General features: G+C 60.1%; 42 protein-coding genes and 1 pseudogene. 22 read left to right on the top strand and 21 right to left on the bottom strand.

The features are described from left to right. From BLL38_RS22990 to BLL38_RS22975, 4 genes are all read right to left on the bottom strand, one after another. Positions 1 to 99: helix-turn-helix domain-containing protein (locus BLL38_RS22990; RefSeq protein ID WP_130898222.1), on the bottom strand; the 99-nt coding region annotated here is incomplete at its 3' end. 642 nt (positions 100 to 741) lie between these two features. Beyond that, positions 742 to 1,926, bottom strand: a complete 1,185-nt coding sequence (locus tag BLL38_RS22985) for a thiolase family protein (RefSeq protein WP_076964440.1) — start codon at positions 1,924 to 1,926, stop codon at positions 742 to 744. A gap of 219 nt (positions 1,927 to 2,145) precedes the next feature. Next, on the bottom strand, positions 2,146 to 3,663 hold the full coding sequence (gene pap, locus BLL38_RS22980) for a polyphosphate:AMP phosphotransferase (protein ID WP_076964439.1): 1,518 nt from the start codon (positions 3,661 to 3,663) through the stop codon (positions 2,146 to 2,148). A 102-nt stretch (positions 3,664 to 3,765) separates the two neighbouring features. Beyond that, a complete protein-coding gene (locus BLL38_RS22975) occupies positions 3,766 to 8,607 on the bottom strand; it encodes an NEL-type E3 ubiquitin ligase domain-containing protein (protein ID WP_076964438.1) in 4,842 nt (1,613 codons plus the stop codon). A gap of 219 nt (positions 8,608 to 8,826) precedes the next feature. On the opposite strand from BLL38_RS22975, the gene mnmC reads away from it, so the two are divergent. After that, positions 8,827 to 10,824: a bifunctional tRNA (5-methylaminomethyl-2-thiouridine)(34)-methyltransferase MnmC2/FAD-dependent 5-carboxymethylaminomethyl-2-thiouridine(34) oxidoreductase MnmC1 gene (gene mnmC, locus BLL38_RS22970; RefSeq protein ID WP_076964437.1), complete on the top strand. Its 1,998-nt coding sequence runs from the start codon at positions 8,827 to 8,829 to the stop codon at positions 10,822 to 10,824. A gap of 8 nt (positions 10,825 to 10,832) precedes the next feature. Here the strand turns inward: mnmC and BLL38_RS22965 are convergent, their stop codons facing one another. After that, a complete protein-coding gene (locus tag BLL38_RS22965) occupies positions 10,833 to 15,653 on the bottom strand; it encodes an NEL-type E3 ubiquitin ligase domain-containing protein (protein WP_076964436.1) in 4,821 nt (1,606 codons plus the stop codon). A 309-nt stretch (positions 15,654 to 15,962) separates the two neighbouring features. On the opposite strand from BLL38_RS22965, the gene BLL38_RS22960 reads away from it, so the two are divergent. The 4 genes from BLL38_RS22960 to BLL38_RS22945 are packed head-to-tail and all read left to right on the top strand — an operon-like array spanning position 15,963 to position 21,037. Beyond that, a complete protein-coding gene (locus BLL38_RS22960; protein WP_076964435.1) occupies positions 15,963 to 17,735 on the top strand; it encodes an N-acetylglutaminylglutamine amidotransferase in 1,773 nt (590 codons plus the stop codon). 3 nt (positions 17,736 to 17,738) lie between these two features. Continuing rightward, positions 17,739 to 19,508 (top strand): N-acetylglutaminylglutamine synthetase, encoded by a 1,770-nt coding sequence (ngg, locus tag BLL38_RS22955; RefSeq protein ID WP_076964434.1) that lies wholly within the window; start codon positions 17,739 to 17,741, stop codon positions 19,506 to 19,508. A 57-nt stretch (positions 19,509 to 19,565) separates the two neighbouring features. Continuing rightward, the gene (locus tag BLL38_RS22950; RefSeq protein ID WP_076964433.1) at positions 19,566 to 20,750 is read left to right on the top strand and encodes an osmoprotectant NAGGN system M42 family peptidase; all 1,185 of its coding nucleotides are present in this window, start codon (positions 19,566 to 19,568) and stop codon (positions 20,748 to 20,750) included. 59 nt (positions 20,751 to 20,809) lie between these two features. After that, positions 20,810 to 21,037: a YheU family protein gene (locus BLL38_RS22945; protein WP_003172962.1), complete on the top strand. Its 228-nt coding sequence runs from the start codon at positions 20,810 to 20,812 to the stop codon at positions 21,035 to 21,037. Here the strand turns inward: BLL38_RS22945 and csrA are convergent. Beyond that, complete coding sequence (gene csrA / locus BLL38_RS22940) at positions 21,034 to 21,228, bottom strand: carbon storage regulator CsrA (protein ID WP_076964432.1); 195 nt, start codon at positions 21,226 to 21,228, stop codon at positions 21,034 to 21,036. The genes BLL38_RS22945 and csrA overlap by 4 nt on opposite strands. A 174-nt stretch (positions 21,229 to 21,402) precedes the next feature. After that, entirely contained in the window at positions 21,403 to 22,218 is an 816-nt protein-coding gene (locus BLL38_RS22935) for an SDR family oxidoreductase (protein ID WP_076964431.1), read from the bottom strand. 330 nt (positions 22,219 to 22,548) lie between these two features. Between BLL38_RS22935 and BLL38_RS22930 the strand changes: the two genes are divergently transcribed. Continuing rightward, positions 22,549 to 22,701 (top strand): DUF3309 family protein, encoded by a 153-nt coding sequence (locus tag BLL38_RS22930; protein WP_032863216.1) that lies wholly within the window; start codon positions 22,549 to 22,551, stop codon positions 22,699 to 22,701. Positions 22,702 to 22,873: 172 nt separating this feature from the next. On the opposite strand, the gene BLL38_RS22925 is transcribed toward BLL38_RS22930, so the two are convergent. From BLL38_RS22925 to BLL38_RS22905, 5 genes are all read right to left on the bottom strand, one after another. Further along, positions 22,874 to 24,961: an LTA synthase family protein gene (locus tag BLL38_RS22925; RefSeq protein WP_076964430.1), complete on the bottom strand. Its 2,088-nt coding sequence runs from the start codon at positions 24,959 to 24,961 to the stop codon at positions 22,874 to 22,876. Between the two features lie 371 nt (positions 24,962 to 25,332). After that, a complete protein-coding gene (locus BLL38_RS22920; RefSeq protein ID WP_032863221.1) occupies positions 25,333 to 25,524 on the bottom strand; it encodes a PLDc N-terminal domain-containing protein in 192 nt (63 codons plus the stop codon). Between the two features lie 67 nt (positions 25,525 to 25,591). Next, positions 25,592 to 26,122: a hypothetical protein gene (locus tag BLL38_RS22915; RefSeq protein WP_076964429.1), complete on the bottom strand. Its 531-nt coding sequence runs from the start codon at positions 26,120 to 26,122 to the stop codon at positions 25,592 to 25,594. A 41-nt stretch (positions 26,123 to 26,163) separates the two neighbouring features. Beyond that, positions 26,164 to 26,679, bottom strand: coding sequence for an ankyrin repeat domain-containing protein (locus BLL38_RS22910; RefSeq protein WP_076964428.1), 516 nt, complete (start codon positions 26,677 to 26,679; stop codon positions 26,164 to 26,166). A 110-nt stretch (positions 26,680 to 26,789) separates the two neighbouring features. After that, positions 26,790 to 28,616: a long-chain-acyl-CoA synthetase gene (locus BLL38_RS22905; RefSeq protein WP_076964427.1), complete on the bottom strand. Its 1,827-nt coding sequence runs from the start codon at positions 28,614 to 28,616 to the stop codon at positions 26,790 to 26,792. Positions 28,617 to 28,966: 350 nt separating this feature from the next. Between BLL38_RS22905 and BLL38_RS22900 the strand changes: the two genes are divergently transcribed. After that, complete coding sequence (locus tag BLL38_RS22900; RefSeq protein ID WP_032863228.1) at positions 28,967 to 29,245, top strand: DUF3509 domain-containing protein; 279 nt, start codon at positions 28,967 to 28,969, stop codon at positions 29,243 to 29,245. Positions 29,246 to 29,298: 53 nt separating this feature from the next. On the opposite strand, the gene BLL38_RS22895 is transcribed toward BLL38_RS22900, so the two are convergent. From BLL38_RS22895 to aroC, 4 genes are all read right to left on the bottom strand, one after another. Then, entirely contained in the window at positions 29,299 to 29,607 is a 309-nt protein-coding gene (locus BLL38_RS22895) for a response regulator transcription factor (RefSeq protein ID WP_083743102.1), read from the bottom strand. Between the two features lie 213 nt (positions 29,608 to 29,820). Next, positions 29,821 to 30,366: a 1,2-dihydroxy-3-keto-5-methylthiopentene dioxygenase gene (locus BLL38_RS22890; protein ID WP_076964426.1), complete on the bottom strand. Its 546-nt coding sequence runs from the start codon at positions 30,364 to 30,366 to the stop codon at positions 29,821 to 29,823. 46 nt (positions 30,367 to 30,412) lie between these two features. Continuing rightward, positions 30,413 to 31,561 carry an MFS transporter gene (locus BLL38_RS22885; RefSeq protein WP_076964425.1) on the bottom strand — a complete coding sequence of 383 codons (1,149 nt, stop codon included), beginning with the start codon at positions 31,559 to 31,561 and terminating at the stop codon, positions 30,413 to 30,415. Positions 31,562 to 31,571: 10 nt separating this feature from the next. Continuing rightward, positions 31,572 to 32,663 (bottom strand): chorismate synthase, encoded by a 1,092-nt coding sequence (gene aroC, locus BLL38_RS22880; protein ID WP_032863232.1) that lies wholly within the window; start codon positions 32,661 to 32,663, stop codon positions 31,572 to 31,574. A 142-nt stretch (positions 32,664 to 32,805) separates the two neighbouring features. Between aroC and BLL38_RS22875 the strand changes: the two genes are divergently transcribed. Further along, positions 32,806 to 33,768, top strand: coding sequence for an alpha/beta hydrolase (locus tag BLL38_RS22875; RefSeq protein WP_076964424.1), 963 nt, complete (start codon positions 32,806 to 32,808; stop codon positions 33,766 to 33,768). Between the two features lie 100 nt (positions 33,769 to 33,868). Then, positions 33,869 to 34,672, top strand: a complete 804-nt coding sequence (locus tag BLL38_RS22870) for a hypothetical protein (RefSeq protein ID WP_076964423.1) — start codon at positions 33,869 to 33,871, stop codon at positions 34,670 to 34,672. A 128-nt stretch (positions 34,673 to 34,800) separates the two neighbouring features. On the opposite strand, the gene prmB is transcribed toward BLL38_RS22870, so the two are convergent. After that, positions 34,801 to 35,709, bottom strand: coding sequence for a 50S ribosomal protein L3 N(5)-glutamine methyltransferase (prmB, locus tag BLL38_RS22865; RefSeq protein WP_032863235.1), 909 nt, complete (start codon positions 35,707 to 35,709; stop codon positions 34,801 to 34,803). A 239-nt stretch (positions 35,710 to 35,948) separates the two neighbouring features. Between prmB and BLL38_RS22860 the strand changes: the two genes are divergently transcribed. The 5 genes from BLL38_RS22860 (at position 35,949) to BLL38_RS22840 (ending at position 38,722) form a co-directional block, all read left to right on the top strand. Further along, entirely contained in the window at positions 35,949 to 36,539 is a 591-nt protein-coding gene (locus BLL38_RS22860) for a cysteine hydrolase family protein (protein ID WP_065942383.1), read from the top strand. 141 nt (positions 36,540 to 36,680) lie between these two features. Then, on the top strand, positions 36,681 to 37,001 hold the full coding sequence (locus tag BLL38_RS22855; RefSeq protein WP_076964422.1) for a hypothetical protein: 321 nt from the start codon (positions 36,681 to 36,683) through the stop codon (positions 36,999 to 37,001). A 76-nt stretch (positions 37,002 to 37,077) separates the two neighbouring features. Further along, positions 37,078 to 37,635, top strand: coding sequence for a Smr/MutS family protein (locus tag BLL38_RS22850; protein WP_076964421.1), 558 nt, complete (start codon positions 37,078 to 37,080; stop codon positions 37,633 to 37,635). 67 nt (positions 37,636 to 37,702) lie between these two features. Further along, positions 37,703 to 38,248, top strand: a complete 546-nt coding sequence (gene folE, locus BLL38_RS22845) for a GTP cyclohydrolase I FolE (RefSeq protein WP_076964420.1) — start codon at positions 37,703 to 37,705, stop codon at positions 38,246 to 38,248. Positions 38,249 to 38,350: 102 nt separating this feature from the next. Then, positions 38,351 to 38,722: a glutathione S-transferase N-terminal domain-containing protein gene (locus tag BLL38_RS22840; RefSeq protein ID WP_076964419.1), complete on the top strand. Its 372-nt coding sequence runs from the start codon at positions 38,351 to 38,353 to the stop codon at positions 38,720 to 38,722. A gap of 123 nt (positions 38,723 to 38,845) precedes the next feature. On the opposite strand, the gene BLL38_RS22835 is transcribed toward BLL38_RS22840, so the two are convergent. Both BLL38_RS22835 and BLL38_RS22830 read right to left on the bottom strand, forming a co-directional pair. Then, positions 38,846 to 39,448, bottom strand: coding sequence for a glutathione S-transferase family protein (locus BLL38_RS22835; protein WP_076964418.1), 603 nt, complete (start codon positions 39,446 to 39,448; stop codon positions 38,846 to 38,848). A gap of 10 nt (positions 39,449 to 39,458) precedes the next feature. Then, a complete protein-coding gene (locus tag BLL38_RS22830) occupies positions 39,459 to 40,625 on the bottom strand; it encodes an aminotransferase-like domain-containing protein (RefSeq protein ID WP_076964417.1) in 1,167 nt (388 codons plus the stop codon). Positions 40,626 to 40,706: 81 nt separating this feature from the next. Between BLL38_RS22830 and BLL38_RS22825 the strand changes: the two genes are divergently transcribed. From BLL38_RS22825 to BLL38_RS22815, 3 genes are all read left to right on the top strand, one after another. Further along, complete coding sequence (locus BLL38_RS22825) at positions 40,707 to 41,138, top strand: MarR family winged helix-turn-helix transcriptional regulator (protein WP_076964416.1); 432 nt, start codon at positions 40,707 to 40,709, stop codon at positions 41,136 to 41,138. Between the two features lie 222 nt (positions 41,139 to 41,360). Then, positions 41,361 to 42,692 (top strand): NCS2 family permease, encoded by a 1,332-nt coding sequence (locus BLL38_RS22820; RefSeq protein ID WP_154220637.1) that lies wholly within the window; start codon positions 41,361 to 41,363, stop codon positions 42,690 to 42,692. Positions 42,693 to 42,755: 63 nt separating this feature from the next. Then, positions 42,756 to 43,382, top strand: a complete 627-nt coding sequence (locus BLL38_RS22815; protein ID WP_032863245.1) for a LysE family translocator — start codon at positions 42,756 to 42,758, stop codon at positions 43,380 to 43,382. Between the two features lie 16 nt (positions 43,383 to 43,398). Here BLL38_RS22815 and BLL38_RS32005 read toward each other — a convergent pair. Together BLL38_RS32005 and uraH are read right to left on the bottom strand one after the other, a co-directional pair. Further along, positions 43,399 to 43,485 (bottom strand): annotated as a pseudogene (locus BLL38_RS32005) (outer membrane lipoprotein carrier protein LolA); the annotation flags it as partial. A gap of 92 nt (positions 43,486 to 43,577) precedes the next feature. Next, entirely contained in the window at positions 43,578 to 43,931 is a 354-nt protein-coding gene (gene uraH / locus BLL38_RS22810) for a hydroxyisourate hydrolase (protein ID WP_076964414.1), read from the bottom strand. A gap of 407 nt (positions 43,932 to 44,338) precedes the next feature. Here uraH and puuE point away from each other — a divergent pair, with 407 nt between their 5' ends. The 5 genes from puuE to BLL38_RS22785 all read left to right on the top strand — a co-directional run bounded on the left by puuE (position 44,339) and on the right by BLL38_RS22785 (position 48,855). After that, positions 44,339 to 45,265: an allantoinase PuuE gene (gene puuE / locus BLL38_RS22805; protein ID WP_076964413.1), complete on the top strand. Its 927-nt coding sequence runs from the start codon at positions 44,339 to 44,341 to the stop codon at positions 45,263 to 45,265. Then, on the top strand, positions 45,262 to 45,777 hold the full coding sequence (uraD, locus tag BLL38_RS22800; protein WP_032863248.1) for a 2-oxo-4-hydroxy-4-carboxy-5-ureidoimidazoline decarboxylase: 516 nt from the start codon (positions 45,262 to 45,264) through the stop codon (positions 45,775 to 45,777). The genes puuE and uraD overlap by 4 nt, the downstream gene beginning before the upstream one ends. An 81-nt stretch (positions 45,778 to 45,858) precedes the next feature. Then, the gene (gene alc, locus BLL38_RS22795; protein ID WP_076964412.1) at positions 45,859 to 46,854 is read left to right on the top strand and encodes an allantoicase; all 996 of its coding nucleotides are present in this window, start codon (positions 45,859 to 45,861) and stop codon (positions 46,852 to 46,854) included. A gap of 147 nt (positions 46,855 to 47,001) precedes the next feature. After that, positions 47,002 to 47,505 carry an ureidoglycolate lyase gene (locus BLL38_RS22790; RefSeq protein WP_032863250.1) on the top strand — a complete coding sequence of 168 codons (504 nt, stop codon included), beginning with the start codon at positions 47,002 to 47,004 and terminating at the stop codon, positions 47,503 to 47,505. A 51-nt stretch (positions 47,506 to 47,556) separates the two neighbouring features. Further along, positions 47,557 to 48,855 carry a urate hydroxylase PuuD gene (locus BLL38_RS22785; protein WP_076964411.1) on the top strand — a complete coding sequence of 433 codons (1,299 nt, stop codon included), beginning with the start codon at positions 47,557 to 47,559 and terminating at the stop codon, positions 48,853 to 48,855. The last annotated feature ends 148 nt before the right edge of the window (positions 48,856 to 49,003 follow it).

Raw genomic sequence — 49,003 nt, 5'->3', positions numbered from 1 at the left:
TCGGTTGATCAAGCAGGCAATCCTGCGCAAGCTGAGGCCTTGGGCATGACTAACTTGAATGGTGGCACGCTCTTCAACGCTGAGTTCGGAATAAGACATAGGGCAGCACCGTACCGGAAAGGTCAGGTGTTGCACTCAGTTTTTGCCGCCGCCCTTTCATTTACAGATTCCCACATAACAAATGTCATTAAAGGAGCCCCACCGCAGATGCGCGCAAGGCGTATAAAACAAGCGACCATGAACAGCCTCATTAGCCGACCGTTTTATTCCAGGCTTTTCCAACTATTTGCATTGCAAGTCAGAACTTTTCCAACGCCAGGTAAGTTTCCACCTACCACGAGAACAAGTAAGCCACCTTTTTCGCTTAATCACGTAGCTTTATTGCATCAAGAGACATAGGAAATTTATGGCATTTTGCCAAAACTCTAGAAACAACCGTAGGAATTGGACTACACGCAACTTAATGAGAATGACTTACAGGCATACATATCTGTAAGAATCAGATTACACACACTAAAAAATAACAACAATCACAAGAGGAAAGCCACTCAATAGTTAATTCATTAAACACGAGAGGTGACTAAGGTCGCTATGAAACACGACTGCAACTGGAGATAAGCGAAAAGTCCAATCTGAAAAACCTGATGATTGCCAAACAGCAAGTATGCAAAGGGGGAGCAAGCTCCCCCCTCGGATTTTCACCGGGTACGAGCGACCCGGCGTGCGGAAACTATCAATGTACTAGCGCACGGCTTCGAATAAACCCGTGGCGCCCATACCGCCCCCCACACACATGGTGACGATGCCATAGCGCAAGTGACGACGTTGCAGCTCACGTACCAGATGCCCGACCTGCCGCGACCCGGTCATGCCAAACGGGTGGCCAATCGAAATCGAGCCACCGTTGACGTTGTACCTGGCATTGTCTATCTCCAGTCGATTACGCGCATACAGGCACTGGGAAGCAAACGCCTCGTTGAGCTCCCATAGGTCGATATCCGCCACTTGCAGCCCACGGGCCTTGAGCAATTTGGGTACCGAGAACACTGGGCCGATGCCCATCTCGTCCGGCTCGCAACCGGCGACGGTAAAACCACAGAAAAACGCCTTGGGCTTGAGACCCAGTTCCAGGGCTTTTTCCAGGCTCATCACCAGGGTCATCGACGCGCCATCAGACAATTGCGACGAGTTGCCCGCCGTCACCGAGCCATCTTCGGCAAACACCGGTTTCAGCCCGCTCAGGCTGGCCAGGGTGGTGTCCGGGCGATTGCAATCGTCACGATCGACCACACCGTCGAGAATCTGCACCTGGCCGGTGTTCTTGTCCTCGACCTTGTACTTGACCGCCATGGCCACGATTTCATCGTCGAACAGCCCGTCGGCCTGGGCCTGGGCGGTGCGCTGCTGGCTTTGCAGGGCATACAGGTCCTGCTCTTCACGGCTGACGTTATAGCGGCGGGCGACGATTTCGGCGGTCTGGCCCATGGGGAAGTAGATGCCCGGCACCTGCTCCTTGAGCAACGGGTTGATCAGGTTGTCGGTGTTGACGCTTTTCATGGTCAGGCTGATGGACTCGACACCGCCGGCGACAATGATGTCGCTGCAACCCGAGGCGATCTGGTTGGCCGCGATGGCAATCGCCTGTAGCCCTGAGGAGCAGAAACGGTTGAGGGTCATGCCGGCGGCACCGGTGCCCAGGCGCGACAGTACTGCCACGTTGCGACCGATGTTGTAACCCTGGGCACCTTCGTTGGAGCCGGCGCCGACAATGCAATCCTCGACGCTGGCCGGGTCGATGCCGTTGCGGCTCAGCAGCGCGTTCACGCAATGCGCTGCCATGTCATCGGGACGGGTCTGGTTGAACTTGCCGCGAAAGGACTTGGCCAGGCCGGTTCGCACACTGTCGACGATCACTACTTCACGCATGGGCTACCTCAATCTTGTCGTTGTTGGGAGACAGATCGAGGATAGATCCAGCGACTAGCGATCGCGATGATCATTCACCTGACGTATGCAAAAGCATGGCGCTAACCCTGTAGGAGCGAGCTTGCTCGCGAAAATCGTCAACGATAACGCGGGCATCCTGCATGAACGCGGGGCCCTTGAGACTTTCGCGAGCAAGCTCGCTCCTACAAGGTGAGCCGGTTATTTGTGCTTCTTCTTTTTGTCGTGTTTGTCGGACTTGGCGAACGCCTCTTCCAACGCCAGGTTGATGGTGCGCAGCACCTTGACCCGCGCCCAGCGCTTGTCGTTGGCCTCCACCAGGGTCCAGGGCGCAATCTCGGTGCTGGTGCGGTCCACCATGTCACCCACGGCCGCCCGGTAGGCATCCCACTTGTCGCGGTTGCGCCAGTCGTCTTCGGTGATCTTGAAGCGTTTGAACGGGATCTCTTCCCGGGCCTGGAAACGCTCCAGCTGGGTGTCCTTATCAATCGCCAGCCAGAACTTGACCACGATCACCCCGGCGTCGCGCAGTTGCTCCTCGAAATCGTTGATTTCGGCGTAAGCGCGCATCCAGTCCGCCGTGGTGCAAAAGCCTTCAATCCGTTCCACCAGCACGCGGCCATACCAGGAGCGATCAAACACGGTGAACATGCCCCGTGCCGGAATCTGCCGCCAGAATCGCCACAAGTACGGCTGGGCGCGTTCGTCTTCAGTGGGCGCGGCAATCGGCACGATGCGGTACTGGCGCGGATCCAGCGCCGCCGCCACCCGACGGATCGCCCCGCCCTTGCCTGCCGCATCGTTACCTTCAAAGACGGTGACCAGGGCGTGCTTGCGCATGCGTTTGTCACGCATCAAGCCTGAAAGCCGCGCCTGCTCGGTAATCAGTTGCTCCTCGTAGTCGTCCTTCTCCAGGCGCTGGGTCATGTCCAGGCTATCGAGCAGGCTGCGTTGATCGACGGCAGTCGGCAGCGGCGCAGGGTGAATTCCGCTGGCCTTGACCTTGGCCAGCTTCAGGGCATTTTGCAAACCTTCCAGAAGAATCTTGCCCACCGTCAGGCCACGGTAATGGGCATCCACGCCTTCGATCACGTGCCAGGGCGCGTAGTCACGGCTGGTGCGACGCAACACGCGCTCACCGAAATGCACAAACTTGTCATAGGTCTCGGACTGCTGCCAGTCCAGCGGGCTGATGCGCCAACTGTGCAGCGGATCATCCTGCAAGGCCTTGAGCCGCGCCTTCATCTGTTTCTTGGACAAGTGGAACCAGAACTTGAAGATCAGCGCCCCTTCATCACAGAGCATTTGCTCCAGGCGCTCGGCCCCGGCAATGGCCTGGTCCAGGCGGGCGTCCTTGATCTGGCCATGGACCCGCGCCTGCAACATCTGGCTGTACCAATTGCCGAAGAACACCCCCATGCGCCCTTTGCCCGGCAATTGCCGCCAATAGCGCCAGGCCGGCGGGCGGGCCAGTTCTTCGTCGGTCTGCTGGTCGAAGGTGCGCACCTCGATCAGCCGTGGGTCCATCCACTCATTGAGCAGCTTGACGGTCTCGCCCTTGCCGGCCCCTTCGATGCCGTTGATCAGCACGATCACCGGAAAGCGTCCCTGCTGGTGCAACTCGAACTGTGCTTCCAGCAAGGCTTCACGCAACGCCGGGACTTCAGCGTCGTAAGTGTCCTTATCGACGGCGTGACCAATTTCTGCGGATTCGAACATGGGCGACTCCCTTCCAAGATGGATCAAGACTAGCGGATTGGGCAGCACGGCGGGCAAGCAATTCCAGTCGGCTTGCCATGGATCAATCGACCGGGCCGTGGCTCAGCCCTCAGGCACATGGCAGATACCCAGATCATGGTGCTTGAGCATCTGCTGGGTGAGGCGCTCCACCACTTCGGCGATGGCCTGTCGACGAGGAGCCCGCAGGGCTTCCATTTGCGTGAGGTATTCGCCATCACTGAGGTTCTGGCTGTTCTCGAAGAGTAGCTGCTGCTGCACATCAAAGGGTTCCGTCGCCGTCAGGAACGTTGCCGGAAACTGCTGCTTGAGGTGAGTCTTCCAGAACGCCAACTGCGTCAGGAAACGCAAGAGTGCCGGGGACAGCTCTGCCGTGCGGACCTGGGAATGCGCGACCGCCAACCCTTCGCTGGTCACATCGGCAAACGCTACATACTGCGCATGTTTGGGCTGCCCTGGCAGCTCCAGGACTTTAGCCAGACCAACCCGAAAGGCCAGGCTGACTTCCAGGGGGTCTTCGCTGGAATGCTCGGTCGCGTAGGTCTGCGCAATTTTTTCCAGCTCACTGAGGCGAAACAAGCCGCGGCCCAGCTTCAACAGCTCTACGGGGCTGCCCTGTCGGCGCATGGACTGCTGGGTCGCTCTTTCGACCTCCATCAGCACTTCCATCTGACTGAAGATATCCGCCGCCCCATCGGCACAGCTCACCGGATGGGCCGCCAGTTGAAAGACCTGCTCACGCAATTCGAGGCTGTCATGGGTCGACTGCAGGACCTCCCACACTCTTCGGCTCAAATCCTCACGCACGTGACGGCTGTCGGCGGTACCGGACAATTGAGCAAGCAACTCGAACAGCGGTGCCGATTCCGTGTCATCGCGCAGATTGGCCCAGGTCCCGCGCCTGGTGGCGTTGCGATTGGCCACTTCGTCCGGCAACCACAGTGCCCGGGCTTTCAACTCAGTGAAGCGGGTCTGATCGTCATCCACATAGCCCATGCCGATACCGACCTCTTCACGATAGCGACTGAGGGCGCTCACCGTCGAGGCAGACAACGGGTTACCCCCCAGATTGATCGCCTGACTGAAACTGCGGGTAGCGCTGAACAGCCACTCGGGCAATAGCGTGATCCAGTTGTCGCGCAGGTCCACCTGGTCCAGATAGGCCAAGCGCCCAAGCCCAGTGGGCACATCAGTCATTCGGCTGTCCTGTAGCAGCAATGTATGCAAACCACGCATGCTGCTGACATCCAGGACGCCTTCAACCGGGTTGTGGCTCATGTCCAGCAGGCGCAAGGTGCTCATGTCGGCCAGCTTGCGCCGGGTGTACTGAGTCAGCGCGAGCTGGTTTCGGGGTAACGACAAACTGGCAAGTTCGGGCATGCGTGAGAGGTATTCGGGCAGCCGGGTCAGCCTGTTGCGGTCCAGGTCCAGGCGCCGCAGCCCCTTGAAGCACTTGAGGAAATAAGCGACGTCATCCCCTAATCGCATATTCCTGAGTGACAGTTGCCGGACATGATCGAAACGAATTTCCGGCGGCAGGTTTGGCAATGAGCCCACACGCATGCCGTCCAGCATCAAGCTGGCAACCGAGACCTGGTGTTCGTCGAGTGCAAAGCTCTGGCGTCGCCAACAGGCCTCAATGCGTTCGGCCACTTGCTGGCGACTGTGATGGATGTCTCTGAACCCCGGTTGATACTCCAGCTCACCGGTGCTGTTCTTCCACTGCTTGAGGATCGCTCGCAGGCGCTCCAGGTCCCCGGTCATACGGCCGACGGCCTTGGCCTGGGAAAGCTCATCACCACCAGACGCCATCAACAGCTCAGAGGCTTGGGCATCGGTGAGCAATGGGTAGAGTTGTTTGACTTTGCGCACCAATGCCCCCGAACGGGCAGGCGAACTTGTTGGCGAGTCCGCCAGCCGACAGGGCGTGTCCATCGCCAAAGGCTCGCGAGCCTTGTGGGTGAAGGCCTGTGCAGCGACCTCACGCTCACTCTGTGCTCGGGCAGCCAGCAGACGCCGCAACCTCCAGCCATTTACTGCCTCTGTCAGAGGCAACCCCAGCGCCTTGCGCTGCGCCTGGGCCAGCGTGTCTTCAAGCGCTTCGAACAACCCATCCGGACCAGACCGGGCTGCACCAAGGCTCACGCCGCTGCCATCGAATGCTTTAAAACCGGCCGCCGACCGGACCACCACTCGCCGCACGCCTGCGCCCTTGATAGCCCCCAGCGCCAATAAATCGCCCTGTAGGGAATCCGCGCGCAATTCCAGGCGCAGCGTGTTATCCCAACCCTCGATCCGCGGCAACAGTCGAACCGCAACACACTGTGTGTCGAGGCCTGCCAACTCCGGCTGCTCAAAACCGGCAAGGGCACGATCCAGGCGCTGTTCTGCGAGTGCATATCGCACCGATTCAGCCAACCCCATGGGAACACGCTGCTTGTCACGCAGAGCTTCCCTCTCCACCGAGGACGCCTCAGCCATCACCTCCCGCATGACTCGATAGGGCAGTTGCGGATACGTCTTTCTGAGCAACTCCCACTCCTGTGGCAGCGGCCCGTCATAGGACTGATACAACTGCTCAAACAGCGGTTTACGATCAGCCTTGAGGTGCTCTAACAATAGGCGCGCCAATACAGCGTGTTCCTGATTGGCAGTAACGCCTTCCCCCAACAGCCCGACTTTCTGCTGCTCATCCAGCCGGGACAACAACACATCAAACACCCTCCCTTCGCACACGGCTTTCTCGGTGATGGTCAATCGCTGCCGCACATCGTCAATAAACCCGGTAGAGGGGTAACGCGCCTTGACGCCTCCCTGGGCGTCAAGCACTTCGAAATAACACCCCTTAGGCCAACCCGACAACAAGGGCAAAGCGTGCATCTGCAAGGTCGCACTTTCAGCATTGAGGTAAACACTGCGCTCCAACAGCCAGATCAGGTCACGAATGGACTGCTCCAGCCTGAAACGCTCGTATAAATCACGAAACCGGGCGGGAAAGGGAAGGCATTCCTGAGCCAGGTGGTAACCCCATCGGTGGGGCTTATCCATGATGGACTTGACCAATTGCAACTTGCGCAAATCCAGCGCAGGGTGTCGACTCGCGGGTTCCAGGCGTGAAAAGAGATACATTTCATCCTCCCACGTCTCTGGCTTCTCAAATGAGAAACGCCAAGCGCCCTCACCGTTATGCAACATTGCCGGACGATAGGCCGCCTGCCGCACAGCGGGGTTGGCCCGCCACTGACCCAGCTTTGGATCAAACGAAACCTGATGGACGAAACCATTGACCTTTACGTAGGAATGACCACCTACTTTATAAATGCCTTCAGCATCGGCGACCAGATTATCGACGAGCCGCGGATCATGGGCGTATGGCAGTATGTCGGGGCGCCATAACCGCAGGTTACCGTCGTCTAAACGTATGGCCTCCAGTTCCTGGAAGTAGCCCTCAATGCCCTGCCGGGCTCGCCTCAAAACCTTACCAACCACCTTGGTCCCTGCCGCGAACAACACCATCGAGGTGAGGTTCTCCGCCACAGCACCCAACTGTTTGAGCGCCTCAACCTTGTCACCGCGACGCCAGTCCTCAATGCCCTCATACACCTCGCCAAGCATCTGCCCCACCGCCACCCCCGTCATCAGCAATCCCAACGCCGGGACAACAAAGCCCGCGAGGTTGAGCAGCGTCAACCCGGCATCAAGGTACTCCAGCAAGCGCTGCTTGCGGGCGTCCTCATCGACATCCGCCACCGGTACCGCCAGTGTCCTCGCGTCGATTTGCAACTTGCCCACGTAAGTAGCAAAAAAGTGGAGCGCCAAGCTGGTCGTGATGGGCTTGGCCGCCAGCACACCCAGCGTACGGTGCTCCCCAAACCGGCTGAAAAAAACCAGCCGGTCAACCTCTCCCAGGTAACCGGTAAAGAATGTGCGATACGTGGCGACTTCCAGCTTCAGATCCAGATAGACCTTGAAGTCATTGAGCGAGGGGTACTCAAAGAACGGTCGTTTGGGTTCATTGGGCATATAGACTACGCAGGGTTCTTCCGGGTAATCCCCGATCGGCCGTCCCGAGAACACCACGACGCTCCACAGGCAACAGTCGAGTGCATTCAAGCCTTGCCAGAGGACCGGGCGCCCCTGAAACAACAGGTCTTTGGCCTGGGCGGGAGTCATGTTCCGATCAAGCAGCGTGCATAGCATGGCGTAGGAGTCCTGGGTGATATCGCCACGCATGCAGGCGATATGCGCGTCGATTCTTACGTCCAGGGTTTTCATCCAACCAATATCAACCGCTGCCCCGTTGACGTAGGGCTCATCAGCGGTCTCGCCAATATCCAGGTGAAATACTTCAGCGATGTGCTGCTGATAAAGCCGACCAAGATCCAGTTCCCTGCAACCCTTGGCAAACTCATGCGCAGAGATCGCGATAGCTGCAGAGGGGGCTGATCCGGCTTGCAGACCCGACTGCTCTGAGTAATGCTCCGCTCGCGCCTCATTCTCGGAAAAGTTTTGCAGCGCCACGTGCAACAAGCTCTGCCGTTCCAGCTTAATGCTTCTCTCATATTCCAACGGAAGGACTGCTTTTTGGTGTTCGTAGGTGGCATAGACAAAAAGATCCTTTGTGGGGTCCACCGTTACCTGCCATTTTTTCTGGCAGTACGCCCTCAAGTGCCCACTGCAAAACTCATCCAGCGACCGTAAGCGCCTCAAACGGCCTTCGACCGCAGCCCTGGCCTCTTCAACCCGCGCAGCATCCTTTTCCAGAGCCTCCAGCAAACCTTTCGGGGCATCGATCATCCAGCCCGGCAGGCGCTTTTGCAGCACATCGGCCTTGGCTAGATCGCCCGTCATTTCCAACAAGGCAGCTTGCAACTGCTGTTGCGTCAATTGAGTACATGCCTTAGCCAAATCATCCTGTGCCTGCATCAGCAATGTCCTTTATTGCCCAATAATCTTGCTTTAACGATACCCCCCCGCAAGGCTTTTAATTAACGCTGATAGTTAATCAATCAGCGCGGTATTTCAGTGGCTTTTTCCATGCAAGAACTAATGGGCTACCACCATTATTTCGACACGGGCAACCGTGGACCAATCGCATGCTCCGGTATCGGCTAGAATGGCCGCCTTGTCTTGGCCGAGTTGCCCATGAACCCCGTACTGCCAAATGCCCAGCTCGACTGGGACGACCAGGGACGCCCGCGCTCGCGGGTGTTCGACGACGTGTATTTCTCCGACCTGTCGGGCCTGGAAGAAACCCGCTATGTGTTCCTCCAGCAGAACCGTCTGCAGGAGCGCTTTGCCGCGCTGCCCGTGGGTGGGCGGCTGGTCATCGGAGAAACGGGGTTTGGCACCGGGCTCAATTTCCTGTGTGCCTGGCAGCTGTTTGAACAGCATGCGGTAGTGGGTGCGCGCCTGCATTTTGTCAGTGTGGAAAAGTACCCGCTGAGCCACACCGACCTGCAACGCGCCCTCGCCCTATGGCCTGAACTCAAGCCACTGGCCGATCAACTGCTGGCGCAGTACGTTGCCATTCATCAAGGTTTCCAGCGCCTGGTGCTGGAAAACGGGCGCGTCACATTGACGCTGTTGGTCGGCGATGCACTGCAACAACTGCCGCAACTGGACGCGCAGATCGACGCCTGGTTTCTCGATGGTTTCGCGCCGGCGAAAAACCCCGACATGTGGACCGCCGAACTGTTCGCCGAACTGGCACGGCTGGCGGCCCCGGGCTCGACCATCAGCACCTTCACCAGCACCGGCTGGGTACGACGCCTGCTTAATGGCGCTGGGTTCAAGATGAAGCGCACACCGGGCATCGGTCACAAGTGGGAAATCCTGCGCGGTGAGTTTCTGGGTTGGCCGGCCGACGTACCGCCACCCGCACCCGACAAACCCTGGTTCGCCCGGCCAACGGCCCTCAAGGGTGAGCGCCGGGCGTTGGTGATCGGCGGTGGTATGGCCGGTTGTGCCAGTGCTGCCAGCCTGGCCGCACGGGGCTGGCAGGTGAGCCTGCTGGAGCGCCATGAGGGCCTGGCCCAGGAGGCCTCGGGCAACCCGCAAGGGGTGCTCTACCTCAAGCTGTCTGCCCATGGCACGGCGCTGTCGCAGATGATTGTCAGCGGGTTTGGCTATACCCGCCGTCTGTTGGAGCATCTACAACGCGGCACGGATTGGGATGGCTGTGGCGTACTGCAACTGGCCTTCAACCCCAAGGAGGCCGAACGCCAGGCACAACTGGCCCAGGCGTTTGCCCCGGACTTGCTGCAGCTGTTGGACAAAGACCAGGCCCAAAGCCGCGCGGGGATTGGCCTGGAGCATGGCGGGCTGTTTTTCCCCGAAGGTGGCTGGGTGCATCCGCCGGCTTTCTGCCAGAGGCAGGCGCGCCAGCCCGGCATCACGGTGCATGTTCATCATGAGGTGCTGGAGCTGCGCAAAGTCGACGGCCAATGGCAGGCCTGGGACGGCGAAAGACTACTGGCCAGCGCGCCCGTGGTGGTGCTGGCCGGGGCTGCCGAGGTCAAGCGCTTTGCCGCCAGCGCCGAACTGCCCCTCAAGCGCATTCGCGGGCAGATCACCCGGTTGCCGCAGACTGCCGAGAGCGCAGCATTGGCCACGGTAGTGTGCGCCGAAGGTTACGTTGCACCACCGCGTCTGGGCGAACACACCCTGGGCGCCAGCTTTGATTTCAAGAGCGATGACCTGACCCCCACCGCTGCCGAGCACGCCGGTAATCTGCAGCTGTTGCAGGAAATTTCCCCGGACCTGGCCCAGCGTCTGCACGCCGCCACATTGGCCCCGCAAGCGCTGGAGGGGCGGGCGGCCTTTCGCTGCACCAGCCCGGACTACTTGCCGATTGTCGGGCCACTGGTCGACCCCCAGGCGTTTGCGCAAGCCTATGACAGCCTGCGCAAGGACGCCCGCCACACGCCGGACGCCGCCTGCCCGTGGCTCGACGGCCTGTATGTCAACAGTGGCCACGGTTCACGGGGCCTGATCACCGCGCCGTTGTCCGGTGAACTGCTGGCGGCATGGCTGGACAATGAACCACTGCCCCTGCCCCGCAGCGTGGCTGAGGCCTGTCACCCGAATCGCTTTGCCGTGCGCGCATTGATTCGCAGCAATGTGGCAAAAAAACCTCAGTGAGCGGCCCCTCAACCCGCCGGTGGTAACTCGCAGGCAACCTGCTCATCGAACTTCAGCGCTTCCTTGGTCAGGCGTTCAAACTCGGTGAGTTCGGCCTTTTTCTGCTCGTCCTGGATCTGCTCCATCTGATTACGATAATCGGCGTCGCCCAGGGTCTCTCGCTGCGCCCACACGGCCTCCATGCGCTCACCAAAAGGCTGGTTCAACGTGTCGAACGAACCGCCATGGATCCGTCTCAGATAGCTGTTCCAAAATGGCAGTTTCACCATGTACTTCAACAGTAGCGGAGAAAGCTCAGCCTCTTTCAACTGCGCTTCGGCGACTTCCAGCATGTGCTCAGTCACCCCGCCCAGGCTGGCATAGCGCATATGGCGGGGTTGCCCAGGCAAATGAAAGCGCTCCACCAACCCCGTTCGATAAGCCAGGCTGACCTCCAGCGGATCAAGCGCCGGATGCTCGGCACTGTGCCGGCGAGCCATAAGCTCTAGACGATCGAGGCGAAACAACCCGCGGGCCAACCTCAAAAGGGGTTTGGCCGTGACCAGCCCGCCCGCCACCCGCTGCGAAGCCTCGTGGATTTCTACCAGCACCTCAAGGTTGCTGAAACTCACGGCAGCAGCATCATCACAGTTCAAGGGCGTGGCCGCTCGTTCAAAAATTTCTTCGCGTAGCCGAGTATCCATCGCCGCCGCGTCCAGCACGCGCCAGACCCGACGCCCCATGTCCTCCTGAACGTGAGTGGTATCAGCGGCACCGCCCAGGCCGGCCAGCAGTTTGAACAGACCGTCGGAGCCGGGTTCGTCCTTGAGTCCCCTCCAGGTCTGGGCCTTCTCGGCGTAGTGCGCCACCCGCTCGTCCCCCAACCATAGCTCCCGGGCAGCCTGCTCATTGAGCCGGGCGATGTCGTCTTCCACAAAGCCCATGCCCACGCCAATAGTGTCCCGATAATTGTGCAACAGCAGGCGGCTGGGGGCGTCCAGCGGGTTATGTCGCAAGTTGATGACTTCGGCTCTGCGGCGAGGGGCAGTGAACAACCAGTCCGGCAAAGTAGCGATGTCATTTTCCCGCAGGTCCAGTTGCTCCAGATAAGGGATGCGCATAAACCCGGACGGCAGGTTTTTAAGCCGACAATTGCGCAGGACTAGGTTGCGCAATTCAAACATCTTGCCGATAAACGGCGGGTCTACCAGTGGGTTGTTGCTCAGGTCCAGAACCGTCAAGCCTTTCAGGTCGCCGAGTTTGGTACGGGTGTATTCAGTCAGTTGCATCTGGTTATTTGCCAGGTACAGCCGGCGCAGTTGCTTCATCTGCTGGAGCACTTCCGGCAGCCGCGTCACTCGGTTGTCCCTCAACTCCAGGGTATTGAGCCCTTTGAAGTGCTTGAGGAAGTAACCAACATCATCGTTGAGCCCCATGTTCCTCAATGACAATTGCCGGATATGCCCGAACTGGACGTCCGGCGGCAGGGTCGGCAATGCCCCCACCGCCATGTCGTCAAGGGAAAGACTCGGGACTTTCTGTTGGTACTCATCGGGCATCAACGAAGCATATTGCCAACTGCGCTCGATGGCCTGGGCGGCCTGGTGACGTGCCAGGCGGTAGTCCCACACGGCAACGTCCGAGTGCACTGGCGCAACCTTGCCCCGGGCCCATACCTTCAACGCCTGACGCAGTGCTTCATACTGCTGCTCAAGAACCCGGATGGCTTTGGCACGAGATAATAGATCGCTACCCAAGTCCTGCACGAAGGTCGATATGCGCTGGTCGTCAAACAAGGGATAGAGCTTGCGAACCTTGCGCAACAGGCCGGCAGGCTGTCGCTGCAGCTCCACGGGCATCCCTTGCACGCACGACACCGCTGGCTCCTCGGGCACCGCCCGTTCCGGCCATAGATAACGGGCAACCCGGCTGCGCTCATCCTCGGCCTTGCCAATCAGGGTGTTGCGCAATTGGCTGGCCCGGCCGCTTCCCTGCAGATGCAAGTCGTCGAGTTGATCGCCAGACAAACAGTTGAGCAGTGCCTCATAGAACCCTTGCGGCCCGTCGGCCATCGCACCCAGTGGCGCGCCTTGACCATCGTAGGCACGAAACCCCGCAGCCGACTGGACCACCGTGCGGGTCGTGGCCGCACCTGCGTTACCCACCTGACCGAGAACAGTTGCACTTAACCCCTCACGACGGAGTTGCACCCACACATCTTCGGGCCAGCCCGGTACCTGTCGCAGCAATCCGATGGCCATACGCCGGGTCGCATCGCTGGCCAGTTCCGGCAAGTACAGGCCGGTCAGGGCCTCGTCTTCGTCCAGAGTCCCCAGAGTCTCCCGCGCTCTTTGAGCGATCCGCAAAGGCACTCGCCCGCTATGGCGCAACCGCCAACGCTCGGCAGTGGACGCTTGGGTCATGACTTCCCAGGCAACCCGGATGGGCAGCCGCCTATAGCGCTGCTTGAGCAACCCGTGATCGGTCTGGTCGATGAAGTCAGCATCCGCACGCAGCCTCTCAAAAACCGCCCGATGATTATCCTTGAGTGAAGCGGTGAGCCGCCGCGCCAGCACCTCTTGCGCCTCCTCAGGCTGGAAGTTGCCACCCAGCAGGCGCGCGGTCTCTTCCGGGTCGAGAGCGGCCAGTAGCGTGGACATGACTTGCCCGCTCCTGAGCTGACGCGTGGTGATATGAATGCTCAAGTCTTCGTAATCAAAAGGGGCAGTGTCCGGGTGACGCTCAAGCAAGTCCCCCTCCTCGTCCAGCAGTTCGAAAAACCGCCCCTGGGGCCAGCCGTCCATCAGCGGCAGCGCGAGCATCTGCACGCGAGTGGTCGATGCGTCGAGCGGCGCCTGATGCTCCATCTGCCAGATCAGGTCGCGGACATCCTGGTTCTGCCTGAAGCGCAGTGCACATTCACGCAGCCGCTCCGGCAGTGGCAGGTTTTGCTTGGCCAGTTGCTGCAGGCGGGGCAAGGCCGTGTCGGTGATGGCGGCGATGTCCCGCAGATGTCCAGCCGCAAAGGAACTGAGGCTGGGGTCCAGCCGGACCAGAATATAGTCTGGGTCCTGCCATTCTTGCGGGTGTTCGAACGAGAACTGCCAGCCGCCCTGGTAGTTATGGGTCATAGGCGGTTGATAGGCTGAAGTACGCTGCGGATGCCGGGCTCGCCAACGGCCGGTACGGGAGTCAAAGACAATCGAATAGATCGAACCGTCGACCTTGACGTAGGACTGGCCGCCAGCCTGGTAGACCCCGCGGGGACTGGCAACCGTCCCTTCGAGCGAGACGGTGTGACGGTACGGCTGGGTGCGATTGCGCCACAAACGCGTGGTTTTATCCGGCATGCGCACAGCTTCCAGCCTTTCGTAAAACCCCGCTGGCGGCGGCGTGGTCCGCCATAATCGGCCCACCACTTTTGTACCCGCCGCAAACAACGCCATGGCCGCAAGATTTTCAGCGATGTTCGTCAGGTGCCTGAGGGCCCCAAGCTTGTCTTGATGCATCCAGTCATCCACCCCATCAAACACCTCTGCGAGGAGCTGTCCGACAGCCACGCCCATCATCAGTTGCCCCAGTACCGGCACCACGAACGCTGCGACGTTGAGTACCGTCAAGCCGGCGTCCAGGTAATCCTGGATGCGCTGCTGACGTGCGTCGTCATCCGCCTGCGCGTTGGGAACAGCCAGCACACGCGTATCGAGCTGGATTTTCCCGACACAGGCATTGAAAAAGAACAGCGAGAAATTATCCGTCACCGGGAGCGGCTCTACGCGCACCAGAATATTGTGTTTATCAAAGCGCTCGAAAAAACCGAAGCGCTCGGACTCATCCAGGTAACCCATGAAAAAGGTTCGATAGGTACTCACATGAAGCTTGAGGGTGAGGTAAAGCTTGAACTGCTCCAGTGACGCATAGCGGTACCATGGCCGCACGGGCTCATTGGGCATGTACACCACAATCGGGCCGCTGGAAAACCCCTCGGACGCGGCGCTGGAAAACACCAGCACGCCCCACAGGCAAGCTCCGCCGATGTTCAGGCCTTGCCAGGTCAGTGGCTGGTTGTTGAACCACGATTGCAGGATATCCCTGGCAGGCATGTCCGCCCTGACCAGCTCCAGCAACAGCGCATGGGTCGGTTGATCGATATCGCCCTTGGCGTGGGCTACCTGCAAGTCGATCAGCATGTCCGCGCAGCGGGACTGGCCAACCTCCCTCACCACCGGGTTGAGGCCATGCTCAAGATCCCCAGGGTTGAACACCTCACGCACATGGGCTTGATAGGCCTCCCCAAGATTCAGCTCGCGGCAGTACCCGATGAATGCCTGGGCCGTGATATCTCGCGCAATCCTGCGCTTGGCGCCAATGCGAACCACGGCATTGATTGGTATACCTCCCGGTTCTGCTCTCGCCTGGGAAAAATTCTGCATGGCCGCCTGCAGCAGGCTGTGTTTCTCCAGGGTAATGGTCTCGATCAACATGCCGCCAAGGTCTGGATTGACACTGCTGAAGGAGCGCTTGGGGAGTTCCAGCGTGTCGTTTTCGATGTCCAGGTCGATATGGCCTTTGGCAACCAGAAATGCCTCAAGCTGTTCAGCACAAAATTTGTCGAGGGGGTTCAAGCGGCTCAACCGCTGTTGCAGTTTCCCTCTGGAGACCTCGCTGTCGGCATACGCCTGTTCAATGGCCTGGAGCGCCTGGGAGTCGGCCTTGACCAGCCAGGCCGGCAGCGTGTCGTGCAACACCTGCGCTTTGTCCAGGTCGCCAGTGATACTGAGCAGCGCCTTCATCAATTCGTCCGGGGACACAGGCTCAAGCGCCTGGCTCAAATTAGCTATTTGCGTCATTCGCAACGTTCCTTAATCGCGTGAACAATGACACCACACGATAAGCCCGCCCCCAGGGTTAATGGGTTCAAATAGCTGGGGGTTTGCCGCCCGGACTGCCCCATTATTTGCATATCACGTTGACCTAATTACCCCCCAATTCCCCCTCGCCGCACAGGCCGTCGGGGGTGTCGCAAAGGGCAGCGGCCGTTTGCCATATAACGTATTGATCTAAAACTCCACTAACAGCCTCGGGTCAGTCCCTAGGTACCCGCCGTTTTGGCGCGTGCACTTTTATCCCTCCCCAACGGAAAAACCGGTAAGGAATTTATGTGCGGACTAGCTGGAGAATTGCGTTTCGATCATCAACCTGCCGACCTGGCAGCGGTGGAACGAATCACCCATCACTTGGCACCACGCGGACCTGATGCGTGGGGCTTCCATGCCCAAGGGCCGATTGCCCTGGGCCATCGCCGCCTGAAAATCATGGACCTGTCGGACGGCTCCGCCCAACCGATGGTCGACGCCCAACTGGGCCTGTCCCTGGCCTTCAACGGCGCGATCTACAACTTCCCGGAACTGCGCACCGAGCTTGAAGCATTGGGCTATGCCTTTTATTCCGGTGGTGACACTGAAGTGCTGCTCAAGGGCTATCACGCCTGGGGCGAAGCCTTGCTGCCCAAGCTCAATGGCATGTTTGCCTTTGCCATCTGGGAGCGCGACAGCCAACGCCTGTTCATCGCCCGCGACCGCCTGGGCGTCAAACCCTTGTACCTGTCGCGCACCGGCCAGCGCCTGCGTTTTGCCTCGGCGTTGCCGGCGCTGCTCAAGGGCGGTGACATCAACCCGCTCCTCGATCCGGTGGCGCTTAATCACTACCTGAACTTCCATGCCGTGGTGCCCGCACCGCGCACCTTGCTGGCGGGCATCGAAAAGCTGCCGCCAGCCACTTGGATGCGCATCGACGCAGACGGCAACACCGAGCAGAAAACCTGGTGGACCCTGCCCTATGGCCCCCGCGACGATGAACAAAACCTGACCCTGGAAGACTGGACCGACCGCGTGCTGGACAGCACCCGCCAAGCCGTGGCCATTCGCCAACGCGCAGCGGTGGATGTGGGCGTGCTGCTTTCCGGCGGTGTGGATTCGAGCATGCTGGTGGGCCTGTTGCGCGAAGTCGGCGTGCAGGATCTGTCGACCTTCTCCATCGGCTTTGAAGATGCCGGGGGCGAGCGTGGCGATGAGTTCCAGTATTCGGATTTGATCGCCAAACACTACGCTACCGAGCACCACCAACTGCGCATCGCCGAAAGCGAAATCATCGAACAACTGCCCGCCGCATTCCGCGCCATGAGCGAGCCGATGGTCAGCCATGACTGCATCGCCTTCTACCTGTTGTCCCGGGAAGTGGCCAAGCATTGCAAGGTCGTACAAAGCGGCCAGGGCGCCGATGAGTTGTTCGCCGGTTACCACTGGTATCCACAGGTGGACGGCGCCAGCGACCCGTACGCGGCTTATCGCGAAGCATTCTTCGACCGCAGCTACGACGACTACGCGGCCACCGTCGCGCCGCAATGGCTGACCGCCAATGACGCCGCCGGCGACTTCGTGCGCGAACATTTCGCACAGCCCGGCGCGACTGCCGCCGTGGACAAAGCCCTGCGCCTGGACAGCACGGTGATGCTGGTGGACGACCCGGTCAAACGTGTGGACAACATGACCATGGCCTGGGGCCTGGAAGCGCGTACGCCGTTTCTCGACTACCGCCTGGTGGAGTTGTCGGCGCGCGTGCCGGGTCAATTCAAACTGCCGGACGGCGGCAAGCAAGTGCTCAAGGAAGCCGCGCGCCGGGTGATCCCCAGCGAGGTCATCGACCGCAAGAAAGGCTACTTTCCGGTGCCCGGCCTCAAGCACTTGCAGGGCGATACCCTCAACTGGGTGCGCGACCTGCTGCTGGACCCGAGCCAGGATCGTGGCCTGTTCAACCCGGCGATGCTCGACCGCCTGCTCACTGACCCGCAAGGGCAACTGACGCCGTTGCGCGGCTCCAAATTGTGGCAATTGGCAGCGCTGAACCTGTGGCTCAGCGAACAAGGAATCTGATTGATGAAACCTCACGCCACGGCCTACAGCCAACGCCTGCTGCGCGGCCAGGCGCCGTCCTACGAGCGCCTGCAGGCGCGCTTCGCCGAAGACGGCAGCGAGCCCAGCGCGCAACCCATCGCCGTGCATTGCGGCTGGGGCCGCCTGTTGATTGGGCATACCTTCCCCGACCCGGCGAGCCTGGCCCTGGAGTTGCTCAACGAGCAGCCGGGGGAACGGGATATCGCCCTGTATGTGGCCGCGCCCCAGCAGATCCTCGGGATTGATCCGCAACAGTTGTTCCTCGACCCCTCCGACACCTTGCGCCTGTGGTTCACCGACTACCGTCCGGCGACCCGGGTGTTTCGTGGCTTTCGCATTCGTCGCGTACAGAGCCAAGCCGACTGGCAGGCCGTCAATCGCCTGTACCAGGGGCGCGGCATGTTGCCGGTGGACGCCAACCTGTTGACCCCGCGCCATCAAGGCGGCCCGGTGTACTGGCTGGCCGAGGATGAAGACAGCGGTGCGGTGATCGGCAGCGTCATGGGCCTTAATCATCAAAAGGCCTTCCATGATCCGGAGAACGGCAGCAGCCTCTGGTGCCTGGCCGTAGACCCGCAATGCTCGCGGCCGGGGGTCGGTGAAGTGCTGGTACGCCACCTCATCGAACACTTCATGAGCCGTGGCCTGAGTTACCTGGACCTGTCGGTATTGCACGACAATCGCCAGGCTAAAAGCCTCTACGCCAAGCTCGGCTTTCGCGCCCTCGCCACCTTCGCCATCAAGCGCAAGAACGGCATCAACCAGCCGCTGTTCCTTGGGCCGGGGCCACAGGCCGGGTTCAACCCCTATGCGCGGATCATTGTCGAGGAGGCCCACCGACGCGGGATCGACGTACAAGTCGATGACGCCGATGCCGGGCTGTTTACCCTCAGCCATGGCGGGCGGCGGGTGCGCTGCCGCGAGTCATTAAGCGACCTGACCAGCGCGATCAGCATGACCTTGTGCCAAGACAAGAGCCTGACCCACAAGGCATTGAGCGCCGCCGGCTTGAAATTGCCGTCGCAACAACTGGCCGCCAGCGCCGACGATAACCTGGAGTTTCTCGACGAACACCGGCGCATCGTGGTCAAGCCGCTGGACGGGGAACAGGGCCAGGGCGTGGCCGTGGACTTGCAGACCATCGAGGAAGTGCAAGGCGCCATCGAGGCGGCGCGCCAGTTCGACTCACGGGTGTTGCTGGAAAGCTTTCACGAGGGCCTGGACCTGCGCATCCTGGTGATTGGTTTTGAAGTGGTGGCCGCGGCAATCCGTCGCCCGGCGCAGGTGATCGGTGATGGCAAACACTCGATCGGTGCCTTGATCGAGGCCCAGAGCCGGCGTCGCCAGGCTGCCACAGACGGCGAGAGCAAGATCCCGGTGGACGACGAAACCCTGCGCACCCTGAAGGCCGCGGGTTACGACTACGACAGCCTCTTGCCTTGCGGTGAAGTGCTCGCGGTACGGCGCACCGCCAACCTGCACACCGGCGGTTGCCTGGAAGATGTCACGGCAATCCTGCACCCCACGCTGACAGAGGCTGCCATCCGCGCAGCCCGAGCCCTCGATATTCCCATGGTGGGCCTGGACCTGATGGTGCAGGCCGCCGACCAGCCGCAGTACGTATTTATCGAGGCCAATGAGCGTGCTGGGTTGGCCAATCATGAACCGCAACCGACTGCGGAGAAATTCGTGGATCTGTTGTTTCCACATAGTGAAAAGCTGCAAGTGACAAGCTGCAGGCCGCAAGAATAAAACAGCGCCTATTTATCTTGCAGCTTGCAGCTTGAAACTTGCAGCTAAGGACCCCTTATGACCCGAACCATCCCCGAACCAGATCTCAACTACCTGCACAAAGTGCTGCTGGAAATGCTCGCCATCCCCAGCCCCACCGGGTTTACCGACACCATCGTGCGTTACGTCGCCGAGCGCCTGGAAGAACTCGGCATCCCCTTTGAAATGACCCGGCGCGGCACGATCCGCGCCACCCTCAAGGGCCAGAAAAACAGCCCGGACCGCGCCGTTTCCGCGCACCTGGACACCATCGGCGCCGCCGTGCGGGCGATCAAGGACAATGGCCGCCTGACCCTGGCCCCCGTCGGTTGCTGGTCCAGCCGTTTTGCCGAAGGCAGCCGCGTCAGCCTGTTCACCGACAATGGCGTGATCCGTGGCAGCGTCCTGCCGCTGATGGCTTCCGGGCACGCGTTCAATACCGCCGTGGATGAAATGCCGATCAGTTGGGACCATATCGAACTGCGGCTGGACGCCTACTGCGCCACCCGTGCCGATTGCGATTCCTTGGGGATCAGTGTCGGTGATTTCGTGGCCTTCGACCCGCTGCCGGAATTCACTGAGAGCGGCCATATCAGCGCCCGTCACCTGGATGACAAAGCCGGGGTCGCCGCCTTGTTGGCGGCGCTCAAGGCTATCGTCGACAGTGGTGAACCGTTGCTGATCGACTGCCACCCGCTGTTCACCATCACCGAGGAAACCGGCAGTGGCGCGGCGGCCGCATTACCCTGGGATGTCAGTGAATTCGTCGGTATCGACATTGCCCCGGTCGCCCCTGGCCAGCACTCCAGTGAACATGCGGTGAGCGTGGCGATGCAGGATTCGGGGGGGCCTTACGATTATCACCTGTCCCGACACTTGCTGCGCCTGGGGGCAGATAACGATTTGCCGGTACGGCGTGACCTGTTTCGCTATTACTTCAGTGATGCCCATTCGGCCGTCACCGCCGGCCACGATATCCGCACCGCGCTGCTGGCCTTCGGCTGCGATGCAACCCACGGCTACGAGCGCACCCATATCGACAGCCTGGCAGCCTTGAGTCGCCTGCTGGGCGCCTACATCCTCAGCCCGCCGGTGTTTGCCAGCGATGCCCAACCGGCCCAGGGTTCCCTGGACCGCTTCAGTCATCAGCTGGAACACGAAACACAAATGGAGAGCGATACCCGTGTGCCGTCGGTAGACAGCCTGGTCGGGCAGAAATCCTGAAGCTGGCAACAATGATCCCGGCACAGTAGCATCGCCGGGATCAACCATTTGAGGCTTGTATGCTGATTCCCCACGATGCACTTGAAGTCGACACCCTGACCCGCCTCATTGAAGACTTCGTGACCCGCGACGGCACCGATAACGGCGACGACACGCCCCTGGAAACCCGCGTATTGCGCGTACGCCAGGCGTTGACCAAGGGCCAGGCGCTGATCGTTTTCGACCCTGAGAGTGAACAGTGCCAATTGATGCTCAAGCACGATGTGCCCAAGCACCTGTTTGACTAGGGATTAGGCACAGGTACCGGGTTTGCCTGCTGGTGGCGGATCTTTTCATAGACCTCCGCCCGGTGCACGTTGACCCCTGTCGGCGCCTCCACGCCGAGTTTCACCTGGAGGTTGTTGACCTCCAGGATCCGCAGGGTGATGTGGTCACCGATGGAAATGATTTCGCCTACCGCGCGGCTAAGTACCAGCATGGTGTATGTCCTTTGGAAAATTACCGGACGTCGACCATGCTCCCTCCCCTACGAGCCATCAATGACCTGCCAAATAAACAGATCCTCCCTACAACTCAGGGTTTGTTTTACTGACAGACAAATATCAAATAGCCAAGCAGGACCGCAAAAATATAAACACACTGTTTATATCCATCAGCCTTTGACCGACTGCGCCTTGGCGCGCATTTTCTCCGACATGCTGGTCATCTCGTCATACAACAACTGCGGATTTTTCTGCTTCAGTGCCCAGGCCATCCGCCCTTGCTCGTGGGGCAGGATCATGAACTCACCCTCGGCCACACGCAGGTAGATGTAGTCGGCAATGTCTGCCGCACTGATCGGCGAGCTTTCCAGCAATTTACCGACCTGGGCCTTCATCGCAGGCGTCGGGCCACGGAACGAATCCAGCAGGTTGGTCTGGAAGAACGACGGGCAAACCACGTGTACCCCGACCTCCTGTTGCTTGAGTTCCACCAGCAGGCTTTCCGAGAGCGCCACCACGCCGGCCTTGGCCACGTTGTAGTTGCTCATGGCCGGGCCTTGCATCAAGGCGGCCATGGAAGCGATGTTGATGATGCGGCCCTTGCTCTTTTCCAGCAGCGGCAGGAAAGCCTTGCAGCCCTTGACCACGCCCATGAGGTTGATTGCGATCTGCCAGTCCCAGTCTTCCAGGGACAATTCGCTGAAGAACCCACCGGAGGCAACCCCGGCGTTGTTGACGATCACATCGATACCGCCCAGCTTGACTTCGCAGGCCTGGGCAAAGGCCGTGAGCTGGCTGTAGTCACGCACATCACACCGCTGGATAAACCCGTCGCCACCGGCCTGGCGCACCAGCGCCAGGGTTTCCTGCAAGCCCGGCTCGCTGACGTCCGACAAGGCCAGTTGCCAGCCCTCCCGGGCCCAGCGCAGAGCGATTTCGCGACCCAGGCCAGATCCAGCGCCGGTGATCATCATGCGATTTTGCATAGGAAGTAGCCTTGTGGTTCAGGGAAGAAGTACGCGCCAGTGTAGCGAAGGTTATTCACCGACCCATGCACCATCAAGTTGCTGAATGCCCGAGGCAAACCAAAGGCCCGGTCGGATGCCGGAGCACGGGGTAAGTTCAATCTTTTCAAACTAAGTGCGAAGCAGCACAACAATTAAAAAAGAAATAAGCCAGTAGCCAAATCGAGTTAAAAAAACAGGGAATTTTCTGCAAAGTGCAGGAGTCGGATTAATTAAGGCAGCCGTTTTAAATGACCGGCGCTATCACTTGATAATCAGCTCTTTTCAGAAGACGAATAAGGAAAACACACTATGAGCCTCATTCTTATCATTGTTCTGATCCTCCTGCTGGTCGGCGGCCTGCCGGTGTTCCCGCACTCGCGCAACTGGGGTTATGGGCCATCGGGCATTCTCGGTACGGTGCTGGTGGTGCTGTTGATCCTGTTGCTGTTGGGCAAGATATAACTGCTGTAACCCATAACTGTAGGAGCGAGCTTGCTCGCGAAGAACACCCAGGCAATGCGTTTCTTCAGGATAAACGTGCTGGCTCTGAGTTCTTCGCGAGCAAGCTCGCTCCTACAGAAAAAGATGCAAAAAAAAGAGGCCTTGAAGAAGGCCTCTTTTTTATTGGCGCCGATTAGTCCGGCTTGCCGTCTACCACGCCTGCGGTGTTATCCAACAGACTCTTGGTAGCGGTTTGCAGGAACGACTCAAGTTTCTGCTTGAGTTGCGCCTCATCCGCCGACTCAGGGATCACCTTGCCGACAGGGTTGGCGCCCAGTTCGTATTGCCACAGCTTCGGTGGCATTTCCTTGGGCAGTACCAACACGCGGTCAGCGGTGAGCAAGGCCACGGTCTGGTCGCTGCCCGATGGCTTGATCACGCCAAAGCCCTTGTCGCCTTGCGGCAGGTTGAGCAGGTCACGGCCCCAGCACTGGTGACGGGTTTCACCGCCCAGGCGACCCATGATGGTCGGCACGATATCGATCTGCGTACCCACGGTGTGGTCACGCACGCCGAACTTGTCCTGCACGCCCGGTGCGATCAACAGCAACGGCACGTTGAAACGGCCCAGGTCCATTTCGGTGATCTGTTGCTCGTTACCGAAACCATGGTCGCCGACGATCACAAACAGGGTGTCCTTGAAGTACGGCTCCTTGCGGGCCTTCTCGAAGAACTGGCCCAAGGCCCAGTCGGAGTAGCGCATGGCCGTCAAATGCTCGTTGAGGCGGCCACGGTCAGTCACCGGCGCGACCGGCAACGGTGTCGGCAAGGCGTACGGCGTATGGTTGGACAGGGTTTGCAGCAGTGCGTAGAACGGCTTGCCGCCTTCGCGCGCCTTCAACTCTTGCAGGCCACGGTCGAACATGTCCTGGTCGGACACGCCCCAGGTCGGATCGGAGAACACCGGGTCGACGAAGTCGTTGCGGCCAATGAAGTTGGTCATGCCCTGGTTGCTGAAGAAGCCCGACTGGTTGTCCCAGGCGAAGTCGCCGTTGTAGACGTACACGTCGTCGAAATCACGGGCACTGAGCAATTGCGGCAAGCCCGACAGCTTGTGGCTGCCTTCCGGGGTCTGCATCAGGTATTCGAAGCCTGGCAGGTTCGGGAAGCAAGCCATGGTGGCGAACATGCCCTGGTGGGTATGGGTGCCATTGGAGAAGAAGCGGTCGAACAGCAGGCCTTCCTTGGTCAACTCATCGAAGTACGGCGTGATTTTGCCGTTGCTGCCCAACGCGCCCACCGAGTGACCGGCGAAGCTTTCCATCAGGATCACCACGACGTTCTTGATCGGCAGGGTCTTCTCGGCCGGTGGCGTGAAGTCACGGCGCACGGCGGCAGTGTCGGTATCCACCAGTTTTTCGTCCGGCAGTACCAGCATGTCGCGCACGGTCTGGGTGGCCAACGGTTGCTCCAGGGTGGCTTTCCAGACGTTCTCGCGATGCTCGGAGAAACGCGCCTTGGCCGCACCGATCAGCGACAGCGTACCGTTGAGGCCCAGGTGGTTGGCGAAGTTGGAGTCGGTGGTGTACACGTCACCCCAACGCATCGGCGGGCCCTGGCGCAGGGTGCCGCGTGCGGCGACCACGGCGATCAGCAGGCAGACCACGAACACCGCAATGCGGCTGTACCACGGGGCAACCTGGCGAGTGCCGACGGTGCCACCGCTGAACGGGCCACGCGGGCGCGTCGCGCGGTCGGCGCCCTTGAAGGCGATGCTCAGGATAAACGTACCGACCGCCCAACCCAGCAGGTAGCGCACCACCGGGAAGCCGTACCAGAGCATGCTCATCACGGTTTTCGGATCTTCCTTGACGTACTGGAAGACCAGGCCGTTGAGGCGCTGGTGGAACTCGCGGTAGAAGTCCATCTCCATCAGGCCAAGGAACAGCGCGATGCTGGAGACCACGGTCAGCCACAACCGGAAGAACCCGCGGGCAGCCATGGCGCGCACACTGAACAGGGCCAGGATCAGCGGAATGCTCAGGTACACCACCAGACGCAAGTCCATGCGCAGGCCATTGACGAACGCTTCAAGGAACGTCGAGGCCGGGGTGTCGAGCATCATGTCGCTGTTGTACACCAACAGCCCGAGGCGCAGCAGGGAGAGCATCACCATCATGACCAGGGCGCAAAGCAGCGTGTAGGCCAGGTGGGATTTGACGGTGGGTTGCAGCAGGCGATTAGAAGCTCGCTGCTGATTCAGGGCGTCCGGGTTTGCCATGTTGTTTGAGGACCCATTGGAAGTTTAAGTTGCGAAATAATGCAGCGGCGTCCTGCCCCGGCCAATGAAGGCACAGGGTCCAGGTATTACGCGGTGGGCAGATGGTGCCCGATCAACGTCGGCAACGCTATTGATTACTCATCGCGCAGGGCTCCTGGCGGCACACAGGGGCCGTGGCAGGAAAATAAAGCGGGGGAATTGTCTTGGATGAAGTGTGAAAATTTTGTCCAGCGAATATCTCGACACACAAATTTCCAGAACACAAAACTACTGTAGGAGCTGGCTTGCCGGCGATGGCGGTTTATCTGCGAGTGCAGGGTTGCCTGACACACCGCTATCGCCGGCAAGCCGGCTCCTACACGGTGCGATGGTCAGATCCGCACATTGCCCCGTGGCCCGGCAATGGCCCAGATAATCAGGCCCAGCACCGGCAGGAACAGGATCAACAGGATCCACAACACTTTGGCCCCGGTCCCGGCGCCGCTTTTGAAGACGTTGATGATCGCCCAGATATCCAGCGCCAGGATGATCAACCCGATCAGGCTGTTAAATGTGGAACCCATGGTGTCGCTCCTAAGTGAGGGCTTGCCTGCTTAGGATAGCCAGCCCTGGCGAGGGTTCCGTTTTATTTCAGACATGCAACGCAATGCGCAGGGCTTCCAGGGACGGCTCACCCTTGATCCCGACTGCGGCACACAACTCCAGCACCCGTGGTACGTCGTTGCCATACACCAATACCGCCTGGATTTCGTCATCGAGCAACTGGCTGAAATTCATCAGCACATAGCCGCCGTTTTCCGGGTTCATGGCGCCGAGTTGGATCTGGATACGGTTGAGCGCAGTCAGCGCCTCGGTCTTGGCCAGTTGCTTGGGCTTGAGGTTGAACGCAACGCTGGGGCCAAAGGATGCGACGATCTGGGCGAACAGCTCCTGGTAGGTATCGGCCTGGAACAGCACCGTTTCCGGCAGGCTGCCCACCACAATCCACTCACCCAGGGGGATGGGGAAGGTGTCGTCGTAGTTGATATCAGGGTTGGCCGCCAGGAATCCCTCGGCATCGGCGTAGGCCTGGGTGGCTTCGTCGGCGATCTGCACGATCTCGGCGTCACCCAGGCAACCGGAACTGATTTTAGTGATGAGTTCGACGAGCGCGGTGTTCATGGGCGAATCCTGTGGCGAGGCTGATTTTGAGGGCGCAAAGCCTACACCAGTTTTTGCAACTGCGCCGTCGTATCCGCAGCACCCATGGTCTGGGCGGCCACCAGGGCGGTTACACCCTGGGCATCCGCAGCCTTGGGGTTGGCCCCCACGCTGATCAGGTACTCGACCATTTCGGTGCGATTGAACATCGCCGCCATCATCAGTGCCGTGCGGCCATCGGCGGATGCCCCTTCAACCGGAACGCCACCTTCGATCAACGCCTTGACCACCTCAAGGTTGCCCTTGAACGCAGCACCGGCGATGGGCAACTGGTTTTTATCGTTGGCCATCTGCGGGTCGGCCTTGAACTCCAGCAACACTTTCACCGCCTCGGCATGCCCGTGATAGGCCGCCAACATCAACAAGGTATCGCCATTGTGGTTACGCAGATTGACCGGCAAGCCCTTGGCCAACAGTGCCGCCAACAGGGCGGCATCGCCTCGACGGGCCACGTCGAAGACCTGCTCGGCAAATTCGGCGGCTTCTTCTTCGGTCATTTGTTTGGCTTGATCTGACATCTGCGGCTCCCTGTAGGGTGTTTCGTAAGGCCGTCAGTTTCCCGAGCAGCCGTACGTCTGTCACCCCTTTTTTGCCGAAGGCCGCGATAGTCGTGTTCTATCACCTACCGTCAGTAGCGATATTTTCCACCTTGAATATCCGCCAATACCTGCCCGGTCACCGGTACATAGGCATCAGTGCCCGGCAGCCAGGCATACAGTGGGTCATCACCGACCCTGGCCGGGTCGAACGCCTCTTCCTTGAGCCGCACTTTCTGGTACTTGAAGGTGCCGGTGGTTTCCATCTTCACCTTGATCCGCAGGAACAGTGGCACCGCATAGGCCGGCATCTGACGCTGGGCGAACTGCAGCAATGCCTGCATATCCAGGGTTGCCAGGGATTCGGTCGGGGTAATCGCCGCCATCCCGGCCCGCCCGTTGGTGTTGGCGATTTCCACACCGTAGGCCACCGCCTCGGTGATCTGCGGGTGTTGCATAAAGATGTTTTCCACCTCGGTGGTGGAGACGTTCTCGCCCTTCCAGCGATAGGTGTCGCCCAGGCGGTCGACGAACTGCGCATGGCCAAAACCGATGCTGCGCAGCAGATCGCCGGTGTTGAAATAGCGATCGCCCTTTTCGAATACGTCGCTCAACACCACCTTGCGGTTCTTTTCCGGGTCGGTGTAACCATCGAACGGCGCCTTGTCGTCGATCCTGGCCAGCAGCAGGCCCTGGCCGCCCTTCTGCACTTCACGCATAAAACCATTGCTGCCACGGATCGGTTCGCAGGTGTCGTGGGCGTAGTCCACCAGCGCCCAGTGCATCAGGGAAAAGCCGATGGTGTTGTCGAAATTCAGCACATTGGTGAAGCCGATATTACCGTCGCTGGCTGCATACAGTTCGCAGATATGATCGACGCCAAAGCGCTCCTTGAACGGCCCCCACACCCCGGGGCGCAAGCCGTTGCCGATCATCTTCACCACGCGGTTGTCGCGGTCGCGCGGGCTTGGCGGCTGGTCGATCAGGTAGCGGCACAACTCACCGACATACCCCAGGGTCGTTGCGTTGAATTTGCGCACATCGTCCCAGAACTGGCTGGCGCTGAACTTGCGGCGGATGGCAAACCCCGACGCGCCGGCAATCGCCGAGCCCCAGCACACACACAGCCCCGTGGCGTGGTACAGCGGCAGGGTGCAATAGACGACATCCTCAGGCCCCATATCCAGGGCGATGGTGCCGAAGCTGGCCGAGGACTTCATCCAGCGGCCATGCTTGAAGATGCCGGCCTTGGGCAAACCGGTGGTGCCGGAGGTATAGATATAGAAGCACGGGTCGTTGAAGTAGATCTGTTGGCTGCTGGCCGGGTTATCCGTCGAGCAGTCCGCGCTGGCGGCCATCAGGTCGATGTACCCGTGAGGCACCGGCACCGCCTGTTGATCGGCAACATACCAGGTGCGTAGCGGATCGATCGCCACCTGCTCACGCACCGCGTCATAGGCTGCGACCAGTTCGGCACCGACAACAATTGCCACCGGGTTCACCAGGGTCAGGCTGTGCACCAGCACCGCCTGGGTTTGCGCGGTGTTGAGCATGGCGCAGATACCGCCGACCTTGGCCACCGCCAGCACGGTCAGCAACAGTTCGGGACGGTTTTCAATAAACAGCGCGACCACATCACCCTTGCCAATGCCTTGGGCCTGCAGGTGATGGGCGATGCGGTTGGCGTGCTGGTTGGCCTGGCGATAACTGAGGACCTGATCGCCGTACAACAGGGCCGCGCCCTCAGGATTGCGCTGGGTGGCCTGTTCGAAGGTCCAGCCCAGCCCGCACGGCTGGTCGGGGTCCGTGATATTGGCGACGCGGATACCACGCACCAATCGTGGCAGGGCCCTGACAATGGTCGGCACCTTACGCAACATCATGCCGAGGGTGATCATCTCGCTGTTCGGATTGCTCATGCACAAAAGTCCTTTTTCTTATTATTCGTATGACCCGCGGGCGTTCATACGGTGTAGGACCGTTCCTGAATGCCTTGCAGGAAAATACGCCAGCCATTCCTTGGCTGTACACGCAGGATTTGCAATGTTTTGTATCCCGGGGAACGGCGCCCCCCAGTACCGTTCGTCACCGGTCAATAGCGCAAAATGCAGGATGCACGATGGCCATTCATGCATATTGCACGAAACCGAAAATGCTGATTTTTTGTAAAGTGCTGATATATAAGGATATTTTATAAATCACAATACTGGCACAATCACTGCACCTATCACTCCATGCCGCACAACACGAGCCAATGGAGCCGATAGACATGAGCCTGATCCAAGACAAATTCGCTTCTGTATTCTCCAGCTACGACGTCACCACCCAACCGCGTCCTGACGGTGGCATCCTGCTGACCTTGCGCAACACCGAAGGCAAGCAGATCAAGCGCTCGATCTCCTACCAGCAACTGCATACCGCCGACCAACTGACCTGGGTCATCAGCGCCATCCGTCGCGACCTGGCAGAACAGGCCAGCGAATTGCCGCAGATTTCGATGCTGCAAAGTCAGAATCGTTTTGCCCTGCCGACGTACCACTCGGCATAAGTGCACGTTAGTTTCCCAGGGCCGTGAAGCCGTGATGCTTCACGGCCCTTTTTTTACCCGCACAATCCGCGCTTGATCGCCTCGCTCACCGCCTGGACTCGGTTATTGACGTGCAATTTGCAGTAGATATTGCGCAGATGAAACTTCACCGTGGCCTGTGAGACACAACGTATACGGCTGATTTCCCACACTGTCTTGCCCTCCGAGGCCCAACGCAGTATTTCCAACTCCTTGACCGTCAGCGGTTTATCCGGCAACGACGGTGCGCTGCCAGCCCGGTCGTCGGACGCCTGCTCACACACATCCACCGCCGCGTTTGCCGCAGGCTCAACGGATGGGGTGGGCTCCTCTGGGCTGCTCATGCATGCCTCTCCCTTTCGTAGTGATTTGCACTGCCAATATTCGGACTCCTCCTATTGACAGATAAGTACACAGCGACGGGAGAGTTACACAAAGCCTGGGGTTAACACATCGACCCACAGACAAATAGCCGGAACTTACAAACTATAGAGTCCATTCCCACAAACTTATCCAACTTAAGTGCATTGAATAAGTTTGCAGATCGTGAACTAACGTCAATCATCCAGCCCAGGAAATCCTTGGGCGATCTCACTGCCAGTCACGTGTGCCACGGCCCCGGACGCGGTCTTGAACAGGCTGATTGCGACCACTCGCGGCTCTTCTCCCAAATCAAACCAGCGTGGCACGCCAGCCGGTATGCGCAGCAGGTCGTGTTTTTCGCACAGCACCGTGTAGACATAGTCGTCGATGTGCAGGCCGAGCAGCCCACGCCCAGCAGCGAATAGGCGGATTTCATCGGCGTCATGGCGATATTCATCACGCAAGCGCGCCCGCACCCCATCCTGCTGCGGGTGCTCGCGGCTCACGCTCAACACCTCCACCTGCGCGTAGCCCTCTGCGGTCATCAAGCTGTCGATCTGCCCCTGATACGCCGCCGTCACCTCAGCCGCGCTGGCCCCGGCCTCCACGCGGGTGCTGGCCTGCCAGCGTGAAAAACCCACACCCTGCTCGGCCAGGGTCTGGGCAATATCGTCAACGTGGGTCAGGACTTTGTTCGGGATGTCCGGGGTAGAGACGTGATAAACGCAAAGAATGCTCATGAAAGGAGTCCTCGGGCAGTAAGAATATTCAGGTGATGGACCGGGCTCATGGCCGCTCCTCGGGCAAGCGCATGGCCATGATCAACGCGGCGGCCATGGCCGCGAGGCTGGCAATACTGAATGTGAGGGTGGGCCCCAGTTGGTTCCAGCTGTACCCGGAATACAAGGCGCCCAGCGCGCCCCCCGTACCGGCCAGCGCAGCATACAGAGCCTGGCCCTGGCCTTGCTGGCGCGCACCGAAGCTGCGCTGCACAAACTGGATGGCCGCCGCATGAAAGCTGCCAAAGGTCGCGGCATGCAGCAGTTGGGCAAACAGCAGCACCCACAGGAACTCGGCGAACGATCCCAGCAGCAACCAGCGCAACGCCGCCAACAGGAAGCTGGCGATCAGCACCCGGCGCACCGAGAAACGCGTGAGAATCCGGCTCATGGCCATGAACATCAACACTTCCGCCACTACGCCCAGGGCCCACAACAGGCCGATCACGCCACGACTGTAGCCAAGGTTTTCCAGGTGCAAGGTGAGGAAGGTGTAGTACGGGCCGTGGCTCATTTGCATCAAGGCGACACAGGCATAAAACGCCAGCACACCAGGGCTGCGCAACTGCCGCAGGAAGCCGTCGCCGACCCCGCGATCGCCAGTGGAAACCGGCTGGGCATTGGGCACCCACAAACTGGCACCGATGATACCGGCCATGATCAACACGATCGCCACCGGGTAGATATCCAGGCTCAAGGCCTCGAACAATCGCCCCAGGGCAACCACTGCGAGGATAAACCCGATGGAGCCCCACAAGCGGACCTGGCTGTAACGCGAGGTCTGGCCTTGCAGGTGCGCCAGGGTGATGACCTCAAACTGTGGCAGCACCGCATGCCAGAAGAACGCATGCAGGGCCATCACCAGCGCCAGCCAGGCATAGCTCTGGCTGACGAAGATTAGCAAGAAGCTCAGCAACGTGCACACCGCGCCAAATCGCACGATGGCCAGGCGCCGACCGGTGTAGTCCCCCAGCCAGCCCCAGATATTGGGAGCTACGCAGCGCATCAGCATCGGGATCGCTACCAGCTCGCCAATGCGCGCGCTGGAGAACCCCAGATGATGGAAGTACAGCGCCAGGAATGGCGCCGTCGCCCCCAGCAGGGCGAAATAGAACAGATAGAAGCTGGAAAGTCGCCAGTACGGGAGTGCTGTCACGGTCAGACCGTCACAGCTGGCCCAGCACCGGGGTACTCACGCGCACATCGGCATTCTGCCCACGGTGACGCAACAAGTGATCCATCAGCACAATGGCCATCATTGCCTCGGCAATCGGCGTAGCGCGGATCCCAACGCAAGGGTCATGGCGGCCCTTGGTGATCACCTCCACCGGGTTGCCATGCACATCGATGGAACGGCCCGGCGTGGTGATGCTCGACGTCGGCTTGAGTGCCAGGTGCGCCACAATCGGCTGGCCGGAGGAGATACCGCCGAGAATGCCGCCCGCATTGTTGCTGACAAAACCTTCGGGGGTCAGCTCATCGCGATGCTCGGTGCCGCGCTGGGCCACGCAAGCGAAACCGGCGCCGATTTCCACGCCCTTGACCGCGTTGATGCTCATCAGCGCGTGGGCCAGCTCGGCGTCCAGGCGGTCGAAGATCGGCTCGCCCAGGCCCGGCATCACCCCTTCGGCGACCACGGTGATCTTGGCGCCCACCGAGTCCTGGTCACGGCGCAACTGGTCCATATAGGCTTCCAGTTCCGGCACCTTGTCCGGGTCGGGGCTGAAGAAAGCGTTGTCTTGCACGCTGTCCCAGGTCTTGAACGGGATTTCGATCGGGCCCAGTTGGCTCATGTAGCCACGAATCACGATGCCCTGGGTTGCCAGGTACTTCTTGGCGATGGCCCCGGCCGCCACGCGCATCGCGGTTTCCCGCGCCGAACTGCGGCCACCGCCACGGTAGTCGCGCTCGCCGTATTTGTGGTGGTAGGTGTAGTCGGCGTGGGCCGGGCGGAACAGGTCCTTGATCGCCGAGTAGTCCTTGGACTTCTGGTCGGTGTTGCGGATCAACAGGCCGATGGCGCACCCGGTGGTGCGGCCTTCGAACACGCCGGAGAGGATTTCGACTTCGTCGGGCTCCTGGCGCTGGGTGGTGTGGCGGCTGGTGCCGGGCTTGCGGCGGTCGAGGTCGCGCTGCAGATCGTCCAGGGACAGCTCAAGGCCGGGCGGGCAGCCGTCGACAATGGCGACCAACGCCGGGCCATGGCTTTCGCCCGCGGTGGTGACAGTGAACAGCTTGCCGTAGGTATTGCCGGACATGCAGGGCGCTCCGTGAAATCAGTTGAATCAACTCAACCGTGATAACTAAGCGCGCCAGTATACGCAGGCTCACCCAGTAGTTCATCCTCGAAACCTTCCCGGTAGACGTTGGTCCAACCGGCACCTTCCTCATGATGGCGCGATGATGCTGCGAGTTTTGCTGTTCACCCTCACCCTGATCTGTACCGTGGCCCACGCCGCCGCCCCTGTGGTGCTGCAACGCCCCATCAGCCTGGACACCGGCAGCGGCGAGTTGTTTGGCTCGTTGCTGCTGCCCCAATCCGCCAAACCCGTGCCCGTGGTGCTGATCATTGCCGGCTCCGGCCCCACCGACCGCAACGGCAACAGCGCCGACGGCGCACGCAACGACAGCCTCAAGCGCCTGGCCTGGGTGCTGGCCCGGCACAACATTGCCAGCGTGCGCTATGACAAACGCGGCGTGGCCGCCAGCCTCAAGGCCACGCCCGACGAGCGCAACCTGACCCTGGATGCCTATGTAGCCGACGCCGTGGCCTGGGGCAAATTGCTCAAGGCCGACCCGCGTTTCGGGCCCTTGGTGGTGCTGGGCCACAGTGAAGGTGCCTTGGTCGCGGCCCTGGCCGCCCCTGAACTCGACCCCGCCGGGGTGATTTCCCTGTCCGGCAGTGCCCGCCCGGTGGACCAGGTGATTCGCCAGCAACTGGCCGATCACATGCCCCCTGCCCTGCTGCTGCGCAGTAACCAGATTCTGGATCGGCTCAAGGCCGGCCAGGTCGATGCCGATGTGCCCGGCCCGTTGCAGAGTATTTTCCGTCCCAGCGTTCAGCCTTACCTGATCAGCCTGTTTCGTGCAGACCCTGCGGCGGCTTTCGCCCACCTGAGGATGCCGGCCCTGATTGTCCAGGGCACCACCGACCTGCAAGTGGGGGTCGCCGATGCCGAAAAGCTCAAGCAGGCCAAACCCGACGCCGAACTGGCGGTGATTCCCGGCATGAACCACGTCATGCGGATCGTGCCCAACGACGTGAAACAGCAACTGAGTTCCTACAACGATCCGCAATTGCCCCTCGCCGATGCGCTGGGCAGGCGCCTGGTTGGCTTTATCGACGGACTTCGCCCCCGATAAGCGACTATTGCCCCTCCAGTCCTGGAGAAAACGGCCGATAAGCACAGGGTCGACAGCAAAAAGCCTGTCGACTTGCAGGGCTTGGACAGGATCGCGCCGAATGACGAACACCGAAGCAGTACCGCAACCTCCCGCCGACACCACCGCCGACACCGAAGCGGCGGCAGCGGCTGCGCTGCCGTGGGCGGAGGTTGAGGCCGAACACTTCAAAATGCTGCGCCTGGCGCCCTTGGCCACCGACCGCGCCACGGGTGCCCGGCCATTGCGCTTTGTGCAGTTTGGCTATGCCGAACGCAACAACAAGGACCATAGCCTGCTGCGCATGGTCATCCAATTGCCCAGCCAACGGGTGCGACGCGAACAGAATCACCTTGATGTCTGGGTCGACCACGCCACCCAACGCGTGCATTTCGGCCCGGGCAACAGCCTGGAAATCGAACCGGCGAACCGTGGCCTTGGCCGCTTCCTGGTCGCCCAGGGTGCCGCGTGGGCGAAAAAGAAGTGGTCGCACTATCGCGTTGACGGTGTGGACCTGGCAAACAAAGACGCGCTGAACGAGGCCACGCGCCTGCGTCGCGACCACTTTTTGCGCATCCAGGGTTTTGACGTGGCCTATGCCGATGTCCAGCATCTGAAGGGCCATGTACAACCGGGCAAGGTCAGCGAGGTGCTGGACAGCTGGAACACCGAGAAGGTGCAGTTCGTGGAGATCCTGGAAGCGGCGCAGATGCTGCAACAGGCCGAGCAGAACCTGGCGGAACAGGAAGTGAAACTGCGCCACGAAGAAGAAAAGGTCATCAAGTTCAAGCGTGAAGACAGCGGCTTGCGCTTCACCATTACCTGCCTGGTGGCGTTTACCGTGTTCCAGGCGGGGTTGCTGATCTGGATTGCGACGCACCGCTGACAACGCGGTTTAACTGAACAAACCACCTCAAATGTAGGAGCTGGCTTACCTGCGATGCAGACGACTCGGTGTATCAGCTACACCGAGTTGATGCCATCGCAGGCAAGCCTGCTCCTACATGGACCGGGCTAGACCCTGGAGGCAAACACCGCCTGATGCTCCCGGCACTGCTGCGCCGTCAGCATGAATACGCCATGGCCACCGTTCTGGAATTCCAGCCAGGCGAAATCCACTTCCGGGTACAGCGCTTCAACGTGCACCTGGCTGTTGCCCACTTCGACAATCAGCAGGCCCTTCTCGGTCAAATGATCGGCCGCCTCGGCCAACATCCGGCGCACCAGGTTCAAACCGTCATCACCGCAGGCCAGGCCCAGCTCGGGTTCGTGCTGGTACTCGTCGGGCATGTCGGCGAAATCCTCGGCATCGACATACGGCGGGTTGGACACAATCAGGTCAAAACGCTGGCCGGGCAAACCGTCGAAGCCATCACCCTGCACGGTGTACACGCGCTCATCGGCGCCGTGGCGCTCAATGTTCTGGTTGGCCACTTCCAGCGCCTCGTAGGACAAGTCCCCCAGCACCACTTCGGCCTCCTGGAACTCGTAGGCGCAGGCAATGCCAATGCAACCGGAGCCGGTGCACAGGTCCAGGATGCGTGCCGGCGGCTGGGCCAGCCAGGGTTCGAAGCGGTTTTCGATCAGTTCGCCAATCGGTGAGCGCGGGATCAGCACACGCTCGTCGACGATGAACGACATGCCGCAGAACCAGGCCTCTTTCAACAGGTAAGCCGTGGGCACACGCTCGTGGATACGGCGATGCAGCAAGCGCTGCACATGGGCGACTTCCTCTTCTTCCAGATTGCAGTCCAGGTAACTGTCGGCAATTTCCCAGGGCAGGTGCAGCGCACCGAGTACCAATTGCCGGGCTTCGTCCCAGGCATTGTCGGTACCATGGCCAAAAAACAGGTCTTCCCCATGGAAACGGCTGACAGCCCAACGGATATGGTCGCGCAAGGTGCGCAGGCGGGAAGTGATCACGGGGGCAAGCTCCAGGAAAAAACGACTGGCAATTCTAACAGCCTTAAGCTGTACGGACGATGTCTGAAAAACCTTTGCAGCACGTCAGTGTTAACCTGATTCAAGGTTTTTCTGTTACACAGCAACCCCTCTTGACATGGCTGTAGGCCAACAACGGCGCACCTTACGTTAGTAGCGATTCACAGAACCGCTCAGCCAGAGGACAATGTCGCAAAAGCCCCACTCACAGGAGCCCCAGAATGTCCGTTCCAAAGACGATGTTTCAACTCAGCGGTCGCGGTTACGCACCGGCCAATTTGAGCCACGCGACCCTTGTGATCATCGATGCCCAGAAAGAGTATTTGAGCGGCCCGCTCGCCTTGTCGGGCATGGACGCAGCGGTAGAACACATCAAGCAACTGAGCGCCGCCGCACGCAAGGCCGGGCGCCCGATCGTGCATGTCCGTCACCTGGGTACCGTCGGCGGCCTGTTCGACCCCCAGGGCGAGCGCGGCGAGTTCATTCCTGGCCTGGAACCGCAAGACGACGAAACCATCATCGGCAAACTGCTGCCCAGTGCCTTCCACGGCACGCCACTGGAAAAAACCCTGCAGGACCTGGGCTCCCTGGACTTGATCGTCTGCGGTTTCATGAGCCACTCCAGCGTCAGCACCACCGTGCGTGCGGCGAAGAACCTGGGTTTTCGCTGCACCCTGGTGGAAGACGCCTGCGCCACCCGCGATTTGCCTTACAAGGGCGGCATCCTCAGCGCCGAACATGTCCAGCAAACTGAAATGGCCATCATGGCCGACAACTTCGCCACCCTCGCCTTGACCCAAGATCTGATCTGATCGCCCTGTCGATGAGCGGCGCGGCCATCTTGCGGCCCCGCTCATCCGCTAAAGCCTGTCATTTACCGCAATTGCCTCCCAGCCCGGAACAAGTTGTTTATCTTCCGGTCGAAGGGCCGATACCCTGGAGGAAAGGTCGGAATGAAGATATCCGATGGATTTGACGCTCGTCGCTTGCGCCCCAAGGGCCAGAGCAACTGGCGTTTGCGCCTGGGCGCGGTGTTTGCCGCGCTGCTCGCGCTGTTTGGCTTGCTGCTCTCGTTGGTCGGTGGCGCCGCGCTGTCTGGCCACTCGCCCGCGCTGGGCGAACTCAATACCAGCCCGGGCGGCGCGGCTGTGCTGTTAGTCGGCGGGCTGTTGATCCTGTGGCTGGGCGTCTGGTTGTGGCGCCGTTGCCGACGCCGCATGCGTGAACCACTGGCGCTGAACATCGCCTCACACCTGATGAAAAAGCACGATTGATCGAGCACTGATAGCGTTTTGTCCCGCATCAACCGCGCTGATTTGGGTAAACTGCCCGCCCTTCGCGGAGGCTGACATGCAAGACGACGATTTTTCCCTGTTCAAAAACGAGCTGCGCGGCGTCAAGCCGATCAAGCACGACCGCGCCGACACCGGCAAACCCAAGGCCGACCGCGCGCAGATCGCCAAGCTGCGCCAGGCGGCCACGGTGCGCACTGACGCCACCACGGTGGACGGCCTGTCGGACCAGTTCGTGATTGACGTCGGCCCCGAAGACGAGTTGATGTGGTCCCGCGACGGGGTCCAGGAAAGCCAGGTGCGCAAGCTCAAGGCCGGGCAGATCCCGTTCGAAGGCAGCCTCGACCTGCATGGCATGACCGTGGAAAAGGCCCGGGAAACCCTCTGGGCCTTCCTTGCCGAAGCCACCAAGTTCGAAATCCGCTGCGTACGCGTCACCCACGGCAAGGCCGTGCGCCTGGACGGCAAGCGCCCCATGATCAAGAGCCACGTCAATACCTGGCTACGCCAACATGCCCAAGTGCTCAGCTTCACCTCCTGCCAACCGCGCCATGGCGGCGCCGGCGCGGTGTATGTGATGCTCAAGCGCACGATGCTCGAAGGGCGTGACGAGTAACCCAGGCTTGCAGCGATCTGCCGGCCACCGTACCCTTGCACTTTGCGAAAATCCCACAGGTAGTTTCATGTCCCTGGAACAGAATTACACAGAGATCCTCGGCCAAATCGGCGAGGACGTCTCCCGCGAGGGCCTGCTCGACACGCCAAAACGTGCCGCCAAAGCCATGCAATACCTTTGCCGCGGCTATGAGCAGACACTGGAAGAGGTCACCAACGGTGCCCTGTTCAGCTCCGACAGCAGCGAAATGGTGCTGGTCAAGGACATCGAGTTGTACTCGCTGTGCGAACACCACTTGCTGCCGTTCATCGGCAAGGCCCATGTCGCCTATATCCCGAGCGGCAAGGTGCTGGGCCTGTCGAAGGTCGCGCGGATTGTCGACATGTATGCCCGTCGCCTGCAGATCCAGGAAAACCTCAGCCGCCAGATCGCCGATGCGGTCCAGCAGGTGACCGGTGCCCTGGGCGTTGCCGTGGTGATCGAGGCCAAGCACATGTGCATGATGATGCGCGGTGTGGAGAAGCAGAATTCGTCGATGATCACGTCGGTGATGCTGGGTGAGTTCCGCGAAAACGCGGCAACCCGCAGCGAGTTTCTCAGCCTGATCAAGTAACCGGCGGCGCCAGGAAAAACCGGCATTCATCGCCGGTTTTTTTTCGCCCGTGGAAATCAGGTAAGCTGCGGCCCCTTCTGTCATGGGCAAGAGGTTTCAGCCATGTTCGTCAAAGCACTTCGAGTGGGCCTCGGCCACGTCATCATCGCGGGCGATTTCCTGACCCGCCCACGTAAAAAACAGCGCAGCGCCGAGCAACAGGCGCAGGTCAATGAAGCGGCCAAGGGCCTGACCCTGTACCAGTTCCACGCCTGCCCGTTCTGCGTGAAGACGCGCCGCACCCTGCACCGCCTGAATGTACCGGTGGTGCTCAAGGATGCGAAGAACAACGAGCAGGACCGCGAGGCTTTGCTGACGCAAGGTGGCAAGATCAAGGTGCCGTGCCTGCGTATCGAAGAAAACGGCCAGACCACCTGGATGTATGACTCCAAGGTAATCATCGATTACCTGGATAAGCGCTTCGCCGCGATCTGACAGAAAACGCGGTCCAAATGTGGGAGCGGGCTTGCTCGCGAAAGCGGTGTGTCAGTCAATTATTCATCAACTGACCCTGTGCATTCGCGAGCAAGCCCGCTCCCACATTTAGACCGTGCAGTGTCAGTCGAGCATTGGCACGTGCTTGGGATGGCTGGCCACACGCTCAAGCCAGGCTTGCACGGCTGGGTAGGGGCCCAGGTCGAAGCCACCTTCATGGGCCACATGGGTGTAGGCATACAACGCAATGTCGGCAATCGAATACTGGTCGCCCACCAGGTACGGCGTGGCTTGCAGTTGTTTTTCCATGACCTTCAGCGCCTTGTAGCCGCCTTTATGGGTGGTCTTGTACTCCTCCAGCCGATCGTCCGGCAGGCCCAGGTAAAGCTGGATAAACCGCGCCACTGCAATGTACGGCTCATGGCTGTATTGCTCGAAAAACTGCCATTGCAACACCTGCGTGCGCAGGCGCGGTTCGCTGGGCAGGAATTCGCTGCCGTCGGCGAGGAAGTTGAGGATCGCATTGGATTCCCACAGGCAGGTGCCGTCTTCCAGTTCCAGCACCGGGATCTTGCCGTTGGGGTTCTTCGCCAGGAACTCGGCGGTCTGTGTGTCGCCATTCAAGATGTCGACATTCACCCACTCATACGCGATGCCGAGCAGGTTGAGCATCAACTTGATCTTGTAGCAGTTGCCCGAACGGTAATCGCCATAAACCTTGTACATGAAGCTCCCCTTATGCCGCTTGCGCGCGCTGTGCTTGACGGACCACCGCCGCGAGACGCTTGAGACCTTCGTCCAGGCGCGCCGGGTCGATGTGGCTGAAATTGAGCCGCAGGTGCCCATGGTGCTGGTCTGGCTCGGAAAAGAACGGTTCACCGGGCATGAACGCCACGTCCTGGTCGAGCGCTGGTGCCAACAAGGTGCGGGTATCCAAGGGCTGTTTCAAGGTCAGCCAGAAGAATAATCCACCCTGGGGCACTTGCCAGTCGGCCAATTCATCGAAGTGGCGCTGCAATGCCGCCTGGAACCCATCACGACGCTCACGGTAAAAACTGCGCAGTTGCACCAGGTGCTGCTGGTAGCGCTCGGTGCCGATCCACTGCATGGCCTGCCATTGGCCAACACGGTTGGTGTGCAGGTCCGCCGACTGTTTGAGCTTGAGCAGATGGGGAAACAAATCGGGGCTGGCGATCAGGTAACCGACACGCAAGCCGGGGAGCAGGGTTTTCGATACGGTACCGGTGTAGATCCAGCTGGCCTTGCGCAGCCGGCTGACAATTGGCCGCGCGCTGGCGCCGTCAAAGGTCAACTCGCGGTAAGGCTCGTCTTCGATCAGGGTCACGCCGAACTCATCCAGCAGGGTCGCCACGGCGTCGCGCTTGGCTTCGCTGTAGCGCACCGCCGAAGGGTTCTGGAAAGTCGGGATCAAGTAGATGAATGCCGGGCGATGGCGTTCCAGATTGCTGCGCAGCGCCGTCAGGTCCGGGCCATCGGCTTCCAGTTCCACGGTCAGGCAATCGGCGCCGAACAGTTGGAAGATCTGCAGGGCCGCCAGGTAGGTCGGGCCTTCCAGCAGGATCTGCGTGCCCTGGTCGATATACAGCTTGGCCGCCAGGTCCAGGGTTTGCTGCGACCCGCTAACCACCAATACCTGGCTGGCCTCGCAGGCCACCCCCAGCACTCGCGCTTCGGCCGCCAGCAATTCGCGCAATTGCGGCTCGCCTTCGCTCATGCCGTACTGGCCCATGGCAGGCGGCATGCCCTGCCAATCCAGCGCCGGCAGCATGGCTTCGGCGGGCAGGCCTCCGGCGAATGACATTACCTCCGGGCGCTGGGCCGCCGCGAGGATCTCACGGATCAAGGAGCTTTTAAGGCGCGAAACACGTTCAGAGAAAGCCATAGGATCACCGGTAGCAAAGCCTGGGAGAAATACGTCAAACTGGTTGACCGAAATTACGACGCCCCGGGTAGATACGTCAATATGCTTGACCTTAAAAACCAGACTTCGCAGCAAGCCGCCATGGAAGCGTTCTTCTTCGGCTATCAGGCCTTTACCGCCAAGGCCGATGAAATGCTGGAGCGCCGGGGCTTGAGCCGGGTGCATCAGCGCATCGTGTTTTTTATCGCCCGTTACCCCGCCTTGAACGTCAAGCAACTGCTGGAACTGCTGGGGGTGAGCAAGCAGGCGCTGAATATGCCATTGCGCCAATTGCAGGAAATGCACCTGGTCGACAGCATCGCCTCGGACACCGACAAACGTAAGCGCCTGCTGCACTTGACCGAGGAAGGCCAGCGCTTCGAACACGCCCTGCGGCGCGAGCAAGTCAAGCTGCTACAACGCGCCTTTGCCGAGGCCGGCGAGGACGCGGTGAATGGTTGGCTGGCGGTGAACAAGGCCCTGACCCTGCCTTGAGAGTGGCCTTTCATCTTTTTTGCACACATAATCGCAAACATTATTTGCTTTCTTTGTATACAAAAGCATAATTCGCTTCGTGCGAGTTCCTGACCTATTGGTCAATAAAGCCCGCTGGTACCTCAAAGCACCGCTGCCCACCCCTGTGTCCGGTGCTGGAAATAACAATAAAACTCTTGAGGAGTACTTGCTGTGGAAAGCCATAAATCCGACGCCCCGACCCTGGACCTCAGTCCGCCCCACCTTTCGACTGCAAAGCAGGGCTGGCTGGAACGCCTGTTCAAACTCAGCTTGCATGGCACCACAGTGAAGACCGAATTGATCGCCGGCCTCACGACCTTCATCACCATGGCCTACATCATCTTCGTCAACCCCAACATCATGGCCGATGCCGGCATCGACCACGGCGCCGCCTTTGTCGCGACCTGTATCGCCGCGGCCCTCGGCTGCCTGTTGATGGGCCTGTATGCCAACTGGCCTGTAGGCCTGGCTCCCGGCATGGGTTTGAATGCGTTTTTCACCTACACCGTGGTCGGCACCATGGGCTACACCTGGGAGACCGCGCTGGGTGCGGTATTTATCTCCGGCGTGTTGTTCATGATTCTGACGCTGTCGCGCATCCGCGAATGGCTGCTCAACAGCATTCCGGTGAGCCTGCGCCACGCCATGGGCGCGGGGGTGGGTCTGTTTTTGGGGGTGATCGGCCTGAAAACCGCCGGCATCATTGTTACCAGCCCTGCCACCCTGATCAAGCTCGGCTCCCTGCATGAACCGGCTCCGCTGTTGGCGGCCATCTGCTTTTTGCTGATCGCGATCCTCAGTTATCACCGGGTGTTCGGTGCGATCCTGATCAGCATCATCGCCGTTACCCTGGCCGGCTGGGGCCTGGGCCTGGTGCATTACCAGGGTATTGTGGCGCCCCCACCGAGCCTGGCACCGACCTGGATGGCGATGGACGTGATGGGCGTGTTCAACGTCAGCATGATCAGCGTGGTGTTCGCATTTCTGTTTGTACACATGTTCGACACTGCCGGCACCCTGATGGGCGTTGCCCAGCGCGCCGGGTTGGTGAACGCCGACGGCAAGATCGAAAACCTCTCGCGGGCCTTGAAAGCCGATAGCGCCTCCAGCGTGTTTGGTGCGGTGGTGGGTGTGCCGCCAGTGACCAGTTATGTGGAAAGCGCAGCGGGCGTGGCTGCAGGTGGGCGCACCGGGCTGACCGCCGTTACCGTGGGCGTATTGTTTGTGGCAGCGATGTTTTTCGCCCCGCTGGCGGGCATGATTCCTGCGTATGCCACGGCCGGTGCGTTGATTTATGTGGCGATGCTGATGATGAGCGGCATGGCCCATATTGAATGGGACGACGCCACCGACAGCATTCCGGCGATTGTCACGGCGATCATGATGCCCTTGACCTTTTCCGTCGCCGATGGCATCGCCCTGGGTTTTATCACCTACGTGGCCCTCAAGGCCGGTACTGGCAAGTACAAGGAAATTTCCATCAGCCTGTGGGTGCTGTGCGCGATTTTCATCGCCAAATTTGTCTTCCTGTAACTCGGAAGCCGGCGAAAACCGCCTCACCCTCGGGTGGGGCTTTTGCATGTATGGAGAAATGTAATGAGCGTGGAAACCTGGCTGCTGTTCAGCGGCGCTGCTTTGATCGTGATCCTGATTCCGGGGCCGCTGTCGTTGCTGATGATCAGCAACAGCCTGAACTACGGCCTGCGCCGTTCGTACCCGGCGTTTCTTGGCGGGGTGTTTGCCTCGATCTGCCTGTTGAGCGCCTCGGCCCTCGGCCTGGGGGCCTTGTTGCTGGCGTCGGAGCAGTTGTTCAGCGCCTTGAAGATCGTCGGTGCGCTGTATCTGTTCTACCTCGCCTGGCAGAGCTGGCAGCAGTCGCGCCTGCCGTCCCAGGGCGCCGTGGTGCCGGACGCAGCACCCGTACCGCGCTTTCGCGCGCTGTTTGGCCGGGCCTTTGTGCTGGGTGCGAGCAACCCCAAGGACATTCTGTTTTTCGCTGCCTTCCTGCCGCAGTTTCTCAGCAGCCAGCAGCCGTTTTTGCCGCAACTGCTGATCATGATCGCCACCTGGACCGTGCTGGACCTGCTATGCAAGCTGGCCTACGGCCTGGGAGCCCATGGTGCCGCGCGGTATCTGCGCACCGGCAAGGGCCAGAGCTGGTTCAACCGTTTCAGTGCCGGGCTGTTTGGCAGCGCCGGGGCGGCATCGCTGCTCAGGGGCTAGTGGCTTCCTGACGCCGTGTAGGAGCGAGCTTGCTCGCGAAGAACTTGAGAGCGCCGCGTGTAGCCAGGCAACGCGCGTTATCGTTGACGTTTTTCGCGAGCAAGCTCGCTCCTACAGAGCGGGCAAAAAAAAGCCCGCAGTGTGAGCGGGCGAAACCAACGAAGAGCATTTGGGGGTGTGAAACGAGATGACGACTCAGCTACCGCGATAGGTGGAGTAGCTGTAGGGCGAAATCAGCAGCGGCACATGGTAGTGATCCTGTTCGGCACTGATGCCAAAACGCAGCACTACCACATCGAGAAACGCAGGTTCCGGCAGTTGCACGCCACGGGCGCGGTAGTAATCGCCGGCACTGAACTGCAACTGGTAGACACCACTGCGGTAGTCATCACCTTGCAGCAGCGGCGCGTCGCAACGGCCATCGCTGTTGGTCAGGGCACTGGCGACCAGCTCCAGTTGCGCGCCTTCGACGCGGAACAGTTCAACCTTGATGGCGCTGCCTGGGCAGCCGTGGGCGGCGTCCAGTACGTGTGTGGTCAGTCGTCCCATGGATCGGAGCTCCCGTGTCGTGGATTAATAAAGAGGCCGCACCTTTGCAGGGCAATGAAAAGCCGGCGATAGCCGATTAAGACACTTTTCAAAAAAATTGTACACAATAAATTCAACAAACATCCCTCCCCCCTGTAGGAGCCGGCTTGTCGGCGATGACGATGTATCGACCGAAGATGCGGTAACAGCAAGAATGCCATCACCAGCAAGTCGGCTCCTACAGGTGGTTTTTCACATTTTAGTTGACCAATCGGGCAAGTTTCTTGCAAGGATAGGCCTCTGCTACCGCCTGGAAAAAATGCAGAAATACAGGCTTACAAAGTGACTATCAAGTTGTATACAATCAGCCCATCGCTGTGACGCCACGACCGCCACACCATCGATCACGAACAAGAAGGAAGACTGCAGTGAGCGCTGACTACCCACGCGACCTGATCGGTTACGGCAGTAACCCACCGCACCCTCACTGGCCGGGCAAGGCGCGCGTTGCCCTGTCGTTCGTACTCAATTACGAAGAAGGCGGTGAGCGCAATATCCTGCACGGCGACAAAGAGTCGGAAGCCTTCCTCTCGGAAATGGTCTCGGCCCAACCGCTGCAAGGCGCGCGCAACATGAGCATGGAGTCGCTATACGAATATGGCAGCCGTGCCGGCGTGTGGCGCATCCTCAAGCTGTTCAAGGAATTCGACATTCCGCTGACCATCTTCGCCGTGGCCATGGCTGCCCAGCGCCACCCCGATGTGATCCGTGCCATGGTCGCCGCCGGTCACGAGATTTGCAGCCACGGCTACCGCTGGATCGACTACCAGTACATGGATGAGGCCCAGGAGCGCGAGCACATGCTCGAAGCCATCCGTATCCTCACCGAGCTGACCGGCGAGCGCCCACTGGGCTGGTACACCGGGCGCACTGGCCCCAACACACGGCGGCTGGTGATGGAGGAAGGCGGCTTCCTGTATGACTGCGACACCTACGACGACGACCTGCCCTACTGGGAACCGAACAACCCGACCGGCAAGCCGCACCTGGTGATCCCCTACACCCTGGACACTAATGACATGCGCTTCACCCAGGTCCAGGGTTTCAACAAGGGCGACGACTTTTTCGAATACCTCAAGGACGCCTTCGATGTGCTGTATGTCGAAGGCGCCGAGGCGCCGAAGATGCTCTCCATCGGCCTGCATTGCCGCCTGATCGGCCGCCCCGCGCGCCTGGCTGCCCTCAAGCGCTTCCTTGAATATGCCAAGGGCCATGAACAGGTGTGGTTCACCCGCCGCGTCGATATTGCCCGCCACTGGCATCAAACCCACCCCTTCCAGGGAGCCGCCAAGTGACCGCTTTCCAGACTTTGAAGCCTTCGACCTTGAGCCGCGATGAATTTGTCGCCGCCTTCGCCGATATCTATGAACACTCGCCATGGGTGGCCGAAAAGGCCTTCGACCTGGGCCAGGACGCTTCGATCGATGAGATCGAGACCCTGCACCAGCGCATGAGCGATATCCTGTTGAGCGCCGATCACACCAGGCAACTGGCCCTGATCAACGCTCACCCGGACCTGGCCGGCAAAGCTGCCGTCCAGGGCCAACTGACCGAAGCCAGCACCAATGAACAAGCTGGCGCCGGTATCCACCAATGCTCGAGCGACGAGTTTTCGCGCTTCACCGAGCTGAACGACGCCTACAAGGCCAAGTTCAAGTTTCCCTTCATCATGGCGGTAAAAGGCAGCAACCGGCATCAGATCCTTGCCGCGTTTGAAACGCGCATCCACAACCCGGTCGAGACCGAGTTCAAGTGCGCACTGGCAGAGATCAACAAGATCGCGTTGTTCCGATTACTGACCCTTTAGCAAACCTGGCCCGAGCGAATCGATCAACGCCCAGGGCCTGGCAAGCATCCCAAGCCACTCTATTTAAGGCAGACAAGAAGAATGAAAGCTTACGCCGTACCTTTCGAGAAGTTCGTCAACCTGGCCGACGCCCGCCTGGGCACCAAGATCATTTCTGTGACCGATGACTGGTTCGCCGACGCCAACCGACTGTTCCAGCCGACCCCGGCCGTATGGAAGGAGGGCGTTTTCGATGATAACGGCAAGTGGATGGACGGCTGGGAGTCACGCCGCAAGCGCTTCGAAGGCTTCGACAGCGCGGTGATCCGCCTGGGCGTACCGGGTTCGATCAAGGGCGTGGACATCGACACTTCATTCTTCACCGGCAACTTCCCGCCATCGGCGTCCCTGGAAGGCTGCTTCCTGGCTTCGGGCGAGCCCGATGACAACACCCAGTGGGTCGAAGTGCTGTCCGCCGTAGAGTTGCAGGGCAACAGCCATCACTTCCACGAGATCAACAACGACCAGGCGTTCAGCCACCTGCGCTTCAACATCTTCCCGGATGGCGGCGTAGCACGTCTGCGTGTGTACGGCATTCCGTTCCGCGACTGGTCGACCGTGGGTGACAACGAACAAGTGGACCTGGCCTCCTCCCTCAATGGCGGTCGCGCACTGGCCTGCTCCGACGAACACTTCGGGCGCATGGGCAACATCCTCAACCCGGGCCGCGGCATCAACATGGGCGATGGCTGGGAAACCGCACGCCGTCGCACGCCTGGCAATGACTGGGTAATCGTCGCGCTGGGGCATGCCGGCGAGATCGAAAAAGTGGTGGTCGATACCCTGCACTTCAAGGGCAACTACCCGGACACTTGCTCGATCCAGGGCGCGTTCGTCAAAGGCGGCACCGACAGCCAGATCGAAACCCAATCGCTGTTCTGGCGCGAACTGCTGCCAGCACAGAAACTGGAAATGCACGCCGAACACACCTTCGCCGAGCAGATCAAGGCACTGGGCCCGATCACCCACATCCGCCTCAACGTATTCCCGGATGGTGGTGTGAGCCGCCTGCGGGTGTTCGGCAAGGTCGCTAAATAAGGCCGCACATGTAGGAGCGAGCTTGCTCGCGAAGATCGTCAACGATAACGCGCCCCTCCTGGATAAACGCGGTGCCCTTGAGTTTTTCGCGAGCAAGCTCGCTCCTACACAGATCCATCAATAACTAAACAGATTAAGAAGACAGCCATGCGCACACTGATGATCGAACCCTTGACCAAAGAAGCCTTCGCCCCTTTCGGAGACGTTATCGAAACCGAAGGCAGCGATCACTTCATGATCAACAACGGCTCGACCATGCGCTTTCATAAACTGGCGACGGTCGAGACCGCCACGCCAGAAGACCACGCCATCATCAGCATCTTCCGCGCCGATGCGCAGGACATGCCGTTGACCGTGTGCATGCTGGAAAGACACCCGCTGGGCAGCCAGGCTTTTATTCCGCTGCTCGGCAACCCCTTTCTGATCGTGGTCGCGCCGGTTGGCGATGAACCTGTATCAGGCTTGGTCCGCGCCTTCGTCACCAACGGCAGGCAGGGCATTAATTACCATCGCGGCGTCTGGCACCACCCGGTGCTGACGATCGAAAAGCGGGATGACTTCCTGGTGGTTGATCGCAGTGGCACAGGCAATAACTGCGATGAGCATTTTTTCAAAGAGGATGAGCGGTTGATCCTTGCCCCCCACCAATAAGAGAAGGTCCGATCACCCGACAACAAGGGTGACGGGCGAGAGGTAAAGACTGTGGAAGCACATCTGTTGGAATGGCTGAACCTTAGCGTGCGCTGGGTTCATATGATCACTGGCGTGGCCTGGATCGGTGCGTCTTTCTATTTCGTATGGCTGGAAAACAACCTGAACCGCGTCAACCCCAAAAGTGGCCTGGCTGGCGATTTATGGGCGATCCACGGTGGCGGTATCTACCACCTGGAAAAATACAAACTGGCCCCACCGACCATGCCGGACAACCTGCACTGGTTCAAATGGGAAGCCTATTTCACCTGGATGTCGGGCGTCGCGCTGCTGTGCGTGGTGTTCTACCTCAACCCGACGCTGTACCTGCTCGCCCCCGGCAGCAGCCTCAGCGGTACCGAAGGCGTGTTGCTGGGCATTGGCTCACTGTTCGCCGGCTGGTTCATCTACTCCTTTCTGTGCGACTCGGCCCTGGGCAAACGCCCTGCCCTGCTCGGCTTCATCCTGTTCGTGCTGTTGATCGGCGCCGCCTATGGCTTCAGCAAGGTGTTCAGTGGCCGTGGCGCGTACCTGCATGTGGGCGCCATCATCGGCACCATCATGGTCGGCAACGTGTTCCGCATCATCATGCCGGCCCAGCGTGCGCTGGTGGCGGCGATCGCGGAAAACCGCACGCCAGACCCGGCACTGCCGGCCAAGGGCCTGTTGCGTTCGCGTCACAACAACTACTTCACCCTGCCTGTGCTGTTCATCATGATCAGCAACCACTTCCCGAGCACCTACGGCAGCCAGTACAACTGGTTGATCCTGGCCGGGATCGCGGTGGCGGCGGTGTTGGTGCGTCACTACTTCAACACCCGCCACGACAGCCAGAAATACGCCTGGACCCTGCCGGTCGGCGCCCTGGCGATGATCTGCCTGGCTTATGTCACCGGTCCAAAACCCGTGGCTACCACGCCGGACGTGGCCAAGGCGCCAGCAGCGATCGAGTACCAGCCATTGCCGGAAACCGCGTTGGGTGGCGGCCTCAAGCCAGCAGCTCCCGCCGCGCCAGCACCGGCAGCAGAAGCGGCGCCGGCCCAGGCCTCGACGGATTTTGGCAAGGTACATAGCGTGATTGAAGAGCGTTGCACCGTGTGCCATTCGGCCAAGCCCACCAGCCCGCTGTTCAGCACCGCACCGGCCGGGGTGATGTTCGATACCCCGGCGCAGATCCAGCAGCAAGCGGCGCGCATTCAAGCGCAGGCGGTTGCCAGCCAGATCATGCCGCTGGGCAACATTACCCAGATGACTCAGCAGGAACGCGAGTTGATTGGTAGCTGGATCAATCAGGGGGCCCGCACTAACTGACAGCCTGACGCAAATCCAAAATGTGGGAGATTCTATGGTTTTGGGGAAGCCCCCAAAACCGCTTTTGACTGGTATTCGCTCAGGTTTTTCATGAGCGAAAAGGCGATGCGCGCCAGCTTGCGGCCAATGATGACCAGGGCTTGAGTCG

The organism is Pseudomonas gessardii, from assembly GCF_001983165.1.
Taxonomy (GTDB): Bacteria; Pseudomonadota; Gammaproteobacteria; order Pseudomonadales; family Pseudomonadaceae; genus Aquipseudomonas; species Aquipseudomonas gessardii.
Note: the sequence above shows the minus strand (reverse complement) of the source record. Positions and strands in the feature narration are given on the sequence as shown.

Excerpts from the sequence above, each read along its gene's own strand:
- BLL38_RS22985 (WP_076964440.1), bottom strand. The coding sequence starts at position 1,926 with ATGCGTGAAGTAGTGATCGTCGACAGTGTGCGAACCGGCCTGGCCAAG.
- pap (WP_076964439.1), bottom strand. The coding sequence starts at position 3,663 with ATGTTCGAATCCGCAGAAATTGGTCACGCCGTCGATAAGGACACTTAC.
- BLL38_RS22975 (WP_076964438.1), bottom strand. The coding sequence starts at position 8,607 with ATGCAGGCACAGGATGATTTGGCTAAGGCATGTACTCAATTGACGCAA.
- mnmC (WP_076964437.1), top strand. The coding sequence starts at position 8,827 with ATGAACCCCGTACTGCCAAATGCCCAGCTCGACTGGGACGACCAGGGA.
- BLL38_RS22965 (WP_076964436.1), bottom strand. The coding sequence starts at position 15,653 with ATGACGCAAATAGCTAATTTGAGCCAGGCGCTTGAGCCTGTGTCCCCG.
- BLL38_RS22960 (WP_076964435.1), top strand. The coding sequence starts at position 15,963 with ATGTGCGGACTAGCTGGAGAATTGCGTTTCGATCATCAACCTGCCGAC.
- ngg (WP_076964434.1), top strand. The coding sequence starts at position 17,739 with ATGAAACCTCACGCCACGGCCTACAGCCAACGCCTGCTGCGCGGCCAG.
- BLL38_RS22950 (WP_076964433.1), top strand. The coding sequence starts at position 19,566 with ATGACCCGAACCATCCCCGAACCAGATCTCAACTACCTGCACAAAGTG.
- BLL38_RS22945 (WP_003172962.1), top strand. The coding sequence starts at position 20,810 with ATGCTGATTCCCCACGATGCACTTGAAGTCGACACCCTGACCCGCCTC.
- csrA (WP_076964432.1), bottom strand. The coding sequence starts at position 21,228 with ATGCTGGTACTTAGCCGCGCGGTAGGCGAAATCATTTCCATCGGTGAC.
- BLL38_RS22935 (WP_076964431.1), bottom strand. The coding sequence starts at position 22,218 with ATGCAAAATCGCATGATGATCACCGGCGCTGGATCTGGCCTGGGTCGC.
- BLL38_RS22930 (WP_032863216.1), top strand. The coding sequence starts at position 22,549 with ATGAGCCTCATTCTTATCATTGTTCTGATCCTCCTGCTGGTCGGCGGC.
- BLL38_RS22925 (WP_076964430.1), bottom strand. The coding sequence starts at position 24,961 with ATGGCAAACCCGGACGCCCTGAATCAGCAGCGAGCTTCTAATCGCCTG.
- BLL38_RS22920 (WP_032863221.1), bottom strand. The coding sequence starts at position 25,524 with ATGGGTTCCACATTTAACAGCCTGATCGGGTTGATCATCCTGGCGCTG.
- BLL38_RS22915 (WP_076964429.1), bottom strand. The coding sequence starts at position 26,122 with ATGAACACCGCGCTCGTCGAACTCATCACTAAAATCAGTTCCGGTTGC.
- BLL38_RS22910 (WP_076964428.1), bottom strand. The coding sequence starts at position 26,679 with ATGTCAGATCAAGCCAAACAAATGACCGAAGAAGAAGCCGCCGAATTT.
- BLL38_RS22905 (WP_076964427.1), bottom strand. The coding sequence starts at position 28,616 with ATGAGCAATCCGAACAGCGAGATGATCACCCTCGGCATGATGTTGCGT.
- BLL38_RS22900 (WP_032863228.1), top strand. The coding sequence starts at position 28,967 with ATGAGCCTGATCCAAGACAAATTCGCTTCTGTATTCTCCAGCTACGAC.
- BLL38_RS22895 (WP_083743102.1), bottom strand. The coding sequence starts at position 29,607 with ATGAGCAGCCCAGAGGAGCCCACCCCATCCGTTGAGCCTGCGGCAAAC.
- BLL38_RS22890 (WP_076964426.1), bottom strand. The coding sequence starts at position 30,366 with ATGAGCATTCTTTGCGTTTATCACGTCTCTACCCCGGACATCCCGAAC.
- aroC (WP_032863232.1), bottom strand. The coding sequence starts at position 32,663 with ATGTCCGGCAATACCTACGGCAAGCTGTTCACTGTCACCACCGCGGGC.
- BLL38_RS22875 (WP_076964424.1), top strand. The coding sequence starts at position 32,806 with ATGATGCTGCGAGTTTTGCTGTTCACCCTCACCCTGATCTGTACCGTG.
- BLL38_RS22870 (WP_076964423.1), top strand. The coding sequence starts at position 33,869 with ATGACGAACACCGAAGCAGTACCGCAACCTCCCGCCGACACCACCGCC.
- BLL38_RS22860 (WP_065942383.1), top strand. The coding sequence starts at position 35,949 with ATGTCCGTTCCAAAGACGATGTTTCAACTCAGCGGTCGCGGTTACGCA.
- BLL38_RS22855 (WP_076964422.1), top strand. The coding sequence starts at position 36,681 with ATGAAGATATCCGATGGATTTGACGCTCGTCGCTTGCGCCCCAAGGGC.
- BLL38_RS22850 (WP_076964421.1), top strand. The coding sequence starts at position 37,078 with ATGCAAGACGACGATTTTTCCCTGTTCAAAAACGAGCTGCGCGGCGTC.
- folE (WP_076964420.1), top strand. The coding sequence starts at position 37,703 with ATGTCCCTGGAACAGAATTACACAGAGATCCTCGGCCAAATCGGCGAG.
- BLL38_RS22840 (WP_076964419.1), top strand. The coding sequence starts at position 38,351 with ATGTTCGTCAAAGCACTTCGAGTGGGCCTCGGCCACGTCATCATCGCG.
- BLL38_RS22835 (WP_076964418.1), bottom strand. The coding sequence starts at position 39,448 with ATGTACAAGGTTTATGGCGATTACCGTTCGGGCAACTGCTACAAGATC.
- BLL38_RS22830 (WP_076964417.1), bottom strand. The coding sequence starts at position 40,625 with ATGGCTTTCTCTGAACGTGTTTCGCGCCTTAAAAGCTCCTTGATCCGT.
- BLL38_RS22825 (WP_076964416.1), top strand. The coding sequence starts at position 40,707 with ATGCTTGACCTTAAAAACCAGACTTCGCAGCAAGCCGCCATGGAAGCG.
- BLL38_RS22815 (WP_032863245.1), top strand. The coding sequence starts at position 42,756 with ATGAGCGTGGAAACCTGGCTGCTGTTCAGCGGCGCTGCTTTGATCGTG.
- uraH (WP_076964414.1), bottom strand. The coding sequence starts at position 43,931 with ATGGGACGACTGACCACACACGTACTGGACGCCGCCCACGGCTGCCCA.
- alc (WP_076964412.1), top strand. The coding sequence starts at position 45,859 with ATGAAAGCTTACGCCGTACCTTTCGAGAAGTTCGTCAACCTGGCCGAC.
- BLL38_RS22790 (WP_032863250.1), top strand. The coding sequence starts at position 47,002 with ATGCGCACACTGATGATCGAACCCTTGACCAAAGAAGCCTTCGCCCCT.